Source organism: Pseudomonas sp. 10S5 (assembly GCF_035019745.1).
In the GTDB taxonomy this organism is placed as follows: domain Bacteria; phylum Pseudomonadota; class Gammaproteobacteria; order Pseudomonadales; family Pseudomonadaceae; genus Aquipseudomonas.
In genome coordinates this window covers 57,672-106,139 of record NZ_JASJVL010000019.1, presented here as the reverse complement: position 1 = coordinate 106,139, position 48,468 = coordinate 57,672, and the positions used below count along the sequence as shown (strand labels likewise).

At 54.8% G+C, this 48,468-nt stretch carries 48 protein-coding genes, 1 tRNA gene and 1 pseudogene (1 of these 50 cut by a window edge); 21 read left to right on the top strand and 29 right to left on the bottom strand.

What is annotated here, in order from left to right:
* Window positions 1-89, bottom strand: an 89-nt coding sequence (locus tag QN378_RS19315; RefSeq protein ID WP_323550851.1) for a hypothetical protein, incomplete at its 3' end; no start/stop codon positions are given.
* A gap of 228 nt (window positions 90-317) precedes the next feature.
* On the opposite strand from QN378_RS19315, the gene rpiA reads away from it, so the two are divergent.
* A complete protein-coding gene (gene rpiA / locus QN378_RS19310; RefSeq protein ID WP_322206347.1) occupies window positions 318-989 on the top strand; it encodes a ribose-5-phosphate isomerase RpiA in 672 nt (223 codons plus the stop codon).
* A gap of 88 nt (window positions 990-1,077) precedes the next feature.
* On the opposite strand, the gene QN378_RS19305 is transcribed toward rpiA, so the two are convergent.
* Together QN378_RS19305 and QN378_RS19300 are read right to left on the bottom strand one after the other, a co-directional pair.
* Window positions 1,078-1,743: a fumarylacetoacetate hydrolase family protein gene (locus QN378_RS19305; RefSeq protein WP_323550849.1), complete on the bottom strand. Its 666-nt coding sequence runs from the start codon at window positions 1,741-1,743 to the stop codon at window positions 1,078-1,080.
* A gap of 32 nt (window positions 1,744-1,775) precedes the next feature.
* Window positions 1,776-3,170: an FAD-binding oxidoreductase gene (locus QN378_RS19300; RefSeq protein ID WP_322206345.1), complete on the bottom strand. Its 1,395-nt coding sequence runs from the start codon at window positions 3,168-3,170 to the stop codon at window positions 1,776-1,778.
* 157 nt (window positions 3,171-3,327) lie between these two features.
* Here QN378_RS19300 and serA point away from each other — a divergent pair, with 157 nt between their 5' ends.
* Window positions 3,328-4,557, top strand: coding sequence for a phosphoglycerate dehydrogenase (serA, locus tag QN378_RS19295; RefSeq protein WP_322206344.1), 1,230 nt, complete (start codon window positions 3,328-3,330; stop codon window positions 4,555-4,557).
* Window positions 4,558-4,641: 84 nt separating this feature from the next.
* Here serA and QN378_RS19290 read toward each other — a convergent pair whose 3' ends face one another.
* Window positions 4,642-5,079, bottom strand: coding sequence for a DUF4399 domain-containing protein (locus QN378_RS19290; protein ID WP_323550848.1), 438 nt, complete (start codon window positions 5,077-5,079; stop codon window positions 4,642-4,644).
* Between the two features lie 64 nt (window positions 5,080-5,143).
* Window positions 5,144-5,776 carry a 2OG-Fe(II) oxygenase gene (locus QN378_RS19285; protein ID WP_322206342.1) on the bottom strand — a complete coding sequence of 211 codons (633 nt, stop codon included), beginning with the start codon at window positions 5,774-5,776 and terminating at the stop codon, window positions 5,144-5,146.
* Between the two features lie 119 nt (window positions 5,777-5,895).
* Here QN378_RS19285 and QN378_RS19280 point away from each other — a divergent pair, with 119 nt between their 5' ends.
* Window positions 5,896-6,654: a hypothetical protein gene (locus QN378_RS19280; protein WP_323550847.1), complete on the top strand. Its 759-nt coding sequence runs from the start codon at window positions 5,896-5,898 to the stop codon at window positions 6,652-6,654.
* Between the two features lie 89 nt (window positions 6,655-6,743).
* On the opposite strand, the gene QN378_RS19275 is transcribed toward QN378_RS19280, so the two are convergent.
* Entirely contained in the window at window positions 6,744-7,694 is a 951-nt protein-coding gene (locus QN378_RS19275) for an alpha/beta hydrolase (RefSeq protein ID WP_322206340.1), read from the bottom strand.
* A 118-nt stretch (window positions 7,695-7,812) separates the two neighbouring features.
* Here QN378_RS19275 and QN378_RS19270 point away from each other — a divergent pair, with 118 nt between their 5' ends.
* Entirely contained in the window at window positions 7,813-8,391 is a 579-nt protein-coding gene (locus QN378_RS19270) for a DUF6436 domain-containing protein (RefSeq protein ID WP_323550850.1), read from the top strand.
* Here the strand turns inward: QN378_RS19270 and QN378_RS19265 are convergent, their stop codons facing one another.
* Together QN378_RS19265 and QN378_RS19260 are read right to left on the bottom strand one after the other, a co-directional pair.
* Window positions 8,392-9,327 carry a ParB/Srx family N-terminal domain-containing protein gene (locus QN378_RS19265; RefSeq protein WP_323550846.1) on the bottom strand — a complete coding sequence of 312 codons (936 nt, stop codon included), beginning with the start codon at window positions 9,325-9,327 and terminating at the stop codon, window positions 8,392-8,394.
* A gap of 59 nt (window positions 9,328-9,386) precedes the next feature.
* Entirely contained in the window at window positions 9,387-10,631 is a 1,245-nt protein-coding gene (locus tag QN378_RS19260) for an OprO/OprP family phosphate-selective porin (protein WP_322206338.1), read from the bottom strand.
* Window positions 10,632-10,932: 301 nt separating this feature from the next.
* Between QN378_RS19260 and QN378_RS19255 the strand changes: the two genes are divergently transcribed.
* The gene (locus QN378_RS19255; RefSeq protein ID WP_323550845.1) at window positions 10,933-13,344 is read left to right on the top strand and encodes a penicillin acylase family protein; all 2,412 of its coding nucleotides are present in this window, start codon (window positions 10,933-10,935) and stop codon (window positions 13,342-13,344) included.
* Window positions 13,345-13,451: 107 nt separating this feature from the next.
* On the opposite strand, the gene QN378_RS19250 is transcribed toward QN378_RS19255, so the two are convergent.
* From QN378_RS19250 to QN378_RS19215, 8 genes are all read right to left on the bottom strand, one after another.
* Window positions 13,452-14,351 (bottom strand): ABC transporter permease subunit, encoded by a 900-nt coding sequence (locus tag QN378_RS19250; protein WP_322206336.1) that lies wholly within the window; start codon window positions 14,349-14,351, stop codon window positions 13,452-13,454.
* Window positions 14,348-15,229, bottom strand: a complete 882-nt coding sequence (locus tag QN378_RS19245; protein WP_322206984.1) for an ABC transporter permease subunit — start codon at window positions 15,227-15,229, stop codon at window positions 14,348-14,350. Before QN378_RS19245 ends, QN378_RS19250 begins: the two co-directional genes overlap by 4 nt.
* A gap of 35 nt (window positions 15,230-15,264) precedes the next feature.
* Window positions 15,265-16,407 (bottom strand): polyamine ABC transporter ATP-binding protein, encoded by a 1,143-nt coding sequence (gene potA / locus QN378_RS19240; protein WP_322206335.1) that lies wholly within the window; start codon window positions 16,405-16,407, stop codon window positions 15,265-15,267.
* 57 nt (window positions 16,408-16,464) lie between these two features.
* Window positions 16,465-17,559, bottom strand: a complete 1,095-nt coding sequence (locus QN378_RS19235) for a polyamine ABC transporter substrate-binding protein (RefSeq protein WP_322206334.1) — start codon at window positions 17,557-17,559, stop codon at window positions 16,465-16,467.
* A gap of 113 nt (window positions 17,560-17,672) precedes the next feature.
* Window positions 17,673-18,773 (bottom strand): polyamine ABC transporter substrate-binding protein, encoded by a 1,101-nt coding sequence (locus QN378_RS19230; protein ID WP_322206333.1) that lies wholly within the window; start codon window positions 18,771-18,773, stop codon window positions 17,673-17,675.
* A 138-nt stretch (window positions 18,774-18,911) separates the two neighbouring features.
* Complete coding sequence (locus QN378_RS19225) at window positions 18,912-20,276, bottom strand: aspartate aminotransferase family protein (RefSeq protein WP_322206332.1); 1,365 nt, start codon at window positions 20,274-20,276, stop codon at window positions 18,912-18,914.
* Window positions 20,277-20,296: 20 nt separating this feature from the next.
* Window positions 20,297-21,655, bottom strand: a complete 1,359-nt coding sequence (locus tag QN378_RS19220) for a glutamine synthetase family protein (RefSeq protein WP_323550844.1) — start codon at window positions 21,653-21,655, stop codon at window positions 20,297-20,299.
* A 40-nt stretch (window positions 21,656-21,695) separates the two neighbouring features.
* Complete coding sequence (locus tag QN378_RS19215; RefSeq protein ID WP_322206330.1) at window positions 21,696-22,472, bottom strand: gamma-glutamyl-gamma-aminobutyrate hydrolase family protein; 777 nt, start codon at window positions 22,470-22,472, stop codon at window positions 21,696-21,698.
* 277 nt (window positions 22,473-22,749) lie between these two features.
* On the opposite strand from QN378_RS19215, the gene QN378_RS19210 reads away from it, so the two are divergent.
* On the top strand, window positions 22,750-24,126 hold the full coding sequence (locus tag QN378_RS19210; RefSeq protein WP_322206329.1) for a glutamine synthetase family protein: 1,377 nt from the start codon (window positions 22,750-22,752) through the stop codon (window positions 24,124-24,126).
* A 120-nt stretch (window positions 24,127-24,246) separates the two neighbouring features.
* Window positions 24,247-24,888, top strand: a complete 642-nt coding sequence (locus QN378_RS19205) for a TetR/AcrR family transcriptional regulator (RefSeq protein ID WP_322206328.1) — start codon at window positions 24,247-24,249, stop codon at window positions 24,886-24,888.
* 159 nt (window positions 24,889-25,047) lie between these two features.
* Here the strand turns inward: QN378_RS19205 and QN378_RS19200 are convergent, their stop codons facing one another.
* From QN378_RS19200 to QN378_RS19190, 3 genes are all read right to left on the bottom strand, one after another.
* Window positions 25,048-25,686, bottom strand: coding sequence for a peroxiredoxin (locus QN378_RS19200; RefSeq protein WP_322206327.1), 639 nt, complete (start codon window positions 25,684-25,686; stop codon window positions 25,048-25,050).
* A gap of 620 nt (window positions 25,687-26,306) precedes the next feature.
* On the bottom strand, window positions 26,307-27,689 hold the full coding sequence (locus QN378_RS19195) for an OprD family outer membrane porin (RefSeq protein WP_322206326.1): 1,383 nt from the start codon (window positions 27,687-27,689) through the stop codon (window positions 26,307-26,309).
* Between the two features lie 798 nt (window positions 27,690-28,487).
* Window positions 28,488-28,928, bottom strand: a complete 441-nt coding sequence (locus QN378_RS19190) for a hypothetical protein (protein ID WP_323550843.1) — start codon at window positions 28,926-28,928, stop codon at window positions 28,488-28,490.
* On the opposite strand from QN378_RS19190, the gene trmL reads away from it, so the two are divergent.
* Window positions 28,927-29,382: a tRNA (uridine(34)/cytosine(34)/5-carboxymethylaminomethyluridine(34)-2'-O)-methyltransferase TrmL gene (gene trmL, locus QN378_RS19185; protein WP_322206324.1), complete on the top strand. Its 456-nt coding sequence runs from the start codon at window positions 28,927-28,929 to the stop codon at window positions 29,380-29,382. The two genes, QN378_RS19190 and trmL, sit on opposite strands and share 2 nt — an antisense overlap.
* Window positions 29,383-29,487: 105 nt before the next feature.
* Here trmL and secB read toward each other — a convergent pair whose 3' ends face one another.
* From secB to QN378_RS19170, 3 genes are read right to left on the bottom strand one after another with little or no spacing between them, the layout of a single operon-like run.
* Window positions 29,488-29,976, bottom strand: coding sequence for a protein-export chaperone SecB (gene secB, locus QN378_RS19180; protein WP_322206323.1), 489 nt, complete (start codon window positions 29,974-29,976; stop codon window positions 29,488-29,490).
* 39 nt (window positions 29,977-30,015) lie between these two features.
* On the bottom strand, window positions 30,016-30,270 hold the full coding sequence (gene grxC / locus QN378_RS19175) for a glutaredoxin 3 (RefSeq protein ID WP_322206322.1): 255 nt from the start codon (window positions 30,268-30,270) through the stop codon (window positions 30,016-30,018).
* Window position 30,271: 1 nt separating this feature from the next.
* Window positions 30,272-30,685, bottom strand: a complete 414-nt coding sequence (locus QN378_RS19170; protein WP_322206321.1) for a rhodanese-like domain-containing protein — start codon at window positions 30,683-30,685, stop codon at window positions 30,272-30,274.
* 146 nt (window positions 30,686-30,831) lie between these two features.
* On the opposite strand from QN378_RS19170, the gene gpmI reads away from it, so the two are divergent.
* The 4 genes from gpmI to QN378_RS19150 all read left to right on the top strand — a co-directional run bounded on the left by gpmI (window position 30,832) and on the right by QN378_RS19150 (window position 35,955).
* Complete coding sequence (gpmI, locus tag QN378_RS19165) at window positions 30,832-32,367, top strand: 2,3-bisphosphoglycerate-independent phosphoglycerate mutase (protein WP_322206320.1); 1,536 nt, start codon at window positions 30,832-30,834, stop codon at window positions 32,365-32,367.
* Window positions 32,368-32,512: 145 nt separating this feature from the next.
* A complete protein-coding gene (locus tag QN378_RS19160) occupies window positions 32,513-33,784 on the top strand; it encodes a murein hydrolase activator EnvC (protein WP_322206319.1) in 1,272 nt (423 codons plus the stop codon).
* A 34-nt stretch (window positions 33,785-33,818) separates the two neighbouring features.
* Window positions 33,819-35,153 (top strand): S41 family peptidase, encoded by a 1,335-nt coding sequence (locus tag QN378_RS19155; RefSeq protein WP_322206318.1) that lies wholly within the window; start codon window positions 33,819-33,821, stop codon window positions 35,151-35,153.
* Window position 35,154: 1 nt separating this feature from the next.
* Window positions 35,155-35,955, top strand: a complete 801-nt coding sequence (locus QN378_RS19150) for a divergent polysaccharide deacetylase family protein (protein WP_407074100.1) — start codon at window positions 35,155-35,157, stop codon at window positions 35,953-35,955.
* A gap of 55 nt (window positions 35,956-36,010) precedes the next feature.
* Here QN378_RS19150 and QN378_RS19145 read toward each other — a convergent pair.
* From QN378_RS19145 to QN378_RS19115, 7 genes and pseudogenes are all read right to left on the bottom strand, one after another.
* Window positions 36,011-36,241, bottom strand: a pseudogene (locus tag QN378_RS19145) (hypothetical protein); the annotation flags it as partial.
* A gap of 70 nt (window positions 36,242-36,311) precedes the next feature.
* On the bottom strand, window positions 36,312-37,082 hold the full coding sequence (hisF, locus tag QN378_RS19140) for an imidazole glycerol phosphate synthase subunit HisF (RefSeq protein WP_322167142.1): 771 nt from the start codon (window positions 37,080-37,082) through the stop codon (window positions 36,312-36,314).
* A 48-nt stretch (window positions 37,083-37,130) separates the two neighbouring features.
* Window positions 37,131-37,871 (bottom strand): 1-(5-phosphoribosyl)-5-[(5-phosphoribosylamino)methylideneamino]imidazole-4-carboxamide isomerase, encoded by a 741-nt coding sequence (hisA, locus tag QN378_RS19135; protein ID WP_322206317.1) that lies wholly within the window; start codon window positions 37,869-37,871, stop codon window positions 37,131-37,133.
* Window positions 37,872-37,964: 93 nt separating this feature from the next.
* Window positions 37,965-38,225, bottom strand: coding sequence for a DUF2164 domain-containing protein (locus QN378_RS19130; protein ID WP_323551012.1), 261 nt, complete (start codon window positions 38,223-38,225; stop codon window positions 37,965-37,967).
* A complete protein-coding gene (hisH, locus tag QN378_RS19125) occupies window positions 38,225-38,863 on the bottom strand; it encodes an imidazole glycerol phosphate synthase subunit HisH (protein WP_322206315.1) in 639 nt (212 codons plus the stop codon). Before hisH ends, QN378_RS19130 begins: the two co-directional genes overlap by 1 nt.
* Window positions 38,863-39,456 (bottom strand): imidazoleglycerol-phosphate dehydratase HisB, encoded by a 594-nt coding sequence (hisB, locus tag QN378_RS19120; RefSeq protein ID WP_322206314.1) that lies wholly within the window; start codon window positions 39,454-39,456, stop codon window positions 38,863-38,865. The genes hisH and hisB overlap by 1 nt, the downstream gene beginning before the upstream one ends.
* Before the next feature lie 190 nt (window positions 39,457-39,646).
* Complete coding sequence (locus QN378_RS19115) at window positions 39,647-41,308, bottom strand: OFA family MFS transporter (RefSeq protein ID WP_322206313.1); 1,662 nt, start codon at window positions 41,306-41,308, stop codon at window positions 39,647-39,649.
* A gap of 249 nt (window positions 41,309-41,557) precedes the next feature.
* Here QN378_RS19115 and QN378_RS19110 point away from each other — a divergent pair, with 249 nt between their 5' ends.
* The 9 genes from QN378_RS19110 to QN378_RS19070 all read left to right on the top strand — a co-directional run.
* Window positions 41,558-41,968 (top strand): acetyl-CoA sensor PanZ family protein, encoded by a 411-nt coding sequence (locus QN378_RS19110; protein ID WP_322206312.1) that lies wholly within the window; start codon window positions 41,558-41,560, stop codon window positions 41,966-41,968.
* Between the two features lie 98 nt (window positions 41,969-42,066).
* The gene (locus QN378_RS19105; RefSeq protein WP_322206311.1) at window positions 42,067-44,298 is read left to right on the top strand and encodes an AsmA family protein; all 2,232 of its coding nucleotides are present in this window, start codon (window positions 42,067-42,069) and stop codon (window positions 44,296-44,298) included.
* Window positions 44,295-45,362, top strand: a complete 1,068-nt coding sequence (gene mutY, locus QN378_RS19100) for an A/G-specific adenine glycosylase (RefSeq protein WP_323551011.1) — start codon at window positions 44,295-44,297, stop codon at window positions 45,360-45,362. Before QN378_RS19105 ends, mutY begins: the two co-directional genes overlap by 4 nt.
* The gene (locus QN378_RS19095; protein WP_322206309.1) at window positions 45,359-45,631 is read left to right on the top strand and encodes an oxidative damage protection protein; all 273 of its coding nucleotides are present in this window, start codon (window positions 45,359-45,361) and stop codon (window positions 45,629-45,631) included. The genes mutY and QN378_RS19095 overlap by 4 nt, the downstream gene beginning before the upstream one ends.
* A gap of 98 nt (window positions 45,632-45,729) precedes the next feature.
* A tRNA-Phe gene (locus QN378_RS19090) sits at window positions 45,730-45,805 on the top strand.
* A gap of 207 nt (window positions 45,806-46,012) precedes the next feature.
* Window positions 46,013-47,221, top strand: coding sequence for a tyrosine-type recombinase/integrase (locus QN378_RS19085; protein ID WP_322167132.1), 1,209 nt, complete (start codon window positions 46,013-46,015; stop codon window positions 47,219-47,221).
* On the top strand, window positions 47,218-48,018 hold the full coding sequence (locus tag QN378_RS19080; RefSeq protein ID WP_323551010.1) for a hypothetical protein: 801 nt from the start codon (window positions 47,218-47,220) through the stop codon (window positions 48,016-48,018). The genes QN378_RS19085 and QN378_RS19080 overlap by 4 nt, the downstream gene beginning before the upstream one ends.
* Window positions 48,019-48,134: 116 nt before the next feature.
* Window positions 48,135-48,395 carry a helix-turn-helix transcriptional regulator gene (locus tag QN378_RS19075; RefSeq protein ID WP_322167130.1) on the top strand — a complete coding sequence of 87 codons (261 nt, stop codon included), beginning with the start codon at window positions 48,135-48,137 and terminating at the stop codon, window positions 48,393-48,395.
* Window positions 48,396-48,468 carry the start of a hypothetical protein gene (locus QN378_RS19070; protein ID WP_322167129.1) on the top strand. The gene runs 308 nt beyond the window's last position, so the window shows 73 of its 381 coding nt (coding positions 1-73); its start codon is at window positions 48,396-48,398; the stop codon falls past the right edge of the window.

Genomic DNA, 48,468 nt, shown 5'->3' with positions numbered 1-48,468 from the left:
GAAAGCTGGCGAGCGGCCTGCAACGGGGTTTCAACGGCTACGTCGTAAACGCGCGAGGTGAGGATTTTTTTGACGTACTGTTCAAGCATCGGGAAAGTATCGCTGGCAAATAGGGGCAAGGCCCGAAGTCTAACCCAGAATGACGCGGTTTTTAGGCGGGTTATCGCTATAATGCGCGCCCTTTTGCATACCTTTGCTCGCTGCAAACACATTCCTATAAGAGCCAACTCGTTGGTGAAGCTGTGTCTCAAACACACCGCACGGGCGCTTCGCCAACAAGTTGGCTCCTGTAGATACTATTTTTATTAGGAGCCAGCATGACCCAGGATCAACTCAAACAGGCCGTGGCCCAAGCTGCCGTCGATTTTATCCTTGCGAAACTCGATGACAAGAGTGTCGTCGGCGTAGGCACTGGCTCCACCGCCAATTGTTTTATCGATGCGTTGGCCAAGCACAAAGGCGCATTCGACGGCGCGGTCGCCAGTTCCGAGGCCACTGCGGCACGGCTCAAGGGCCACGGCATTCCGGTCTACGAATTGAATACCGTCAGCGATCTGGAATTTTATGTCGATGGCGCTGATGAAGCCGACGCAGGCTTGCACCTGATCAAAGGCGGCGGTGCTGCATTGACCCGTGAAAAAATCGTCGCAGCCGTGGCTCAGACATTTATTTGCATTGCCGACGGCAGCAAGTTGGTGTCGGTGTTGGGCGAGTTTCCACTGCCCGTTGAAGTAATTCCGATGGCGCGCAGCCACGTAGCCCGTCAGTTGGTGAAGCTGGGCGGCGATCCGGTGTACCGCGAAGGCGTGCTGACCGATAACGGCAATATCATTCTCGACGTGTTCAACATGAACATCACCGATCCGGTGACGCTGGAAACCCAGATCAACGCCATCGTTGGCGTTGTGACCAATGGCTTGTTCGCGGCGCGTCCGGCTGACTTGCTGTTTTTGGGTACGGCGGAAGGTGTGAAAACCCTTAAGCGCTAATACGCATTTGGGCCTCTTCGTGAATGAATTCACTCCCACAGTGATTGCAGTTTTACCGTGGGACAGAATTCATTCGGGAAGCTGTTGATCAGCGAACGCTGCTTTCGAACTTACTCACGCCGGTCAATTCCAACACAATCTCATCGCCCGTAACGAACGGACCGACGCCTGCGGGGGTGCCAGTCATGATGATGTCGCCGGCTTGCAGTGAGAACTGCGACGCCATGTATTGAATCATCGGTACGATCGGGTTGAGCATTGAGCTGCTGTTGCCGTCCTGACGCACTTCGCCGTTTATGGAAAGACGAATGCTAATGTCGGTCAGGTCCGGGTAGACATCAGCCGACACAAACGGGGCGATGACTGCCGCGCCGTCGAAGGATTTGCAGATTTCCCACGGCAGGCCTTTCTCTTTGAGCCTGGTCTGAATATCGCGCAAGGTCAGATCGAGGCCGGGTGCGAAGCCACTAATTGCATCCAGCACCTCTTCTCGCGAAGGACTTTTAGTCAGCGGCTTGCCAATCAACACGACGATTTCAGCTTCGTAATGCACCGATCCGCGATTGACAGGGATGGTAAAGCCACCTTCCAGCGTTACAACGCAACTACCAGGCTTGATGAACAGCAGCGGTTCGGACGGCACCGGGTTGTTCAATTCTTTTGCATGTTCGGCGTAGTTACGACCGATACAGACGACTTTTCCCACTGGAAAGTGGATTCGCGTACCGTCGATGTACTGGTGCTGATAGCTCATGGGGCGACTCCTGAGTCTGTAGGCCAAATGGATTAAACGGCGAATATCTTGCCTGGGTTCATGATCCCGTTGGGATCGAACACTGCTTTAACCGCTTTCATGTATTCGATTTCGATGGGCGAACGGCTGTACGTCAAGTAATCACGCTTGGTCATGCCCACGCCGTGCTCAGCGGAGATCGAGCCGTTGTACTTCTGCACGATCTCGAACACCCACTTATTGACCGTGGCGCACGTGGCAAAAAAATCATCTTTGCTCAGGTTGTCTGGCTTGAGGATGTTCAGGTGCAGGTTGCCGTCGCCGATGTGGCCGAACCAGACAATTTCGAAGTCTGGATAGTATTCACCAACGATGGCGTCCACTTCCTTCAGGAACGCCGGTACTTTTGAAACGGTCACCGAGATGTCGTTCTTGTACGGCGTCCAGTGCGAAATGGTCTCGGAGATGTATTCGCGCAGCTTCCACAGGTTCTGCAACTGCTGGTCGCTTTGGCTCATCACGCCATCCAGCACCCAGCCTTCTTCCACGCAATGCTCGAAGGTTGCCAAGGCTTCGTTGGACACTTCTTCAGTCGTCGCTTCGAACTCCAGCAGCGCATAGAACGGGCAATCGGTCTCAAACGGCGCCGGTACATCGCCGCGCGCCAACACCTTCGCCAACGCTTTATCAGAAAAAAATTCGAACGCCGTCAGGTCGATTTTGTTATGGAACGCATGCAGCACCGGCATGATTGAGTCGAAATCGCGAGTTCCGAGGACCATCGCCGTGAGGTTTTTCGGTGCTCGATCCAGACGCATGGTGGCTTCGACCACAAAACCCAGCGTGCCCTCAGCACCGATAAACAGCTGACGCAAATCGTAACCGGTGGCGTTTTTGATCAGGTCTTTGTTCAGCTCAAGCAGGTCACCCTTACCGGTAACGACTTTCATCCCCGCGACCCAGTTACGGGTCATGCCATAGCGAATCACCTTGATTCCACCGGCATTGGTGCCGATGTTGCCACCTATCTGGCTGGAACCCGCCGAAGCAAAGTCCACCGGGTAATACAGGCCGTTGTCCTCAGCGAGGGTTTGCAGGTGTTCGGTGACGACGCCCGGTTGGCAGATCACGGTGCGGTCCGTCAGGTTGATGTCCAACACCTTATTCATGTAATCGAACGAGACAACCACTTCACCATTGGCCGCAACCGCAGCGGCGGAAAGCCCCGTTCGGCCGCCCGACGGCACCAACGCCACCCTGTGCTCATTGGCCCAGCGAACGATGGCTTGCACCTGTTCGGTAGTCTTCGGGAACACGATGGCCACGGGAGCCGGCGCAAAGTGTTTGGTCCAATCCTTGCCGTAAGTATTGAGGGAGTCGGCGTCGGTCAAGACCTTGCCAGGCTCGACCAGGGTCTTTAACTCTTCTATTAAGGCAGGATTGGTCATCACGGAACTCTCGAACAATTCATGGTCATCCTGAGAACGCTTCACGTCCAGGAATGGGTGCTTCGCGGGGTGCATATGCTAGCATAGCCCCCCGCTAATCGTGCCTACGGCCGATGTGCGCCCCCTGCCATTTTCTCCGGGACACAGGTTTACGCAGATGAGCAAGACTTCTCTCGATAAGAGCAAGATCAAGTTCCTTCTTCTCGAAGGCGTCCACCAATCAGCTGTGGACGTCCTCATGTCCGCCGGGTATTCGAACATTGAATACCTTACCGGCTCGCTACCGGAAGCCGAGTTGAAGGAAAAGATCGCCGATGCACATTTCATCGGTATTCGTTCCCGTACCCAGCTGACCGAACAGGTCTTCGATTGCGCGAAGAAACTGGTCGCTGTCGGCTGCTTCTGCATTGGCACCAACCAAGTCGATCTCAACGCTGCACGCGAACGCGGTATCGCAGTCTTCAACGCCCCCTACTCAAACACCCGGTCGGTGGCTGAGTTGGTGCTGGCTGAAGCGATCCTGTTACTGCGCGGCATTCCTGAGAAAAACGCCTCCTGCCACCGTGGCGGCTGGATAAAAAGCGCAGCCAACTCCTTCGAGATTCGCGGTAAGAAACTGGGTATCGTCGGCTACGGCTCGATCGGCACCCAACTTTCCGTACTGGCCGAAGGCCTGGGCATGCAAGTGTTCTTTTACGACACGCTAACCAAACTGCCGCTGGGTAATGCATCTCAGGTTTCGAGCCTGACCGAACTGCTGGGATTGGCTGACATCGTCACGCTGCACGTCCCTGAGACCGCTGAAACCCAGTGGATGATCGGTGAAAAAGAAATTCGCGCCATGAAGAAGGGCAGCATCCTGATCAACGCCGCTCGCGGCACGGTGGTCGAGTTGCAGGCGTTGGCTGACGCGATCAAGGATAAACACCTTATCGGCGCCGCCATCGACGTCTTCCCGGTCGAGCCTCGCTCGAACAACGAAGAATTCGAAAGCCCGCTACGTGGTCTGGACAATGTGATTTTGACCCCGCATATCGGCGGTTCGACTGCCGAAGCACAGGCTAACATCGGTCTGGAAGTGGCGGAAAAGCTGGTCAAGTACAGCGACAACGGTACGTCGGTCTCCTCGGTCAACTTCCCGGAAGTGGCGTTGCCCGCTCACCCTGGCAAGCACCGTTTGCTGCACATCCACCAGAACATTCCAGGTGTGATGAGCGAAATCAACAAGGTCTTCGCCGAAAACGGGATCAACATCTCCGGTCAGTTCCTACAGACAAACGAGAAGGTTGGCTACGTGGTCATCGACGTCGATGCCGAGTACTCCGATCTGGCCCAGGAAAAACTGCAGACCATCAACGGCACTATTCGTAGCCGCGTGTTGTTCTAGGTTTCTCCGAGGAATAAAAAAGGAGACCTTCGGGTCTCCTTTTTTTGTGATGCCAAATATCGGTGAGATCAATGTGAGGCGAGATTACTTAACCGTAATCGTGATCTTCTTCGATTCAACCGACGGGTTCAGCGGGATGTGTCCTTTGTCGCCCATCATCAATTGCAGGGTGTGTTTACCTGGCGCCAGGGTCAGTTCAGTTTCAGTCTGACCTTTGCCGAAGTGCTTGACGGTGTCAGTCGCCGGGATCGGCGCATCTAGCGGCAACTTATCTTTCATGTCGATCAGCAGATGGTGGTGGCCGGTATCTGGCATATCGACGCCGGCGGGCGCGACGCCCATACCTTTAAGGCCGAACTGGACCTTGAAGGTCTTACCCACGGTGGCGCCGTCTTTGGGAGAAATAATGTATTCCTCGGCACCTGCGGGCGAAGCGGTTCGCGGTACATCAGCTGCGCTCGCCAACACAGAAGCGCTCAGCAACAGACCCGCAATAGCTACTCGTGACAATAAGGTCTTCATGGTTTCTCCGGGAGATTAACGACACATATCGGACTTTAAACAACGACGTCGGTTCATTCGACACTTAGAACGGGTCATCGCCCCGGCGTCGAAACCAACCGGTCAGGGAAAGCCGCTCTCGGGTCGACGGTAGCACTTCATGGGGTATTTCACCCGAGAGAAATACCACCAGACAGCCGCCGATGGGCTGCACATCGTATTCGGTGTCGCCCTTGAGGGTCATGCGCAATTGACCGCCATGTTCGGGCAACCACGATGGGTTCAGGTAAAGCACTGCCGAGACCGTGCGCCGATCATCATCGCGAAAACGGTCAAGGTGCTTGAGGTAAAACGCCCCTGGCGGGTACAGCGCGAAATGGCTTTCAAAATCCTCCAGCCCAAGAAAAAGCCCTCGATTGAGTGCTTGGCGCAGGCTGTTCATCAGTTCCAGATAACGGTCGCAAGCCTCAGTCTCACCGGCTTCTAGCCACTGAATATGGTCACCGCGAATAGCTTCCCGAATTTCCTGGGTGCCCCCTCGCCCGACGGCCGCAGGCGCAAGCTGGCCATCTTCCGAACGCTTGCGACACTCTTGGGCCAACTCCAGGGTCAGAGCGTCGGGCAAAAAAATGTTTTGCTGCGACCAGCCGTTTGCGGCCAAGTCATCAACGATTCGTAGCAACAGCGGGTGATCAGGGGGGATTCGCATGGCTGGCATAGTATCCATCCGCCTTGAAATCCGACAGGGCCTGCGACCGAACGAGTGTGGAATACAGTGATAACTCGACAAATCCACGCAAGCGCATTGAGAATAGCGCCCTGCTGACAGGAGTCCCTATGCGCCGTTTGTTTGTTTTGTTGTTGATGCTCTGCCCATTGCCCTCTTGGGCAGACGGCCACGACCAGCTGTACAAGGTCGCCGGTTGGCCAGAACAACGCGCGCATTTCGTCGCGGCCCTCAACGCCGCCCAGCAGCGTTACCGCAACAGCCTGCCGCCAGCGGTCTATCAAGCACTGGTCAATAACAGCAATCAACGCTTTGCGCCGCAGGCCATGGACCAGCGTGCCGAACAGCAATTACGGCAAACGCTGAAAGACCCGGTGCCCGCGCTGCAATTTTTCCAGTCACCTTTGGGTCTCAAGATCGTCACCGCCGAGCTGACAGCGACTCGTCCCGATCAATTGGCAAAAAACGCTCAGGGCTTGCCGCACATTGAAGCCGGTGCGACCCGTCAGTTATTGATTGGGCATTTGGCCCAGGCGCTGCCTGCGCGTGAAGCCGGGGCCGAAGTCAGCCTCGCCATCGCCGGTGTCGCCGCCGACAGCCTCAGTCAGATGATTCCCGGCCTGTTAGGCGGTGGTCAGGCGCAAGGCATGCTGGAGGGCCAGCGTGAGCGATTGATGCAACAGATCGGCAATGACATGAACAACACGTTGCTCTATGTCTATCGCGACCTTTCCGACCCCGAGCTGGAAGAGTTCGACACCTTCGCCGAATCTCCGGAAGGCAAAGCCTATTATCAGGCCGCCCTGGCAGCGATCCGTGCCGGACTGGCCGTTGGGAAAAGCGCATCGAGCTTGGCGCCGGGGAAATAGTTTGATAACGCATAAACCGCTTCCAGAATAATTCTGGAAGTGGGCCGTGCGGTACTTCAGGCCAATTGCATCGCGGCCTTCGGGAGCGCCTACAAATCCGCGTCGAATTGCTCGTTCAAAAACGCGAAATATTTTTCTCGCAGTACCGGCAGCTCATTGGCCAAGTGATGCCGCGCTTGGCCGAGCATGAAAATTTTTGGGTCGGCGAATTTATCGTGGAGAACCTGAAGGTTGTGTACCCAGTCGACGGTCATGTCGGCGTCGCCCTGGACAATCAATGGGCTGCGGGGGCTGCGGGGGGCGGCTTCGATGCGTTTGATCCACTTCGCCAACGCCCCTACCCATGCTGTGGGAAGACGCCGGGGTTGAAGCGGGTCAGCCAGTAAAAACGGCAGAAAATCCGGGTCATTGGTGTTTTCGCTAAAACGTCGTTCGATGCCTTTGACGAACGGGCTAAACAAGCTGTAGCTCAGTTTTGACAGGTTCCAGCCGCGCGGTCGAACCAACGGCGCCAGCAAAATGCTCTGCCCTTGTGCCGGGCTGTTGGTGCCATGGATCAGCAAGTGGTCGATCACAATCGCCCCGCCGGTGCTTTGCCCGCACAGATGCCAAGGCTGCGGCAATCGCAGGCTCGACGCTTCGTCGAACAAGGCGTCCAAGACCACTTGGTATTCATCAAAGTCGTCAATGCTCGCCCGGACGCCACTCGACAAACCATGCCCCGGCAGGTCGCAGCCGATCACGGCAAACCCACGGCCCAACGCCCAGTCGATAACGTGACGATACAGCCCGATATGGTCGTAAAAACCATGCACCAGAAACAGCGTTGCAATCGGCCGCTCGGGAATCCAGACCTGACTGACCACTTCATAGCCCGCAACATCGAAGCGTCCGAGCCAACTACGAACGGGGGCCTGACTCTCCCGCGTCGCTAAACCATAGAAGTGCTGGTAGGCCCGGCCCTCATCGGACAGTGGTTGTGCTGCGCGCAAAGGCAGGAGGCTGGATCGCAAAGTATCAGGGTCGAAGGTGGCGGGCATGGGTCTTCCAGGCAAAACGGACGTCATTTGCATCCGAGCAAGACGATCAGACAGCGCAGATATTCATCTGTCTCGCCAAGCATGGCAAGCTATGCGCCTCAAAACAGAAGCTGCCCGTATGAATGCGCGTTATCGACCTACCGTCCTTGCCTGTCTGCTTGCGCTTGTTTGCGCGATTGGACTGTGGGCGGCTTACGACTGGTTCCAAGGGCGCTACATTCGCCCGTTCAGCGATCAGACCGCACTGTTCACTGGCGACGGACTCAGTTTGCCCGCTGAATTGGCGGGTCCGGGGCGAATTCGTCTAGTGCATTTTTGGGATCCGGCGTGCCCGTGCAACGTCGCGAATCAACAACACCTGGCTGAACTGGTAGAACGGTTTGGCGGCGCCCAGGGTGTTGATTTCTACTCAGTGCAGAAACCCGGTACTCACGGTCAGCTGCCGAGTACGCTGGAGTCGATCAAGCCGCTGCGCAGCCTGCCAGGTGCCGAACGCATCAGCGCCAGCCCCGCCGTCGCGATTTGGGACCGTGAAGGCAAGCTGGCGTATTTCGGACCTTACAGCGAAGGCGCTACGTGTAATTCCAGCAACAGCTTTATCGAGCCCATCCTCAAGGCGCTCAGTGCTGGGCGGCCGGTCGACGCCACGCACACCATGGCGGTCGGCTGTTATTGCCCGTGGCTGGCGACACCCTGACTATTGGCTATTTATTAAGTGATGGGCGGCCTTGTAGTCGAAGACGTAACGCAGCTTGTCATGGACGGTCTTGCGTAGTGTTTTGCTATCGACTGATGAATAGCCACCCAGTTGCCGTGCATTGAACCCGCTGTCACCGACCAACGCTGCGGCCGGTAATGCCACCATCAAATCACTGGCAGCCTCTAACGCCTTGCGGTAACCAATTCGGTCAACCAAATCAAACGGCGTGATGTCCAACCGAGCTCGCAGCCAGTCGCCCCAATAAAACTCAAGAAACTCCGGGGCAATGTCCGCCAAACTCGGCTTGCCATACGCCGCGCCGCGCGTGAAATAGACCAGACCGCGAAACAGGTCGTTCTGCATGTTCTTCAAGCCGAGGTGCTCAGGCAATTGGGCCGGGTTGATTGTCTGACCGCTGCCGTCCTTCAACCATGTTTTATGCGCATGCTGCATGCGTGCCCAAAACGTGCCACTGTCCGCACTGTCGCTGAAATCATCGGTCACTTTGACCCACATCCTCAAATGCGGGCCGGCGCCGGGCTGATCCCACAGCGTCGTGAATGTGTGATGTCCATCAGTGAGATATAACTTTCCTCCCGGACCGATCACCACGGTTTTCATGTCTTTGGAACGCGTCCCGACCGGGCTTTGGCAGTCGAAGGTCGCAGGATCTAGCAGGTCCGACGCATTTGTCACTCGAACGGATTCGCCTTGGCCGTTGGTCTCGCAGTACTCATCGAACAACGTTGAGCGCTGATCTGCGAAACGTGCGAGCTTGTAATAGATCTGATCAAAGCCGATGACCGCCTGGGTCGGATGTAATTGATCGAGACTAACTTCAATCAATGTCCCCGGTGTGGGGGTGGAAAACGCTTGCGCGTGGAGAGTGAATACACACAAGAACATAGTCAGCAGGAACGAGCTCTTACGCACAGTGGGCCCCTTTACGATTAGAAGTCCCCGCCAAAGCGGGGATCAGATGCCATCATCCCTTAGAAAACGTACTGCAAGCGCAAACTCAGGGCATCGCCGTCGTTATCGCCGTTCTCGTTCGAAATATGGGACGTGTTGGTTCGCAAATAGTTGGCCGAGACTTTCACCGCCTGATTGGCGTACCAATTGACGCCTACTGTTTGCACTTTTGCACCGCTATCGAGGAAGCCGCTCTCTTCCACGTTGGCATGGTCGTACCGGTAGAACACTTCCCACGCGCCCCATTGCGCGTTCTCTGGTTTGACGCCACTGAAGCTTGCACCGTCGAGTTTGTAACCTCTGGATTCTCCCGTCAGTGTGTAGGCGACCTGGCCGTAATAACCGGTCGCATCCCGATCATGCCGCACCGATTCCGACTTAGCCTCAAGGGTTCTGCGCACGTATTCGCTTTGTACTGAAAACGGACCGGCAGCGTAGGCAAACTCAAGCCCCATGGCGGCATCGCCGTCATAGGCGCCGGCGACTTTAGGCGCGAGGTCTGGTCGGTGACCGTTGCCATTTTCTGAGGTGCCACGAACGCCTAGGCGAGTACGGATACGTCCGTCCGACTCGTCGGCGTCGTTGTAGGCGTAATTAATACCAAAGTGAAGAACATTTCCAGGCTTGGACCACGGCGCGAATACCGCACGCAAGTTGTAGTTATTTTGTGTTTTGCCATTTTCATTCTCGTTCGACGACGGCCGCAAGATACTCGCCGAGCCATAAAAACTGTCCAGCGTGCCATGCACCTGAATGCCCATTCCTTCGTCATGATCACTGGCCCACGGCGCCAGTTCCGAAATCATGCTGGACTCGATTGCGGTGTTCCACTTGGAACTGATGGCATTCTCCAGACCAAAATCGGGGTCGAATCGGCCTATTTGAAGCGTTACAGGGTCGAAGCCGAGATAGCTGACAAATGCTTCTTTGATCGGTGTATTGGAGTTGCTGAAATCCACAGCGAAGTCATAGCCCCAGACCCCGTAGGCCTTTCCTGATAAGTCCAAGCGTGCTCGACGCAAATAGGCACTGTCCGCTGTCTTACCGTTTAGGCTGTAGGTGCCGCCAAACTGATCGACGTCGGCTTGTATCCGTCCACCCAATTGGAAACTGAACTGGTCATCGTCTGTAGCGATTTCCAATCCGCCCTTTGTTTTCACGACGATATCGGCGCCATCGGTGGTCACACTTCCGGCGAATGCATCGGCGGACACCGCCAACGCCAATACGCAAAAATTCAAACCACTTTGGTACTTGCTGATCATCGGAGCATCTCCCTAAATACGACGTATGGACTTCATTGCCCAATGCCTTTTATTGAAGAAACGCATCCTGATTGCCGAAAATGTCAGTACCGTTTATGTCGAACCCCGTTGTGCTACCAAATACGTCACGTACCAGACCCAACCCAATGCCAACGGCTGGCCGCCAAGTCTCAGCCAAAGTGTTACCTGATTTATGGCCTCTATTTACGACGTGGATATGCCGTCATTCTGCCGTTGACTACACACCGTCAAAGCAAATCTGTAGCCTGCAAATTCAGACCTATCAATGACAGGACTTTAGATGAAACGCGGCCTAACCTTTCTCGCCCTTCTTCTCGCCGTCGTCATTGTCATCCTCGCTGGCGGAGGTTTTTGGTACGTCAACAGCAAGCAACCGACGCGTCAGGGCGAGATGTCGCTCAAGCACCTGCAAGCGCCAGTCACCGTGCGTTATGACGAACGTGGTGTGCCGCATATCAACGCTGAAAACGAGACGGATATGTATCGCGCTCTAGGTTATGCGCAGGCTCAAGATCGACTGTTTCAGATGGAAATGATGCGACGCCTATCCCGTGGCGAATTATCCGAAGTGCTGGGCGTTAAACTGGTGAGCACAGATAAACTGTTCCGCAGCCTGAGGATTCGCGAGCGCGCCGACGCCATTGTCGCGCAGCAGGACAAGCAGGCGCCGTCATGGCAAGCCCTTGAAGCCTACCTGGATGGCATCAACCAGTATCAAGACACACACTCCAGCCCCATCGAGTTCGATGTATTGGGCATCAAAAAAAGACCCTTTACTGCCGCCGACACCTTGAGCGTCGCCGGCTATATGGCCTACAGCTTTGCCGCCGCGTTTCGCACCGAACCATTGTTGACCTACATCCGCGATGAGTTAGGGCCGGAGTATTTGAGCATTTTTGATTTGGCTTGGCAGCCCAAGGGCGCGTTTGGCCAGACTCAAGGCCCATCACCGGCACTCGTCAGCGCTGACTGGAAAGGTTTGGACGCCCTGGCTCAACTCAGCCAACGCGCGCTGGAAGACGCCGGGCTGCCGCAGTTTGAAGGCAGTAATGCCTGGGTAATTTCCGGCAGTCGGACCAAAAGTGGCAAGCCGCTGCTGGCGGGTGATCCGCACATTCGTTTCTCGGTGCCGTCGGTGTGGTACGAGGCGCACCTGTCGGCACCCGGCTTCGAACTGTATGGGCATCATCAGCCGCTGGACCCGTTTGCGGCGCTGGGGCACAACCGTGACTTCGGCTGGAGTCTGACCATGTTTCAGAACGACGACGTTGACCTGATCGCCGAGCGGGTCAATCCCGGTAACCCTAATCAGGTGTGGTATCACGGTGGCTGGGTCGACATGACCCACAGCCAGCAGCAGATTCTGATCAAGGGTTTGCCGGCAATAACCCTGGATCTGCGGCGCTCACCCCACGGCCCGATCGTTAACGATGCGCTGGGTGCGTTGACGGGCCCGACGCCGATTGCTATGTGGTGGTCATTTCTGGAATCCGAAAACCCGATCATAGAAGGTTTCTACGAGGCCAATCGCGCTGACACCTTGAGCAAAATGCGCACGGCGGCACAGAAGATTCAATCGCCAGGGCTGAACATCGTCTGGGCCAACGCCAACGGCGACATCGGCTGGTGGGCCGCCGCGCAATTGCCGATTCGCCCCGAGGGGGTCAATCCCACGTTTATTCTCGACGGGGGCACCGCCGAGGCTGACAAGGGCGGTTTCTATCCGTTCAGCGCCAACCCACAGGAAGAAAATCCGGCACGGGGCTATATCGTGTCGGCCAACGCTCAACCCTTATCACCGACCGGAATGGAAATTCCCGGTTATTACAATCTCCCCGATCGGGGCCAACAGTTGAATAGGCAATTGAGTGATCCAGCGGTGAAATGGGATCTGCAGAACAGTAAAAAGCTGCAACTCGGTACGCAGACGGCGTATGCCGGACGTGTGTTAAAACCCCTGATCCCGGTGTTGCGCAGCGCGGTGACCGATCCTGAAGAACGGGCTCTGGTAGAGCGGTTGGCAAGCTGGAAGGGCGACTATTCGCTGGATTCGGTAGGCGCCACGCTGTTCAACGAGTTCGTCTATGACCTGATCAACGCCACAATGCGCGACGAGTTGGGCGATGGCTTTTTCGATTCGCTGCTAGCAACGCGAGTGATTGATGCTGCCCTGCCAAGATTGGCCGCCGACGCCGATTCGCCGTGGTGGGACAACCGCAATACACCGGTCAAAGAATCCCGCGCCGACATCGTTAAGCAAGCATGGCACGAGAGCGTTTCGCACCTCAGAGCCGTGTATGGCGACAACGCGTTTGATTGGCAGTGGGGTAAAGCTCACACCTTGACCCACGAACACCCGCTGGGCATGCAAAAGCCGTTGGATAAGCTATTCAACGTCGGCCCGTTCCCGGCGCCAGGTACTCATGAGGTGCCAAACAACCTGTCTGCGCGTATCAGTCAAGCGCCATGGCGAGTGATCTACGGGCCATCGACACGGCGCTTGATTGATTTCGCCGATCCGGCCCACAGCTTGGGGATCAACCCGGTTGGACAAAGCGGCGTGCTATTTGATAAGCACTATTCGGATCAGGCCAAGACCTATGTCGAAGGCGGATACGTGCCGCAGCATTTTGACGAGGCAGATGTGGCGGCGAGTACCAAGGAAATTTTGAGGTTGGTGCCAGCTAGATAAAATCCCTGTAGATACGGTCTTGTTGGCGAGAGGCTTGATGCGGTGTGTCTGGTACCACGCTTCGCCAACAAGTTGGTTCTACAGATGATATGCCGCAAACCTCTGGCCTACGCTGGCTCCACGGCCTTGGGCATAGGAGCGCGACGTGGGTCGGGTTGTTTCCATGACTCGGCTGCGGCTTCGTCGACGGCCAATTGGATGGCTCGCTTACGCGAGTCTTCAGCTCTACGGCTAAAGAACCAGACCATGAACGTTGCAATCGACACTGCCAACAGGATCAAACTGGCAATTGCGTTGATTTCCGGTTTAACCCCTAAGCGCACGGCCGAGAATACTTCCATCGGCAGGGTGGTTGAACCCGGGCCAGAGACAAAACTTGCAAGTACCAAGTCATCCAGCGAAAGGGCAAACGACATCATGGCGCCCGCTGCCAGCGACGGTGCGATCATTGGAATCGTGATCTGGAAGAACACCTTCCACGGTCGCGCGCCAAGGTCCATGGCTGCTTCTTCGATGGACATGTCCAGCTCACGTAAGCGTGCCGAAACTACCACTGATACATAAGCAGAACAGAACGTGGTGTGGGCAATCCAGATCGTGACGATGCCGCGCTCTTGCGGCCAACCGATCAATTGCGCCATGAACACAAACAACAGCAACAGTGACAGACCGGTGATCACTTCCGGCATTACCAACGGCGCGGTTGCCAGCCCACCAAACAGGGTGCGGCCTTTGAAGTGCGCGATGCGGGTCAGCACGAACGCCGCCATTGTCCCCAACGCCACAGCGGCGACCGACGTATAGCAGGCGATTTCCAGCGAACGCGCCACCGCTCCCATCAGTTGCGTGTTGTCCAGCAGTCCGACGTACCAATTGATCGACCATCCGCCCCACACCGTCACCAGCTTGGAGGCGTTGAAGGAGTAAATAACCAAGATGACCATGGGCGCATAAATAAATACCAGCCCAAGTACCAGCATCACGTTTGAGAACCTGAAAGCCTTCATGCTTTCGCCTCCAGTTCTTTAGCCTGACTGCGGTTGAACAAGATTATCGGCACAATCAATACCGCCAACATAACCACCGCCAACGCTGACGCCACCGGCCAGTCACGGTTGTTAAAGAATTCTTGCCAGAGTATTCGACCAATCATCAACGTCTCGGGGCCACCGAGCAGTTCCGGGATCACAAACTCGCCGACCACGGGAATAAACACCAGCATGCAGCCGGCGATGATGCCGTTTTTAGAAAGCGGCACAGTGATCTTCCAGAAGCTGTTAAACGTACTGGAACCCAAATCGGACGCGGCCTCCAGCAAGCTCTGATCGTGCTTCACCAAGTTCGCGAACAACGGCAAAATCATGAACGGCAGGTACGAATAGACCACGCCGATATACACCGCCACATTGGTGTTGAGGATGTGTAGGGGTTCATTGATCACGCCCAACCACATCAGGAATGAGTTCAAAAGCCCGTTATTGCTGAGGATGCCCATCCACGCATAGACCCTAATAAGGATCGCGGTCCACGTCGGCATCATGATCAACAACAGCAAAACGGTCTGGCTTTCTTTTTTCGCCGTGGCGATACCGTAGGCCATGGGATAGCCAATCAACAAGCACAGCAGCGTGCTGAAAAAGGCCATCTTCAGCGAGCCCAGGTACGCGGCGATGTACAACTCGTCGTTGCCGAGCAACGCGTAGTTACCGAAGTTCAGGATCATCGAGAACTTCTGTTCAACGAAGCTGAAAATCTCGGTGTATGGCGGGATGGCTACGTCTGCTTCAGCGAAGCTGATTTTCAGCACGATGATGAAAGGCAGCATGAAAAACAAAAACATCCAAATAAAGGGCACCCCAATGACCATCTGCCGGCCACCGGGAATTATTCGAGTCAGTGCGCGCTGAAATTTCTGATTTTTCATGAGCGCAGCACCACGCCACTGTCGTCTTCCCACCAGACATACACTTCGTCATCCCAAGTCGGTCGTGCACCACGGCGCTCGGCATTGGCCACGAACGACTGAACCAGCTTGCCGCAAGGCAGTTGCACGTAGAACACCGAATGCCCACCTAAGTAAGCGATGTCATGGACTTTGCCCCGAGACCAGTTGTGCTCGCAGGTCGGCATCTCGGTCGTAACCAACAGTTTTTCGGGACGAATCGCGTAGGTGATGCGCTTGTCCTCCACGGACGTACTGATGCCATGGCCGACGTAAATATTGCGTTCCAGTTCCGGGCTTGAGATCAGCGCATGGCCTTCGGCGTCTTCGATCACCTCGCCTTCGAACAAATTCACGTTGCCGATGAATTCACAGACCAAACGGCTGGTGGGGGTTTCGTAGATGTCGATCGGGCTGCCAATCTGCGCAATCCAGCCCAAATGCATGATCGCAATGCGCTGGGCCATGGTCATGGCCTCTTCCTGATCGTGGGTCACCATGATGCAGGTCACGCCGACGCGCTCGATGATTTCCACCAATTCGAGCTGCATGTGCGAACGCAGCTTTTTATCCAGTGCGCCCATCGGTTCATCGAGGAGCAGCAACTTCGGTTTTTTCGCCAACGAGCGCGCCAAGGCCACCCGCTGCCGCTGGCCGCCTGACAGTTGATGCGGTTTACGCTTGGCGTATTCGCTCATCTGCACCAGCTTGAGCATTTCCGCGACACGGGCGTCTATTTCCTGACTGGAAATTTTGTCTTGCTTCAAACCGAAGGCGATGTTCTGCGCCACAGTCATATGCGGGAACAGTGCGTAGGACTGAAACATCATGTTGATCGGCCGCTCGTAAGGCGGCATATCGGTAATGTCGACGCCGTCGAGGTAAATTCGCCCCTCGGTGGGTCGCTCGAAGCCCGCAAGCATACGAAGTAAAGTAGATTTTCCTGAACCAGATCCCCCGAGCAACGCAAAAATTTCGCCCTTGTTGATCTGCAGGGACACATCGTCCACGGCAATCGTCTCGTCGAACTTCTTCGTGACCCGGTCGATTTTGACCAGCACCTGTTTAGGTTGCTGATCACCCTCGAGGGCTTTCTTATAGGCGCCGGAGGCAACTGCCATGTGGTGGAACTCCCAACAAAATTTTCAGCCCGACCAATACAGCCGGGCCCGGATTTTTTATTTGCCCGACTTGACCTTGGTCCAGCTGCGGGTCATCAATCGTTGCACCTTAGGTGGCAATTCAGCACTGACGTAGAGCTTGTCCAGCACCTCTTGCGGTGGGTAAACCGCAGCATCGGTCCGTACCTTTTGATCCATCAGCTTGTCAGCCTTTGGGTTCGGGTTGGCATAACCGACGGTGTCGCTGACCTGGGCGATCACCTCAGGTTTCAGCAAATAGTTGATAAACGCATGGGCCTCTTTGACATTAGGCGCGTCGCTGGGTATCGCGAGCATGTCAAACCACAGATTGCCGCCCTCTTTGGGAATCGCATACGCAATTTTCACACCCCTACCGGCTTCGGCTGCACGGGCCCGCGCCTGGAAAACATCACCGGAAAAACCGGCTGCGACGCAGATGTTCCCGTTAGCAAGATCAGTGATGTATTTCGACGAGTTGAAATAGGTTATATACGGCCGCACCGCCAGCAATTTCGCCTCAGCTTTGGCGTAATCCTTAGGGTCTTCACTGTTCGGTTTCAGGCCCATGTAGTTGAGCACTGCGGGAATCATTTCATCAGCCGAGTCGAGAAAAGCGACGCCGCACTTTGACAGTTTCTTGATGTTTTCCGGCTCGAACAGCATGGCCCAAGAATCGATTTTATCGACACCAAGCACCGCTTTCACTTTATCGACGTTGTAGCCGATGCCGTTGGTGCCCCACAGATAAGGCACAGCGTATTGATTACCCGGATCGTTCTTTTGCAAACGTTTGAGCAGCGCCGGGTCGAGATTTGCATAGTTGGACAACTTGGATTTGTCGAGCTTCTGAAAGGCACCCGCTTTAATCTGCTTGCCTAAAAAATGATTAGACGGCACGACCACGTCGTACCCGGTATGCCCCGCGAGCAATTTGCCTTCGAGGGTCTCGTTGGAATCGAAAACGTCGTACACCGGTTTGATATGAGTAGCCGCTTCAAAATCCACCAGCGTAGTTTCGCCAATGTAATCCGACCAATTATAAATATGCACAGTAGGTGCCGCATAAGCGCTGACCGCCAAGGCCAGGCTTGCTCCCGCCAGCATGGTTTTACGAAATAAAGAAATGCGCATGGGGTGGTCCTTATTGTTAGGCCTTTGCCCGAGATCTGTAGTAGCCAACTTGTTGGCGAAGCGGATTGTCGCGCATACCGCCCCGCCAACAAGTTAGCACCTGCAGAAAGCCGTTATTTACCGGATTTGATGGTGGTCCAGCTGCGTGTCAGCAAGCGCAGCGTGGGTGCTGGCAAATCGCTGATGGCATACAGTTTTGCCTGGATCTCAGCCGGTGGATAAACGCCTGGGTCGCTAGTAATGTCTTTATCAACCAAGGCTGTAGCCGCCGCGTTGCCGTTCGGGAAGTGCACGCTGTTGGTGATGGCCGCCATGATTTCCGGCTTCATGATGAAGTTCATGAATTTGTAAGCCCCTTCAACGTTCTCGGCGTCTTTAGGGATGGCAACCATATCGTAAAAGCTGCCAGCGCCTTCTTTCGGAATCGAGTAGCTGACCTTGACCTTGTCGCCGGCTTCAGCAGCACGGGCTTTGGCCTGATACACGTCACCCGAATAACCGACCGCTACGCAGATGTTGCCGTTGGCCAGGTCGGAGATGTATTTGGAGGAGTGAAAGTACGCCACTGACGGACGAATTTTAAGGAACAGCTGTTCAGCCTTCTTGATCTGGTCCTTGTCTTGGGTGTTGGTCGCGAAACCCAAGTAATGCAGGGCAATCGGCATCATCTCGGTCGGTGAGTCGAGGAAGCTGATACCACAGTCCTTGAGCTTGGCTGCGTTCTCGGGCTTGAACACTAGGTCCCATGAATTCACCGGTGCGTCTGCGCCCAATGCGGCTTTGACTTTCTCGGCGTTGTAACCAATCCCGATCGAACCCCACATGTACGGGAACGCATGCTTATTACCCGGGTCGCTAGCTTTTCCGACCGTGCTTAGCAGACTCTGGTTAAGATTTTTCCAGTTTGGCAGCTTGGACTTGTCCAGTTCCAAATAGACGCCAGCCTTGATCTGCTTTGCCAGGAAGTTGTTGGACGGCACCACGATGTCGTACCCGGATTTACCAGCCAGCAACTTGGCTTCCAGAGTTTCGTTGCTGTCAAAAACGTCATAGACGACTTTGATACCCGACTCTTTTTCAAACTGGGCGATGGTGTCCGGTGCAATGTAGTCCGACCAGTTATAGACGTGTAGTACTTTATCGTCGGCCTGAGCAGCGGCGGCCACCACACCCATAAGGGATAAGGCGAGAAGGGTCTTGCCAAATATTTTCATGCGTGGAGCTCCATTGTTAGAACACTACCGTTAGGTCGCGGTGACTGATTACTGAAACAGTCGGTTGTCTGGCAAGATTTTGGGCGGCCTTCAAGACCGCCGAATCCGCCTTTTCTTTTTTCCGGCTGAGCCTAGCACTTAGCCTTGTAATACATGCAACGTCAGATCAAGGCAGGTGCGCGCCTTGGTGATCAATTCGTCGATTTCGGCAAAACTAATGACCAAGGGGGGCGAAATGATCATGGTGTCACCTACCGCACGCATGATCAGGCCGTTATCAAAGCAGAATGTCCGGCAGATCATGCCAGCACCTTGGCCGACATAACGCTCGCGAGTGGCCTTATCTTTCACCAACTCAATCGCGCCCAACAGTCCAACACCCCGAACCTCACCGACCAGCGGGTGATCATTCAGCTCACGTAAACGCTTTTGCAAATAAGGTGCCGTTTCAGCCTTTACGCGCTCGACGATTTTTTCATCGCGCAAGATTCGAATGTTTTCCAGGGCGACAGCCGCCGCCACCGGATGCCCGGAATAGGTAAAGCCATGATTGAAATCGCCGCCTTCATTAAGCACCTTGACCACTTCGTCGCGCACGATCAGTCCGCCCATGGGGATATATCCCGAGGTCAGGCCTTTGGCGATGGTCATCATGTCCGGCTTGAGATCGTAGAAATCGGACCCGAACCACTCACCGGTGCGACCAAATCCGCAGATCACTTCATCGGCGACGAATAAAATGTCGTACTTGGCGAGAATCTCTTTGATTTTCGGCCAATAGGTTTTAGGCGGAACGATCACGCCGCCCGCGCCCTGAATCGGCTCGGCAATAAAAGCACCCACGTTATTGACGCCCAACTCGATAATCTTCGCTTCCAGTTGTTCGGCGGCCCACACCCCGAACTCGTCCGGACTCATGTCGCCGCCTTCACCGAACCAATACGGCTGAGGAATGTGGACGATGCCCGGAATCGGTAAGTCGCCCTGCTCATGCATATAAGTCATGCCGCCCAAGCTGGCGCCCGCCACTGTCGAGCCGTGATAACCGTTGACCCGACTGATAATGATCTTCTTGCTCGGCTGCCCCTTGATAGCCCAGTAATGACGGACCATACGCAGCATGGTGTCGTTACCTTCCGAACCAGAACCGGTGAAAAACACATGATTCATGCCTTCGGGCGCGATATCGGAAATGGCTTTAGCCAATTCCAGCACCGGCGGGTGGGCGGTTTGGAAGAACAAGTTGTAATAAGGCAGCTCACGCATTTGTTTGCTAGCGGCATCTGCCAGTTCTTCGCGACCATAACCGATGGCGACGCACCAGAGACCGGCCATGCCGTCGAGAATTTTGTGGCCTTCGCTGTCCCACAGGTAAACACCCTTGGCGCGAGTAATAATGCGTGGGCCTTTTTCCTGCAGTTGTTTGTAGTCACTGAACGGCGCTAAGTGATGATCTCGGCTCAGGGCCTGCCATTGGCGCGTTTGTGTTGTGCTGGTACTCATACCGCAATTCTCCGTATTTATCAGACCGCGAACAGCAGGAACTCACGTTCCCAGGAGCTGATCACGCGCTTGAAATTCTCATGCTCGGCACGCTTGACTGCGACGTAACCAACGATGAACTTCTTGCCGAGGTATTTTTCGATAGTCTTGCTGTTTTCCATCCGTTCCAGCGCGTCCTCAATGGTCAGTGGCAGGCGCAGGTTGCGCCGCTCATAACCTCGCCCGACGACCGGCGCACTGGGGTTGATTGCCTCGACCATGCCGATAAAGCCACACAACAGGCTGGCGGCAATCGCCAGATAAGGGTTGGCATCGGCCCCTGGGAGGCGGTTTTCCACACGACGGTTTTGCGGGCCAGCGTCCGGTACGCGCAACCCGACTGTGCGGTTCTCTTCGCCCCACTCCACGTTCACTGGCGCAGAAGTATCGGGCAGAAAACGGCGGAACGAATTTACGTTCGGCGCGAACAACGGCAGCAGTTCAGGGATAAATTTTTGCAGTCCACCGATGTGGCACAAAAACAACTCACTCATCGTCCCGTCTTCATTAGAAAAGATGTTTTTGCCGGTAGCGACATCAATGACGTTCTGATGCAAATGCATCGCGCTGCCCGGCTCTCCGGTCATGGGCTTGGCCATGAAGGTGGCAGCTACATCGTGCTTGAGCGCGGCTTCGCGCATGGTGCGCTTGAACACCAGAATCTGATCCGCCAATGACAATGCATCGCCGTGACGGAAGTTAATTTCCATTTGGGCCGTGCCGTCTTCGTGGATCAACGTATCAAGATCCAGGTTCTGTAACTCACACCAGTCATAAACATCTTCGAACAGCGGATCGAATTCGTTGGCGGCTTCTATAGAGAAGGATTGACGCCCGGTTTCCGGGCGACCGGAGCGGCCTATCGGCGGCTGCAACGGGAAATCGGGATCTTCGCAGCGCTTGGTCAGATAAAACTCCATCTCTGGCGCCACAATGGGCTGCCAGCCTTTGTCGGCATAGAGTTTAAGAACTTTCTTCAATACGTTGCGCGGAGACAACTCAATGGGGTTGCCCTGCTTGTCGTAGGTGTCGTGAATGACTTGGGCGGTAGGCTCGATGGCCCATGGGACAAGAAACACGGCATTTTGATCGGGGCGGCAGATCATGTCGATGTCGGCCGGGTCCAGCAGTTCGTAATAGATGTCATCTTCGACATAATCACCGGTGACCGTCTGCAGCAACACGCTCTCCGGCAGCCGCATGCCTTTTTCGGCGATGAATTTATTAGTGGGTGAAATCTTGCCACGAGTGATCCCGGTGAGGTCGCTGATCATGCATTCGACTTCGGTGATCTTGTGCTCTTTCAACCAATCCGTGAGCTGATCGAGGTTGTTACTCATAAATACCTCATGGGTCATAAAACCTGGGCCCGATGAGGACTCAGGCACGTTTTAACGCGTCTGCGTCGCGTAGTTTCGCCCGCGCTCGACAGGCATCGCCAAATGCCTGAAAGATCGCAAGGTAGTTCGGATTCGAGGTGACCTGCCATTCAGGGTGCCATTGCACGCCCAACGCAAAACTTAAGCCTGCCTCGACCGAAATCGCTTCAATCAGCCCATCCGGCGCCAGCGCTTCGACGCGCAAGCCAAGCCCCAGACGCTCAACGCCCTGTCCGTGAATCGAGTTGACTTCGATTTCACTCGGTAAGCCGAGAGCTGCAAGAACGCCGCCTGGCTGGATATACATCGTATGACTGGGACCGTATTGGACGTCGAGCGGATCGTCACTTTGCTCACGATGGTCCATGAACGTTCCGACTTCATGAACCTGCTGGTGCAGGCTCCCGCCGAACGCGACATTCATTTCTTGAAAGCCTCGGCAGATACCCAATATCGGTACGCCCGCGGCCACAGCTGCACGAATCAACGGTAAGGTGGTGCGATCGCGTTCAGGATCATGATCAGTGCCTGGCAAACTGGCTGGGCCGCCGTAGTGATAGGGCTCGACATTGGAGGGCGACCCGGTAAACAGGAGCCCATCAAGACTGGAAAGAAGGTCGGCAGGGTCGAGTAATTCGGCCAGTGAAGGCAGGATCAGTGGCAGGCCCTTAGCAGCAAGAGCGACTGCGTGTACATATTTGTCACCACTGATGTGATAACTGTGCAGACCAATCTGCTTAGTGCAGGCGGTCACGCCGATTAACGGCAGGCGAGACATGGGACCCCCGGTATTATTGCTATTTTGGGTTGCAATCGAGCTTAGCCTTGTTCATTTTTTTACACAACACCCCCGTAAAAAATAGAACACAGCCCGCTCAAGCCCGCATATCCCATGAACTTAGATACGCTTTTTTTGCCCTAAATTGCCGCAAAAAGCCCCCTCCAGTGCTTTTTTGGGGCAAAAAAAGGCTCTATTGACTTCATCATGGCTTTCGGATTGACTGAAACCCGCAACGCTCGATGATTGATATTTTTAACAACAAAGGTGTTTCATCATGTCGGTACCCCCGCGTGCCGTTCAGCTTAACGAAGCGAACGCGTTCCTTAAGGAACATCCTGAGGTTCTGTACGTCGACCTTCTGATTGCAGATATGAATGGTGTAGTGCGCGGTAAGCGCATAGAACGCACCAGCCTCCATAAGGTTTACGAGAAAGGCATTAACTTGCCTGCCTCTCTGTTTGCCCTGGACATCAATGGCTCGACGGTAGAAAGCACCGGTCTGGGTCTGGATATCGGTGATGCTGACCGAATCTGTTATCCAATCCCCGGCACTCTCTGCAACGAACCTTGGCAAAAGCGCCCTACTGCGCAGTTGCTGATGACCATGCACGAAATAGAAGGCGAACCCTTCTTTGCCGACCCCCGCGAAGTTCTGCGTCAGGTCGTCAGCAAGTTCGATGAAATGGGCCTGACTATTTGCGCCGCGTTCGAACTTGAGTTCTACCTGATCGATCAGGAGAACGTGAACGGTCGTCCCCAGCCACCGCGCTCGCCGATTTCTGGCAAACGCCCTCATTCGACTCAGGTTTACCTGATCGACGACCTCGACGAATACGTTGACTGCCTCCAGGACGTTCTGGAAGGTGCCAAAGAACAAGGCATTCCGGCTGACGCCATCGTCAAGGAAAGTGCCCCGGCGCAGTTCGAAGTGAACTTGCACCATGTCGCTGACCCAATCAAAGCGTGCGATTACGCGGTGCTACTTAAGCGCTTGATCAAAAACATCGCCTACGACCACGAAATGGACTCGACCTTTATGGCCAAACCCTATCCGGGTCAGGCAGGTAACGGTTTACACGTCCATATCTCGATTCTTGATCGCGATGGCAAAAACATCTTTACCAGCGAGGATCCCGAGCAGAACGCCGCGTTACGCCACGCGATCGGCGGTGTGCTCGAGACCCTACCGGCGTCGATGGCGTTCTTGTGCCCGAACGTCAACTCCTACCGTCGTTTTGGTGCACAGTTTTATGTGCCTAACTCGCCGTGCTGGGGCCTGGATAACCGGACTGTCGCCTTGCGCGTACCAACCGGATCGGCAGACGCTGTACGTATCGAACACCGGGTAGCCGGTGCCGATGCCAACCCTTACTTACTGCTGGCCTCCGTGCTGGCGGGCGTGCACCACGGCTTGACCAACAAGATCGAGCCAGGCGCACCCGTGGAAGGCAACTCCTACGAGCAGAACGAACAAAGCCTGCCCAACAACTTGCGCGATGCCCTGCGCGAGCTGGACGACAGTGAAATCATGGCGCGCTATATCGATCCGAAATACATCGATATCTTCGTCGCCTGCAAGGAAAGCGAGCTGGAAGAGTTCGAACACTCCATCTCCGACCTTGAGTACAACTGGTACCTGCACACGGTGTAACGCTGTGCCGTAAAAAAGAACGCCGTCGGCCTTATGGGCTTGCGGCGTTTTTTGTCGTCCCGAGCTGGGAGACCAATGTGTCGCGTACAATCCCCGCTGCCCCTGCACCGGAAATCATCCATGACTCGCCCCGTCACCGCCCGCAAACCCCGCGCTCGCAGCCAAGCCCGTATCGATTCGATTCTCGACGCCGCCCGCACGCTGCTTGCCACCGAAGGCGTGGCCAGTTTGTCGATTTACTTGGTGGCCGAACGCGCGCAGATTCCACCATCGTCGGTGTATCACTTTTTCGCCAGCGTTCCAGCCCTGCTCGAAGCCTTGACCGCCGATATCCATGCGGCCTTCCGCGCCTGCCTACAAGCGCCCATAGCGCACGATCAGCTCAGCAGCTGGCATGACTTGTCGCGCTTGGTTGAACTTCGAATGTTGAGCATCTACAGCGCCGATGCCGCCGCCCGCCAATTGATCCTCGCGCAACACGGCCTGACCGAGGTGACCCAAGCCGACCGTCAGCACGACATTGAGCTGGGCCACCTAATGCAGGAGCTTTTCAACCGGCATTTCCAGCTTCCGGCGATGCCTGTCGACGTTGATGTTTTTGCCTTGGCGATGGAACTGGGTGACCGGGTCTATGCGCGCTCGATACAGTTGCACAACGAGATCACGCCGCGTTTAGCTGAAGAAGGCATGCGTGTGTTCGACGCTTACTTAGGGCTGTATTTGCCACCTTATCTGCCCAAGCGGGAGTCGCTTGACAGCTGACTCACTGGCCGGATCTTCCCGGTGCTTGCGTCTCAGCTCGTTGGCACGATGAAACTCTGAGTTGTCGGCTCTCGATAACCCGTACCAAGAGCAAAACAGGAATGCAGATATCTAAAGGCCGAGCTTGTTTGCTATCGGCCCTTTTAAAACACGAAACTGCTAACGATTAGGTTGTGGGGTCAAGCGCAAGTAAGGGGTGACTGCGGTGTAACCCTTGGGAAAGCGCTGCTTGATTTCGTCTTCATCCTTGATTGACGGCACAATTACCACATCATCTCCATCCTGCCAATTTGCGGGGGTCGCGACCTTGTAGTTATCGGTCAATTGCAGCGAGTCAATTACTCGCAGAATTTCATGAAAATTACGTCCCGTGCTGGCGGGGTAAGTGATGGTCAGCCGAATTTTTTTATTCGGATCAATCACGAACAGAGAGCGCACGGTCAGGGTGTCATTGGCATTGGGATGGATCAGGTCGTACAGGTCTGAGACTCTACGATCAGCGTCCGCCAAGATAGGAAAATTGACCGAGGTGTTTTGGGTGCGATTAATGTCATCAATCCATTTCACATGAGAATCGACGGGATCAACTGAGAGCGCGATGGCCTTCACATTGCGCTTGGCGAACTCATCTTTGAGCTTGGCGGTGAACCCCAACTCCGTGGTGCACACCGGGGTGAAATCTGCCGGGTGTGAAAACAAAACGCCCCAACTGTCGCCTAACCAATCATGAAATCGAATGTCTCCTTCGCTGGATTCCTGCTCGAAATCGGGGGCAATGTCGCCAAGTCTTAAGCTCATTATTAAATCCTCTTGATTAATAGTTAGCTAACTCTGCCCCTCGGCTCTGAGTTTCAATAAGAATTAATATCGATGTAGTTAGAATATTTTGGAATAACTTAAATTTTCAACACGTTTTTTACGAATAACATTACTAGAGCCCAATGAAACTTTCACATATGTCAGTAAACGGGGGGTTATTTTTCACACCTGTTTCACCTCCCATTTACGTATGCCTCGGCATACTTTACGCACAACGTTGGTAAAGCCGGATTCCTCACCTAAGTTTTACCAATCTGACCGTTGATTACGTTTCATCCAAAGATCCACAAACCAAATCTAGCAAGCTTCCAGTGTTGCAGGGTCAGCTCAATGCAGTTCCGGGTAAGGCTTTCCCGCTTCTGCGTTCCGGCAGGCTTCGCCAATCCTTCAAAAATAATTCCCGGTTTTGGGCTTGGCTCTATCTGGGCTTCGTCGTGTTAGTGGGGACTTTACTGTGTCTGGTCCTGTCATCTTTACGAATGTGCCAAACGTCAGTGCTGCAATCGCATCGAATTCAATTGGATCATTACTCGCCGTACATCAAATCTCACGCATTAAAAAGCCCCGCACGAGGGCGGGGCTTCTTCAACTCGCTACGGTCAAAAGAAAGCGTAGGTGTAGTTGAAGATCAGACGAGTCTGATCGGTGCTACGGGTGCCGCCGTTACCAACAGTTGTATCACCACCAACATGGTAGCTACCGGTCCGCAGAGTGGTACCGAAGCCTTTCAGGTAACCAGTCTGAATCACGTAGTCGATACGCGCATCACGTTCCCACTCGGAGAAAGTCTGGCTGCTGCCAGCGAGAGAGCTCTTGATGTCATCACCCTTGAGGTAGGTGATCGAGGCTTTCAGGCCAGGAACGCCGATGCGGGAGAAATCATAAGCATACTGCGCGAACTTGGTTTTCTCACCGGCACGGATGAAGCCGTTGACCATAGAGTCAGTGAACAGATAGAAACTGGTGCCGCCGTTGTCTTCGCTGTTCAGCGCGCCGGCAGGTTTGCCGTCAGTGCTCACGTTACCTTGGTTCAGCAGAACGAAACCGCCGCTGTCACTAACACTCTGGTAACCGGCCAGGAACGAATTGCCGCCCAACTGGTAAGTGAAGATTGAGCTCCAGGTTTTGTTGTTAACTTCGCCTGCGTTGTCCGCGTAGCCACCGTTGTTGTTGAACGCGTAACCAGCGGTGCCGCTGCTGTTTTTACCGGCAGACCGGCTATTGAAGTAACGCAGGTCAGTCTTGAACGACTGATCATTACCCAACGGTAGGACGTGAACCAAGCCCAAGAAGTCTTGTTTGTAGAAGTCTTCCAGGTTTGCGTGGTAGTACTGCAAAGTCAGGTCTTTAGTGACCTTCCAATCGCCACCCGCGAAACGGAACTGGTTGCTGTTGTTGTAGGCACCAGCAACCGACAGGCCGGTGCTGTTGGTCGATGCACGACCAGTGGAGTGTTCCAGCTGACCAGCAACCAATGTCACGTTATCGATGTCTTTGGACGTGATGATGCCACCGTCAAAGTTTTGCGGCATTGCACGGCTGTCGTTCGACAGCAAAATTGGCAGTTGTGGGGCCAAAGCGCCACCAACGTGCAATTCGGTTTTCGAGTAACGGAACTTAACGTTTGCGTCGCCCCGAGCCAAGTCATCTACAGCCGAGCCGTCGTGCTCGCTTGGCCAGAAAGAGTTACCTGTAGCAGGGTGGTGACCTGAGCCGCCATCAAGGTGTAGACCGTAGAGCATCTGGGCGTCAACACCAACACCAATGGTGCCTGGAGTGAAACCTGAGATGTAGTCAAGCTTCAGAACTTCACCGGTTTCACGCTGGTTGTTCTGAGTAACGGACGGCGCGTGGTTGTCGTTCTCGTAGTAAAACGTACGGGAACTGAGATTAAGTTTGCTGTCTTCCAGGAATCCCGCAGCGCCTGCTTGTTGGGCCAATACGCCAACAGCGATAGCCAGCGCTAAGCTTGACTTGTTCATGTTTTGCTCCTCAACGTTCTAATTCTTGTGTTCCAAGGCTTGGGGATCTGACGCCCCTTCCACCACGGATGTGCGAATAGCACTAAAGTGTGACCATCAAGTCAACACAATACTGTCATCTACCGACCTTGGTCTAATGCCTCTCCAAATCTTGGATGGAGATTAAATAATATTTCATTATTCGAAAAAGAATTGTTTCGCTCTTTTTCAGACCAAAATGGAATATTAAACCGCATCTACCAAACCAATAGCGCTTTGTCGCCATTAGAATCCACTTTTATTCAGATAAAGAATAAAAGCATCATCACTTATAACTAAATCACGATTCTCATCAAGAAAACCGTGACGTGGACCTTATTAATGGCTCATGAGTAGCGTATCGGGCTCTGAGCACTTAAAAGACATCAACAGAAATTTCTCAAATTAAAGTTACAGTTTGTGTATTTCCTACAAATTTTTTTGCGTGAGTGACGCCGCTGGCATCGGTCTATCAAAGCCTGCGAGCACTGCTAAAATAGCGAGAGCCCTAAAAATGCATCAATTTAGTGTCTAGCGTGCTTTCGATGCTCACATTACGTGCGAAAACAATTTTGAAAGCATCTGGCCGACCTGATGCTCGTCCAGCAGAAACGACCAAAAACGGCTAGAAACTCACGCCATCATGCCCCTCCAAATAGAAACCAGCTTTTATCAAGCGCGTAATTAAAAACTGGCACGCACCCTGCAATAATTTATTTAACATTAGAAGCAGCCCAGTTTTGGGGACCTTGGTACAGGCAGGCCGGGGATTCCCCTCTTTTATTCTTGTCGGAGACTGATCTCTAGTCTCCAGCGCCCGCCCACTTTCGTACCGTGCCAGTCACCGTGCAAAGGGCGGGCTGCTAACAGGTTGAGCAACAACCCCCCATCCGCACGTTGCACTTTCCAGCGAACATCTTTGCCACTCAATTTGAACTCGCCTTTTTGCGATTTCCCTTGCGCATTGAATAGCATTGCCAGCGAACCCGACACCTGCTCAAACTGCACTTTCGGTTCATCGCTAAACCACAACACCAGACCGTTATCAATCGGTTCAATCTGCTTTAGCTCCAGCGGATCGGGCGCTGTCAGCCGACCGATCATCAAGCCGACCATCACACCCACAATGGCCATCGAGCCGAGCACCTTCGGCCAGAGTTTCGGTCTCGGATCCTCTTCGGGGTTAGAATGCTGCCCGCCTTTCAATTCGGAGCCGTGCATGTTTCACGTCATCCTTTTTCAACCAGAAATTCCGCCGAATACCGGCAATATAATCAGGCTGTGCGCCAACAGTGGCTGCACCCTGCATTTGATTGAGCCATTGGGTTTTGAGTTGGACGACAAGCGTCTGCGCCGCGCGGGGCTCGATTACCATGAGTACGCTAACCTACAGACCCATGCTGATTTGCCGAGCTGTCTTGAAAGTATCGGCCATCCTCGCCTGTTTGCTTTTACCACAAAAGGCTCGCGGCTCTTTCACCATGCACGGTTTGAAAAAGGCGACGCATTTCTTTTCGGCCCGGAAAGCCGCGGCTTGCCCACTGATATTCTTGACTCCCTCTCAAGCGACCACCGCTTACGCTTGCCGATGCGCGAAGGCTGCCGCAGTTTGAATCTGTCGAATACAGTGGCGGTTGCAGTATATGAAGCATGGCGCCAGATGGATTTCGCTTGAAAATCTCGGTCTTGGGCAACTGCACGAACTCGGACCTGCAAAACACCGCTTAAAAAAACAATAAAAAAGCGCCTCGAAAGGCGCTTTTTCAGTTCAACCTACCGCTTATTGCACGGTTGGGGTTTCGCCAGACTCCTGCATGCGGGACAACTCTTGCGCGTACAGCGCATCAAAGTTGACCGGAGCCAGCATCAGTGCAGGGAATGAACCGCGCACGACGAGACTGTCGATGGTTTCACGCGCATACGGGAACAGGATGTTCGGACAAAACGCGCCAAGCGTGTGGCTCATGCCCGCCGGGTCCAGACCCTTGATCAAGAAGATACCTGCTTGCTGAACTTCCACGATAAAGGCTACTTCGTCGCCGTTATTGACGGTAACTGACAGCGTCAGAACAACTTCGTAGAAATCGCCCTCCAGCGGCTTCTGACGAGTGTTCAAATCCAGGGCAACACTTGGCGACCACTCCTGGCGAAAGATCGCCGGGCTTTTTGGTGCTTCGAAAGATAAGTCACGCACGTAGATTCGCTGCAAGGAAAATTGCGGAGCTTCAGCGTCTTCTGCTACAGCGCTGTTAGTCGATTGATCGGTCATGTCAGGTCCTTCTTAATAAGGTTCTGTAGGGTTTCGGATTCAAGCCTGAAGCAGCGCGTCGAGCTTACCGGCACGCTCTAGGGCAAACAAATCATCGCAACCACCCACGTGGTTTGCGCCGATCCAGATTTGCGGGACGGAAGTACGTCCGGCTTTCTGTGTCATTTCAGCGCGAAGCTGTGGCTTGCCATCGACTCTGACTTCTTCGAAGGCAACACCTTTGCTTTCCAGCAGTTGCTTGGCGCGCATGCAGTAGGGGCACCAATCGCTCGAATAGACGATGACATCAGCCATATCACTTCACCAGAGGGAGGTTGTCGGAACGCCAAGTGGCAATACCGCCAGACAACTTGGCTGCGGTAAAACCTGTCTTGAGCAATTCGCGGGCGGTAGTGCCAGCGTGCTGACCCTGAGCGTCAACGATAATAAGGGTCTTGGCCTTGTGTTTTTCTAACTCGGCAATCCGAGAAATCACCTTGTCTTGCGGGAAGCTGAGGGCGCCAACAATATGCCCAGCCAAGAAGTCTTTGGCTGGACGGACGTCGATAACCACGCCCTGATCATTGTTGACCAGCGACGTCAGCTCGCGAGTGCTGAGGCTGCGACCACCTTTGCTGATCTCTGTCGCGATCAACAGCGCCAGCAGAATGGCGAAGGCGCCAGCCAGCAAATAGTGGTTAGTGGCAAATTCAATCAGATGAGCAACCATCAGTAGGTTCCAGGGCGTTAAAATGGCGGCCAGTATACACAGCACCCAAGGTCGGCCAAAGCCCGTACGGCAGTGACGCCGTTTGAACTTGGCTTTAAAATGCCGATCTGTTTTTTTACTTCGTTCATTAGCCGCGAGTGGATTCTATGACTGCCACGCCAAAACCTTTGGTTCTGATCATTTTGGACGGCTTCGGACACAGCGATAGCCACGACGGTAACGCTATCTTCGACGCCAAAATGCCGGTGATGGATCGCCTTTATGCAACCCAACCCAACGGCCTGATTTCGGGCTCGGGAATGGATGTCGGTCTGCCGGACGGGCAGATGGGCAACTCTGAAGTGGGCCACATGAACCTCGGTGCAGGCCGCGTCGTGTACCAAGACTTCACCCGGGTTACCAAATCAATCCGCGACGGTGACTTTTTCAAGAATCCAACTATTTGCGACGCCGTTGATAAAGCCGTCAGCGCCGGTAAAGCCGTGCATATTCTGGGCCTCTTATCCCCTGGCGGCGTACACAGCCATCAGGACCATCTGGTCGCCATGGCCGAATTGGCCGCTCAACAAGGCGCAGAAAAAATCTATCTGCACGCCTTCCTTGATGGCCGCGACACGCCACCTCGCAGCGCCAAGGCGTCATTGGAGTTGATGGACGCGACTTTCACCAAGCTGGGCAAAGGCCGGACCGCCACCATCATTGGCCGCTATTTCGCCATGGACCGCGACAATCGCTGGGACCGTGTGGCATGCGCCTATAACCTGATCGTCGACGGCGCTTCCGAGTACCAGGCGGCCACCAGCGAGGCCGGGCTCGCATCGGCTTACGAACGCGGCGAGAACGACGAATTCGTTAAGGCCACCAGCATCGGCGAAAAGGTCAAGATTGAAGATGGCGACGCCGTAATTTTCATGAACTTCCGTGCGGACCGCGCGCGCGAGCTCACGCGCGTTTTCGTTGAAGACGACTTCAAGGGTTTCGAGCGCGCCCGCCAGCCGAAACTGGCCGGTTTTGTCATGCTCACGCAATACGCCGCCACCATTCCCGCGCCGTCAGCGTTTGCCGCTGGCAGCCTGAAAAACGTACTCGGCGAATACTTGTCGAACAACGGCAAAACGCAGCTGCGGATCGCAGAGACGGAAAAATATGCCCATGTGACCTTTTTCTTCTCTGGCGGTCGTGAAGAACCGTTCCCCGGTGAAGAACGCATTTTGATCCCATCGCCAAAAGTCGCCACGTACGATCTGCAGCCCGAAATGAGCGCCCCGGAAGTTACCGACAGAATTGTCGACGCCATCGAACAACAGCGGTTTGACGTCATCATTGTCAACTATGCCAACGGCGACATGGTCGGTCACAGCGGCATCCTGTCGGCGGCAATCAAGGCTGTCGAATACCTCGATGTGTGTATCGGCCGAATTGTCACCGCGCTCGATAAGGTCGGCGGAGAAGCGCTAATCACCGCAGATCATGGCAACGTTGAACAGATGTCCGACAAAAAAACCGGTCAGGCACATACTGCTCACACTTCGCAGCCAGTGCCCTTCATCTATGTGGGCAAACGCGATTTAACCGTCCGCGAAGGCGGCGTTCTGGCGGATGTAGCGCCCACCATGTTGCAGTTGATGGGTATGGAAAAACCCGAAGAGATGACCGGTCATTCGATCTTGTTGGCTAAATAAACTGCGCTAACACGGGCCATTTACCCCCCCTGCATCGGTTAATTACCCAACTCGCCCCAAAGCAGTAGCCTTGGGGCGTTTTTTTTGCAGCGCGTGGCGGGCATACTAGGCTCTGTCCAAACTCCTCCTTGGTGTCGCCCGCCCCATGCTTCGCGCCCTGATAGCCCTCGTTCTCATGTGCTTGCTCAATCCAGCGTTCGCCGATGAGCGCGCGCAGACCCAACAACAGTTGGACGCTGCCCGCAAAGATATTACCGAGCTGAAAAAACGCCTGGGCGAGTTGCAGCAGGAGAAATCCGGCGTGCAGAAAGACCTGCGCGGCACAGAAACTGAGATGGGCAAGCTGGAGAAGCAGGTGGAGGCCCTGCAAAAAGAACAAAAAAAGACTGAAGTCGAGCTGCAACGGCTCGACCAAGAGAAAAAAAAACTACAAAGCTCCCGCGCTGAACAACAGCGGCTCATTGCAATTCAGGCCCGTGCTGCTTATCAGGGCGGCCGCGAGGAATACTTGAAACTGCTGTTGAATCAGCAGAACCCGGAAAAATTCGCTCGGACGCTGACGTATTACGACTATTTAAGTCAGGCACGCTTGGCGCAGCTGCGCAATTTCAACGAAACACTTAGCCAGTTGGCGGGCGTTGAGAAAGACATTGATCTGCAGCAAGCGCAGCTGCTAGTACAGAAAAGCAACCTTGAAGATCAGCGCCAAGCCTTGGACAAAGTTCGCCAAGAACGCCGTCAGGTCCTTGCAAAGCTTAATCAGGATGTGAAAGCGCGCGACGACAAACTACAAATCCGCCAGCAAGAACAAAGCGATCTGGCGAATGTGCTGAAAACCATTGAAGAAACTTTGGCTCGACAAGCGCGCGAGGCCGAAGAAGCTCGCCAAAAAGCCTTGATCGCGAAGCAAGAAGCGGAAAATCAGCATCAGCGTGATGAAGAAGCACCGGTAAAACACCCGGCCAAAGCGCCTGGCGCATTGGTTTCCAGCGCAGGCGCGTCTTACGGTGGATCTTTTGAGCAAGCAAAGGGAAAACTTCCTTGGCCTGTTGATGGTCGATTGTTGGCGCGCTTCGGTGACACGCGCGGCGATGACGCCCGAACCAAGTGGGATGGCGTGATGATCAGCGCCCCTGCCGGCAGCCAGGTACATGCCGTTCACGGCGGTCGGGTGGTGTTTGCCGACTGGTTGCGCGGAGCGGGGCTTCTGGTCATTCTCGACCACGGCAACGGCTTTTTAAGTTTGTACGGCCATAACCAGAGTCTGCTCAAGGACGCTGGCGATATTGTTAAAGCGGGTGAAGCGATTTCCACGGTAGGTAACAGTGGGGGTCAAGAAACACCGGCGTTGTATTTCGCTATACGTCAGCAGGGTCGCCCTAGTGACCCAGCGCAATGGTGCCATGTTCAAGGATAAGCTGGCGCCAACCTCAGGTTTAGGAGTTCGTTCGATGCTGCATTTGTCCCGCCTCACTTCGCTGGCTCTGGCTATTGCGATCGTTATCGGCGCTCCTCTGGCATCCGCCGCAGAAGCCGTAAAACCTGCGGCACCTGCACCAGCCGCCACGACCGTTACCACCGCTAAAGCACCTTTGCCACTTGAAGAACTGCGCACGTTCGCCGAGGTAATGGACCGGATCAAAGCCGCCTACGTCGAACCTGTCGATGACAAGACGCTGCTGGAAAACGCCATCAAAGGCATGCTCAGCAATCTTGACCCGCACTCTGCTTATCTGGGCCCTGCAGACTTCGAAGAGCTGCAACAAAGCACCAGCGGCGAATTCGGCGGCCTGGGCATCGAAGTGGGTATCGAAGACGGCTTTATCAAAGTGGTCTCACCCATCGACGACACCCCTGCGTCGAAAGCCGGTGTTGAAGCTGGCGACTTGATTGTCAAAATCAACGGCGCTCCGACTCGCGGTCAGACCATGCAGGAAGCGGTCGACAAAATGCGCGGTAAAATCGGCGAAAAAATCATGCTAACCCTGGTACGCGACGGCGGCACTCCGTTTGACGTATCACTGGTACGGGCGACCATTCAGGTTAAAAGCGTCAAAGCTCAGATGCTGGAAAATGGCTATGGCTATATCCGTATCACCCAGTTCCAGGTCAAGACAGGCGAGGAAGTCGGAAAAGCATTGGCCAAGCTGCGCAAAGACAACGGCAAAAAAATGAGCGGTTTGATACTGGACCTCCGGAACAACCCCGGTGGCGTGCTGCAGGCCGCGGTTGAAGTGGCGGACCATTTTTTGACCAAAGGCCTGATCGTTTACACCAAAGGCCGCATTGCCAACTCCGAGCTGCGCTTTTACGCCGACCCGGCTGACGCCAGCGAAGGCGTACCATTAGTGGTATTGATCAACGGCGGCAGTGCGTCAGCATCAGAAATCGTTGCTGGTGCACTGCAGGACCAGAAGCGTGGCGTATTGATGGGCACCGAAAGCTTCGGCAAGGGTTCGGTGCAAACCGTGCTGCCTCTGGCCAATGACCGCGCGATTAAAATCACCACGGCGCTGTATTACACACCTAACGGCCGGTCGATTCAGGCCCAGGGTATCTCGCCAGACATCGAAGTACGCCGCGGCAAGTTCACCTCCGACGCGGACAGCGAGAACTACAAGGAAGCCGATTTGACCGGTCACTTGGGTAACGGCAACGGCGGTGCGGATAAGCCTACTCAGATGAGCAAAGCTGTAACCGCGAAGGCACGCCCACAAGACGATGACTTCCAACTGAGCCAGGCATTGAGCTTGCTCAAGGGCTTGAGCGTAACGCGCGGTAACTGATATGCAAGTGCGGCTGCCCAAATGGCTGTTATCGCTATCGCTAAGCTGGACCGGCGTTGCTTTCGCAGCTCCGGTTGAGCTCATGAAGACTGACCACGTGCCGCCGGTTGTTTACCTCAGCCTGATCATCGACGACCTTGGTCAGAGCCCTTCCGGTGACAGTCGTGCCTTGGCCCTCCCCGGGCCAGTCACACTAGCGATTATGCCAGACACGCCACACGCCACCGAGTTCGCCCGCCAAGCTCATCATGCGGGCAAGACCGTGATATTGCACATGCCCATGGACCCGGCGACTGGACCGTTTGCCTGGCATCCCGAATTGCCTCTCGCCGAACTGGAAAAACGCCTGAATGCTGCGTTACTTGCCGTGCCGTACGCGGCGGGTCTTAACAACCACATGGGCAGCCGGATGACGATCGAACCCGTAGCGATGAGTTGGCTAGCGGCCGAATTGCAGCGCCGCCACCTGTTCTTGCTCGACAGCCGCACCAGTGCCAAGACCGTAGCGGCCGCCGAAGCTCAACGCATTGGGCTGGCCAGTTTGTCGCGCGATATTTTTCTGGATAATGAGCGCACCACTGAAGCCGTGACCGCGCAGCTTAATGCCGCCATGGTATTGGCCCATAAGCAAGGCTCCGTGGTCATTATCGGCCACCCCTACCCGGTCACCCTCGACGTACTTGAACGCGAACTACCGCGGCTCAAAGCACAAGGTATTGTCTGGATCAACCTGCGCCAAATGATCAGCCTGCGCGGTAATCAAGCGATGGCCCAGCACGGTAACAACGGGGTTTATCGCTGATATGCAGAAGTTTTGATTGCGTACAGCTCGCCGCTACAAATACCGAGCTGTAACCGACCCCGGCGGCAATGCCGACAATCCTGCCCTCCGGGGCGAAGTTTTTGCCGTCCACAGCCATGTTATAAGGCGGAAAATTTTCCGTCAGTAACACTATCGAATAGGTAGGGACTGTGCCTGTTGATACCGCATCCACTACCGATGTCTTGCTACTCATCTCTGCCGCATTAACGGCACTCGCCAGTAAAAGGCCGAGTCCTATTACGCTAAGAAGAACAGGTTTGAACATGTGTAAGCCTTCGTCCATGACAGCTTTAGAGTGAAGCGCGACGGCATTGATGTGTAGTAGCCATCAATTTTTAGCGCATTACGATGCCGCGACTGGCCATGTAGGCCTTTGCTTCAGGAACGGTGTATTCACCGAAGTGAAAAATACTCGCCGCCAGCACTGCACTAGCATGGCCTTCCAACACACCGGCGGCCAAATGTTCAAGATTGCCCACACCGCCAGAAGCGATCACTGGAATCCCCAGCGCATCGCTAATGGCTCGGGTTACCCCCAGATCGAAGCCGTTTTTCATGCCGTCTTGATCCATGCTGGTGAGCAAAATTTCACCAGCGCCCAACTCTTCCATCTTCTTGGCCCACAGCACAGCATCCAGCCCTGTCGGTTTGCGCCCACCGTGGGTGAAAATCTCCCAGCGCGGCGTTTCGCCCGGCAAGGAAACACGCTTGGCGTCAATGGCGACCACGATGCACTGCGAACCGAAGCGCGCAGCTGCCTCGCCAACAAAGTCGGGATTGAATACTGCGGCGGTATTGATCGACACCTTGTCGGCGCCCGCATTAAGCAGATTGCGGATATCTTGCACGGTGCGTACACCACCGCCCACGGTCAGCGGGATAAAAACCTGGCTGGCCATGCGCTCAACGGTATGCAATGTGGTATCGCGGCCATCAACGCTGGCGGTGATATCGAGAAACGTAATTTCGTCCGCGCCTTGCTCATCATAGAGGCGGGCAATTTCCACCGGATCACCGGCATCGCGAATATTCTCGAATTTGACGCCTTTGACCACTCGACCGTTGTCGACATCAAGGCAAGGGATGATGCGTTTGGCCAGGGCCATGGGACCTATCCTCCGAAAACAGTTTGAACCTACAGGGCAGTCAACGTCCTACTGCGGCTTGTAACCATCACAAAAGGCCTGAGCCTCAGCCACATCCAGCGTCCCTTCGTAAATCGCCCGGCCAGTGATTGCGCCGATGATTCCTGGCGACCGAGCGTCCAGCAACGACTTGATGTCGCCCAGGTTGTGAATGCCACCTGAAGCGATCACCGGGATCCGCGTTGCCGCCGCCAGTGCCGCCGTGAACGGAACGTTGCAGCCCTGCATCATGCCGTCTTTGGCGATGTCCGTATAAACAATGGCCGAGACGCCGTCCGCCTCGAAACGCTTGGCCAAATCAATCACCTGAATGGTACTGATTTCAGCCCAGCCGTCGGTGGCGACGAAGCCGTCTTTTGCATCTAGACCCACAATGATTTTGCCGGGAAACGCACGGCAGGCTTCGGCAACAAATGCCGGATCTTTCACCGCTTTGGTGCCAATGATCACGTAGCTAACACCTGCTTTGACGTAGTGCTCTATGGTTTCCAGCGAGCGAATGCCACCGCCAATCTGGATCGGCAATTGCGGGTAGCGTCTGGCAATCGCCGTCACCACGTCGCCGTTGACTGGCTGGCCTTCAAACGCACCGTTCAGATCGACCAGATGCAAACGACGGCAACCGCCGTCTACCCACTTGGCGGCCATGCTTACGGGGTCATCGGAGAACACCGTGGAATCTTCCATACGGCCTTGGCGCAGTCGCACACAGGCACCGTCTTTAAGATCAATAGCAGGGATAATGAGCATGCATTTTTCCTTCGTCAAAAGAGCTGCAAGCTTCAAGCGGCTAGCTACAAGCTTACAGATATCACTATTCTTGCAGCTCGAAGCTTGAAGCTTTCAGCTGCTCTTCTCCAACGCCCACACGTCGCTTTCAATGCCGTCGAACCTCTCTTTGAGGAGCGCCTGCACATCGAAAATCGCACGATTGTAATAATGCGGAGCAATTTCACGGGTGAACAGCTCTAGGATCTCAGCCGCCTCGAACGAACCGAGGTCCAGTTCGAAACGCTCCTCCATGAACCGTTTAATCTTATGGTTCGCCTCACTTTCCTGCTCAGACGTCAGGGTCAGGATCGGCGGTTTGGCCTTTTTGGCCATTACCAGCGACCGTCCCATGCGGCGAAGTTCTGCAACAATTGCAGGCCATGGGTATGGCTCTTCTCCGGGTGGAACTGCACGGCAAAGCGCGAGCCTTCTGCCAACGCCGCAGCGAAATCGAGACCGTAATGGCCGCCACCCACCACCTGCCGCTGATTGGCAGCATCTATGTAGTAGCTGTGAACAAAATAGAACCGTGCCATGTCCGGAATGTTGTGCCACAACGGATGCTCGACGATTTGTTTTACTTCGTTCCAGCCCATGTGCGGCACCTTTAGATGCTCACCGTCGTCGTGCAGGTCCTTGCCGAAAAAGCGCACTTGGCCGGGAAACACACCGATGCAATCGACACCGCCGCTCTCTTCGCTGCGCTCAAGCAGCGCTTGCATACCCACACAAATTCCGAGAAACGGACGGTCCTGGCTGACTTCGCGCACCAGTTCGTCAAAGCCCAAGCGACGGATTTCAGCCATACAATCGCGGATGGCGCCAACGCCGGGAAACACCACACGGTCAGCTTCGCGAATCACTGCGGCGTCGCTGGTGATCAACACCTTGCCTGCGCCAACATGCTCCAGCGCCTTGGCGACGGAGTGCAGGTTGCCCATGCCGTAATCGATAACTGCAACGGTCTGCATCAAAGCACGCCTTTGGTCGACGGCATTTGTCCGGCCATGCGCTCATCAAGCTCAACAGCCATGCGCAGGGCACGACCGAAAGCCTTGAATACGGTTTCAATCTGGTGGTGAGTATTGGCTCCACGCAGGTTGTCGATGTGCAACGTTACATTGGCGTGGTTGACGAAGCCCTGAAAAAACTCTTGAAACAAGTCCACGTCGAAGCCGCCAACGGTGGCGCGGGTATAGGGCACATGCATCTGCAAGCCTGGGCGACCAGAAAAGTCGATGACGACACGCGATAGTGCCTCATCAAGCGGCACATAGGCGTGGCCATAACGACGAATGCCTTTTTTGTCGCCAATCGCTTTACTAAACGCTTGGCCCAACGTGATACCGACATCTTCCACCGTGTGGTGGTCGTCGATAGCCAAGTCGCCTTTGCATTCGATATCCATGTCGATCAATCCGTGTCGGGCGATCTGATCGAGCATGTGTTCAAGAAAAGGAACGCCGATATCAAATCGGGCCTTTCCGGTGCCATCCAGGTTAATCGAGGCTTTGATCTGGGTTTCCAGAGTGTCGCGCTCGACGGATGCCTTACGTTCGGTCATCACTAACTCCGCAAAATCATTGGGCGAAAAGGGCGAGCATTATAGGCCTAGAACAGGCTGGCATGAAGCAATCAGATACACCGCACATCCTGTGAGAGCGAATTCATTCGTGAAGAGGTCGGCATGTCCAAATCAGGGGTACCTGACACACCTCATGCGCGATGAATCCGCTCCCACAAGAAACCATGTGTCAGTGAAACAACACCGCCGTTTTCAGCAAGGTGATCCAAACGCCCCACGCCAATGGAATGCCCACGGCTAACCAGGCTGCGACTACCAATGGCTTGCTGCCAGCGGAGGCTTTCCACTCCAATACTGTGTTGTGATCCGCACCGGCATCGTGACCGTAGGATTGCTCTACAGCCAACTCGTCGTCAGCCATGAAGTATTTATCGGCAACCGGGCGAACCAGCAAGTTGCAGATAAACCCCAAAACCAGCAGTCCAGCAAGGATATATAGAGTGATGTCGTAAGCGTCGGAGCGGGCAACGCCGATGCTCAATTGATACTCGCGCAAGTAGTTGACCAATACCGGACCTAATACTCCCGCTGCAGCCCAAGCCGTCAGCAGCCGACCGTGGATCGCTCCGACCATCTGTGTGCCGAACAAGTCTGCCAGATAAGCTGGAACGGTCGCGAACCCGCCGCCATACATTGACAGAATGACGCAGAACGCCGCGACGAATAGTCCGATGCTGCCGGAATGCCCCAAGGTCGGTACAGAGGCGTAGAGCACCAAGCCCAGCACGAAAAACACGAAGTAAGTCGCTTTACGGCCAATGTAGTCGGAAAAGGACGCCCAAAAGAAACGACCGCCGATATTGAACAAACTCAACAGACCGGTGAAACCCGCAGCAATGGCGGCGATTAGTTTCAACTGATCAGCGTCCAATTGACCGAACGTCAACCCATTGCCGAGTAATTTACCCGCAAATACCTCCTGTAGCAGAGGTGATGCCATGCCAAGAATGCCAATACCTGCGGACACGTTCAGGCACAGTACCAGCCACACCAGCATGAACTGCGGAGTCTTCCACGCCACGTTTACGTGGACATGGCGGTGCGTGATCATCGCGTTGCTGGCCTTATGGGCCGGCGCGGTCCAGCCTTCGGGCTTCCAGCCAGTGGGTGGAACCCTGTATGACAAGGCGCCACCAATCATGAAAACAAAGTAGATCCCGGCCATGGCCAGAAAGCTTTGCCAAACGCCCATGCCGGTGGGCGAAGCAAAATGGCCCATCAACGCCGCAGCCAGGGGCGCGCCAACCATTGCGCCGCCGCCAAAACCCATGATCGCCATACCGGTTGCCATGCCGCGCTTGTCCGGAAACCACTTGATCAAAGTCGACACAGGGGAGATGTAACCCAAGCCCAGACCAATACCGCCGATCACTCCAGAACCCAGCCACATCAGCCCTATCTGGTGGGTGTAAATGCCTAGTGCAGAAATCACCAACCCACCGCACCAACACACCGCCGACACCACACCAGCTTTGCGTGGACCTGCTCTTTCCAGCCAGCCGCCCCAAATAGCTGCAGAACAGCCCAAAAAGATAAAGAACAGCGTGAAGATCCAGCCCAACATTGAAATAGGCCAGTCACAGCTTGATGAAAAAACCTGAGTCAAAAAGCTCGTGTCCGGCGCACACGCAACGGAAGCGGTAATACCAACAGCCTTAGACAATGGTATCCAAAACACTGAAAAGCCATACGCCATACCGATGCACAGGTGGATCGCTAGAGCGGCAGGTGGAACTAGCCAACGGTTGAAACCGGTCTTGGCGATGATGCGTTCTTTAGACAAAAACGCACGCTGCGCAACAGGGCTGCTTAGAGTGGCTGTTTTATTCATTATTACCCCCAAGTAGATTTACTTACGCAAGGCTCAACGCCTTATTTCGCCTGGCAGCCCTCCATAAGAAAGGGCTCGGCTATTAATCGGCAGCAACGCTGAAGACGTGACATAACGACGCAGAAAATCGGTAGAAGCCGGAAGGTTAACATCCAGCAACAACACAGAAAGCAATTTCGACGGCAGTTTTTTGTTACAACTGTCATTCGTTACTGCCCTGACGTCAGGCCAAGAAATTGAGGAAGCGTAATGCCCATCGTTGTCGAGTCAATACATGCAGCCACTTATCAGGACCAAGAGGATTTGCAAAAAATCTATCGCGATGCCCCCCAATGGCTACTAGCGCCCTTTAGCGATGGTCCGGCGCTAATAGAGTCAGGGCTAAGCGAGGGAACCTTTCTCGCGGCTCGCTTTAATGACCGACTGCTGGGAGCGGCTCGCGTTCAACGCAAAAGCGCTGTTTGGCAGATATCTCAGCTGTGCGTACGGAAATTGACCAGACGTCGAGGGGTTGCTGAACGCTTATTGATCGAAGCACAAAAGATGGCCCTGCTTGCAGGCTGTGAACTGCGCATGCTGGCGCCTGTCGGACATCTTGAGGCCCAGGCATTAGCGGCCAGGTTTCATCTTATTCTCGATCCGCAGCCGGTTTATAGCTGAGGAAAACACACAATAAAAGCCACCCGCAGTACGGTTCCAATCGAGAACGCTATACTCGCGGGCTAAATTTTAAATGAATCCATCACAAGGACTCGCCTATGAAAGCGTTCGGCAAAATCCTGGGTCTGGTTATTCTCGGGTTGTTGCTGATCATTGTGGCTCTTGGCTTTGCCCTGACCCACTTTTTTGATCCCAACGATTACAAAGACGAGATTCGCCAATTGGCCCGCGACAAAGCCCATGTGGAGCTGACCCTCAAAGGCGACATTGGCTGGAGCCTGTTCCCTTGGCTAGGCCTGGAGTTGCATGACGCCAGCGTTGCCACCTTGGTAACCCCGACCAAACCGTTTGCCGATTTGCAGATGCTTGGTCTGTCCGTTCGCGTGCTGCCGCTTTTACGCCGCGAAGTGCAGATGAGCGATGTCCGCGTCGAGGGTCTCAACCTGACGCTGAACCGTGATGAAAACGGCCATGGCAACTGGGAAGACATCGGCCGCCCAGCACCCTCTAATGCCCCGCCTCCAGCCGCACCTGAAAACGCCAGCGCCACCTTGGCGAAAGATGAGTCTGTAACGCCTGGAAAAACCTCACAGCCGATCAAGCTTGATATCGACAGCCTCACCATCAACAACGCCCGCATTGATTACAATGACGCCAAAAATGGCCGGCAATTTACCGCTGAGAGCATTCAGTTGAGCACTGGAGCCGTGCACGAGGGAACTAACATCCCGATCAAATTCACCTCATTTTTCAGCACCAACCAACCGGTGATACGCGCCAAGACCGAACTGGTTGGGCAGTTGCGATTTGACCGCGCACTTAGACGCTACCAGTTCGAAGACATGCGCTTGTCCGGAGAAGCCTCTGGCGATCCAACGGACGGCAAAACCCTCACGTTCGCCGCGCAGGGCCAATTGCTAGTCGACTTGGCGGCCAACATTGCAGATTGGAACGGTCTAAAGTTTTCGGCCAACCAATTGCGCGCATTGGGCGAACTGCATGTTCGCGATCTGGACAAGACACCGCAGTTCAGCGGCGGGCTCTCTATCGCCCAATTCAATCTTCGAGACTTTCTCGAAAGCGTCGGTCAAGTCGTACCTGACATGGCAGATGGCAGCTTGAGTAAGGTTGAGTTGGTTGGCCGCCTCACTGGCAGCCCTACCAGCCTTGCCGTTGATGACCTCAACATGAAGGTCGACGACAGCTCGTTCAGTGGACGTCTGGCGGTTGACGACTTTGCCAAGCAAGCTATTCGCGTTCAGCTCAAGGCCGACACCTTTGACGCCGACCGTTATCGTCCAGCAAGGAGCAATGCCGCCAAAAGTGCGGGGGCGGCCCGTAAGTCCGAAGTAACGGGTACGGAAAACCAGGTATTCGCTACCGCCGGCGGCACGACGCCGCTGCCTAATCAGCCAACCCAGATTGCGTGGAACAATGAGCGCTTATTGCCGCTGGAGCGCTTGCGCAAACTCGACGCTCAGGCCGACCTTAGCTTTGGCAAACTGACCATCGATAAATTGCCGATTCAGAACGCCGTGCTGAAAACTCACGCTCTCGGTGGTCAGATCACGCTGGAAAGCCTGCGTGGTAACGTCGGCAACGGTGATTTTGAGGTCAAAGGCACCCTGGATGTACGCTCCGACATACCATTAGTAGCGCTGCAAACCCGGGTCAATAAAATCCCGCTCGAACGTTTTTACCGAAGCCAAGATAACGCGCCCATCAGAGGATTGCTGACCTCGCACAGCGATATGACCAGCAAAGGTAATAGCGAGAAGGTCTTGGTTGACGGCCTCAACGGTACCGCCAGCTTCATGCTCAACAATGGGGTGTTGGTCAATGCCAACCTCGAGCAACAAGTTTGCTTGGGGATTTCCAAGCTGAACCGCAAAACATTGAGCGGCGAACCTCACGGCAAGGACACGCCCTTCCAGCAACTGGGCGGCAACTTGGTGATACGCAACGGTGTTGCCAGCAATCCCGATCTGAAGGTGCAAATTCCCGGTTTGACTGTGAACGGTAACGGCGATATTGACCTACGCGTGCTGGGCATGGATTACCGCATTGGCATCATCGTGGAAGGCGACAAGAGCGACATGCCAGACCCGGCCTGCCAGGTCAACGAGCGATATGCCAATATCGAATTCCCCTTGCGCTGCCGTGGCCCGCTAGAGTTGGGCGCTAAGGCGTGCCGTGTCGACAATGAGGCATTAGCCGGAGTCGCGGCGAAGTTAGCCGGTGACAAAATCGAACAGAAGATCGATGAAAAGCTTGGCGACAAAATCAACCCACAGCTCAAGGACGCGCTAAAAGGTCTTTTCAAACGATGAAAGCCGAGCAGTTTTCAACGGCTGTACTGGAATGGTACGACCGCCACGGCCGACACGATCTGCCCTGGCAACAAGGAATCACGCCCTACCGGGTATGGGTATCAGAGATCATGCTGCAGCAGACTCAGGTCAGCACCGTTTTGAACTACTTCGACAGATTCATGGACGCCCTGCCAACCGTGCAGGCCCTGGCTGAAGCGCCGGAAGACGAAGTGCTGCACCTGTGGACTGGGCTGGGTTATTACACTCGGGCGCGCAATCTGCAGAAGAGCGCCAAAATTGTGGTCGCCGACTATGCCGGGGAGTTTCCCCTCGATGTGGACAAACTCATCGAACTGCCGGGTATCGGCCTGTCCACAGCGGGCGCCATCGCCAGCTTGAGCATGGGCCTAAGGGCGCCAATCCTCGACGGCAACGTCAAACGCGTGCTGGCACGTTTTACCGCCCAAGAGGGCTACCCCGGCGAACCCAAGGTGGCCAAACAGCTCTGGACGAACGCTGAGCGCTTCACGCCGCACACCCGAGTCAACAACTACACCCAGGCAATGATGGACTTGGGCGCGACGCTCTGTACCCGCAGCAAACCGAGTTGCCTGCTCTGCCCGCTGAAAAAAGGCTGCGAAGCACACCTGTTAGGTTTAGAACTCCGTTACCCAATTCCCAAACCGCGTAAAACAGTGCCACAAAAGCGCACGTTGATGCCCATGCTCGCCAACCGTGATGGCGCCATTTTGCTCTACCGACGCCCCTCAACGGGGCTCTGGGGCGGGTTGTGGAGCTTGCCGGAGCTGGATCAGTTCAGCGACCTGGAACATTTAGCCAACCAACACGCGCTGGCATTGGGTAAACACCATGAACTGCCGGGCCTGGTGCATACGTTCAGTCACTTCCAGCTGTCCATCGAACCTTGGCTAGTGCAGGTCGAAGAGTCCGCTAACCACGTGGCCGAGGCCGACTGGCTCTGGTATAACCTCGCCACCCCGCCGCGCCTGGGCCTTGCTGCCCCGGTGAAGAAGCTGCTGAAACGCGCAGCCGACGTATTGAATGCAGGAGAGTTGTCATGACCCGCACCGTGATGTGCCGCAAGTACAAAGAAGAATTACCCGGCCTGGACCGCGCCCCTTACCCTGGCGCCAAAGGTGAAGACATCTTCAACCACGTTTCCCAAAAAGCCTGGGCCGACTGGCAGAAACACCAGACCCTGCTAATAAACGAGCGTCGCTTGAACATGATGAACGCAGATGACCGAAAATTTCTCCAGGTCGAAATGGACAAGTTCTTATCCGGCGCCGACTACGCCCAAGCAGAAGGCTACGTCGCCCCAAAGGAATAATCCTCGCAACCCTGCGGATCGTAAGCAACGGTAATAACTGACTATTTTCAAAAACACGCTTGACGACCCCCTGAAAACCAAGTCTAATGCGCCCCGTTGCCCAGATAGCTCAGTCGGTAGAGCAGGGGATTGAAAATCCCCGTGTCGGCGGTTCGATTCCGTCTCTGGGCACCACCTTTCGTTTTCAGGTGATGTCAAAACCACCAGAAACACAACAAGAAGCCCGCCTAGTGCGGGCTTTTTGTTGTCTAGCGTTCCCAAGCGTTCCCTTGTAAGCCCGGACGATTGTGAGTAGATTCGTGAGTAGATTCAGTTCGGTCTAGAAATCTACTCACACCCGGCAGCAATACGCCCGCCCGGTGCGGCCCGCAGGAGGCTGCTTTGTCACTCTCAGACACCACCATTCGCACCGCCAAGCCAAAAGAGAAGCTGTATCGGCTCAGTGACGCCAACGGCCTATGCCTGGAAGTCACGCAGACGGGCTCCAAGCTGTGGCGGTACCGCTATCGCTTCAATGGCAGTGCAAAGATGCTGGCGCTGGGTTCATATCCCGCAGTCACGCTGGCCAAGGCTCGACAATCCCGTGACGACGCGCGTCAGTTGCTCGTTGATGGCATCGACCCTGGCCAGCACAAGAAAGCCACCAAACAAGCACAGGCCGTTGACGGCGTAACTTTTAAGGAGTTGGCGCTCGAGTGGTTTGCCTACAATTCCCCTCGCTGGGCAGAGAGCACCACCTACAAGGCAAAGCTGTACCTTGAAAACGATTTGATACCCGGCATTGGCGCCCGCCCGGTGAAAGCGATCACCCGCCCCGATCTGGTGGAACTGGTGCGCAAGGTCGAAGCAAGGGGTACGTTGAATGCCGCTGGCAAGATCCGCCAATGGTTGCATCAGATATTCCGATACGGGCTGGCCAAGGGTGTTGTGGACGCCAACCCCGCCACCGACCTGAGCGTGGTAGCGGCACAGGCTAAAGCTGCCCGCCATCATCCACACGTCAACTTTGCCGAACTGCCAGAGCTACTGAGCAAGGTCGACGTTGCCAAAATTCATGTACTGACCCGCCACGCCATCAATCTGCTGGTGCTGACCGCTGTTCGCCCTGGTGAGCTGCGCCAAGCGCCGTGGTCGGAGTTCGACTTAGGCGCCGCGCTATGGACGATCCCAGCCGCCCGCATGAAAGCCCGCCGCCCTCACGCTGTGCCGCTTCCCCGTCAGGCTGTCGCCATCCTGCGCAAGGTTCAGGAAGTGACCGGGCATTACTCACTGGTATTTGCCGGAGCCAACCCTGAGCGGCCAATGAGCGAGAACACCGTCAATAAGGCGCTGCGCCAGATGGGGTACGAAGGCCGGCAGACGGGCCACGGATTCCGCCACTTGCTAAGCACTGAATTGAACGGGCGCGGATACAACAAGGATTGGATCGAGCGCCAGCTTGCCCATGGCGACAGCGACGACATACGCGGCACCTACAACCATGCAGCCTACGTCGAGCAGCGCCGGGAAATGATGCAAGCGTGGGCGGATTCAATAGACGCCCTGTGCGCTGGCGCCAACGTGGTATCGATCAGAAGGAATAAGCCATGAGCAAACTTTGGAAGTTCAAATACAGCCTTACAATTGCCGAAGCGGCAGAATTGCTCACCAGGTTAATCGATGAGGATGTTTCGGAAGCCGACATAGAAAGCCTTCTACTTAGCCACTGGATCAACGGCCACTACTCATGCCACTGCGCAATTGTAAAAACGAAATTTTTCCTCGGGGCTGAGGAGCAAGAAAAGCAATTAAAACTTGAAAATTACATGGTCGAAATTGATCAGGTCGAGGGCATTTGCTTTGGTCTTCCTTATCCATGTGGCGAGGTTCTCATAGACGGGGCAGTCAACGCGTTTGCACTGGCTGACAAAAATGGAGGCCTATACGTTTTACGGGACATCGACACAGATCACTACCTAGGCCCAGCATCCGATCAGGTGTTTTTCCACACCCTCAACATTGAAGCCGACTCGATATATAAATTGGCCGAAATTGCGAACATCAATGAGCCAGCTCCTGAGTCTGATATCGATCCAGCAGAAAATAAGTATTGCGACCACAATCAAAAGCTCTATGCGTTACACCCCAAAGGATCGCAGAGCAGACCCGCCCAGCAAATGATGACGACACAAGCGAATCTGGATACACCAACTCCATTAAGGTCAAGCCGGACGCTTCTGACACTGATTGCCGCGCTATGCAAGGGCGCTGACATCGACATAACCGAGCGCGGCGCCTCGCAAAGACTCATGGAGCTGACCGAGCAAGTTGGCGCCCCAGTAAATGACGAAACCATCCGAAAAGTATTTACTGGCATTCCCGACGCACTTGAACGCCGATCCAAGTAGGCCGCAATTCCGAATTCCGAATTTCAATTCCCAAATCCTAATTCGGACTAAGACATTCATACGCCCGCCAGTATTGCCATCGTCAGTTACCCAAACCGCCTCAGGAGGCGCAAACGATGGCAAACGCAACCACCCCTATCCGCAAGCAATCCCGTCAAGCCGTACTTGTCCCCGGCGACAAGCCAGCGATCCGCTTCATTAAGCGCCAGACGGTGGAAAGCATCGCCGGCATTTCCTGTACTGAGATTTACCGCCGCATGGCCGCAGGCAACTTCCCGAAGCAAGTCATGTTGGGGCCGAAGTCAGTCGTATGGGTCGAGGCTGAAATTTACGGCTGGATGAATGAGCGCATCGCCGAAAGCCGAGCGGTGGCCTGAATGAAAAAGGCCATGATCCCCGAAGAGAAACACAGCCTGTCGCACGGCAATACTATCACCAGCGCCAGCCCCG

What these genes read in the sequence shown, in the direction of transcription:
- rpiA (WP_322206347.1), top strand. Translation starts at nt 318, where the DNA reads ATGACCCAGGATCAACTCAAACAGGCCGTGGCCCAAGCTGCCGTCGAT.
- QN378_RS19230 (WP_322206333.1), bottom strand. Translation starts at nt 18,773, where the DNA reads ATGAAAATATTTGGCAAGACCCTTCTCGCCTTATCCCTTATGGGTGTG.
- QN378_RS19080 (WP_323551010.1), top strand. Translation starts at nt 47,218, where the DNA reads ATGAGCAAACTTTGGAAGTTCAAATACAGCCTTACAATTGCCGAAGCG.
- QN378_RS19195 (WP_322206326.1), bottom strand. Translation starts at nt 27,689, where the DNA reads ATGAACAAGTCAAGCTTAGCGCTGGCTATCGCTGTTGGCGTATTGGCC.
- QN378_RS19150 (WP_407074100.1), top strand. Translation starts at nt 35,155, where the DNA reads ATGCAAGTGCGGCTGCCCAAATGGCTGTTATCGCTATCGCTAAGCTGG.
- QN378_RS19075 (WP_322167130.1), top strand. Translation starts at nt 48,135, where the DNA reads ATGGCAAACGCAACCACCCCTATCCGCAAGCAATCCCGTCAAGCCGTA.
- gpmI (WP_322206320.1), top strand. Translation starts at nt 30,832, where the DNA reads ATGACTGCCACGCCAAAACCTTTGGTTCTGATCATTTTGGACGGCTTC.
- QN378_RS19220 (WP_323550844.1), bottom strand. Translation starts at nt 21,655, where the DNA reads ATGAGTAACAACCTCGATCAGCTCACGGATTGGTTGAAAGAGCACAAG.
- QN378_RS19095 (WP_322206309.1), top strand. Translation starts at nt 45,359, where the DNA reads ATGACCCGCACCGTGATGTGCCGCAAGTACAAAGAAGAATTACCCGGC.
- QN378_RS19200 (WP_322206327.1), bottom strand. Translation starts at nt 25,686, where the DNA reads ATGAGCTTAAGACTTGGCGACATTGCCCCCGATTTCGAGCAGGAATCC.
- QN378_RS19270 (WP_323550850.1), top strand. Translation starts at nt 7,813, where the DNA reads ATGAATGCGCGTTATCGACCTACCGTCCTTGCCTGTCTGCTTGCGCTT.
- QN378_RS19280 (WP_323550847.1), top strand. Translation starts at nt 5,896, where the DNA reads ATGCGCCGTTTGTTTGTTTTGTTGTTGATGCTCTGCCCATTGCCCTCT.
- QN378_RS19255 (WP_323550845.1), top strand. Translation starts at nt 10,933, where the DNA reads ATGAAACGCGGCCTAACCTTTCTCGCCCTTCTTCTCGCCGTCGTCATT.
- QN378_RS19110 (WP_322206312.1), top strand. Translation starts at nt 41,558, where the DNA reads ATGCCCATCGTTGTCGAGTCAATACATGCAGCCACTTATCAGGACCAA.
- QN378_RS19130 (WP_323551012.1), bottom strand. Translation starts at nt 38,225, where the DNA reads ATGGCCAAAAAGGCCAAACCGCCGATCCTGACCCTGACGTCTGAGCAG.
- grxC (WP_322206322.1), bottom strand. Translation starts at nt 30,270, where the DNA reads ATGGCTGATGTCATCGTCTATTCGAGCGATTGGTGCCCCTACTGCATG.
- QN378_RS19170 (WP_322206321.1), bottom strand. Translation starts at nt 30,685, where the DNA reads ATGGTTGCTCATCTGATTGAATTTGCCACTAACCACTATTTGCTGGCT.
- QN378_RS19305 (WP_323550849.1), bottom strand. Translation starts at nt 1,743, where the DNA reads ATGAGCTATCAGCACCAGTACATCGACGGTACGCGAATCCACTTTCCA.
- potA (WP_322206335.1), bottom strand. Translation starts at nt 16,407, where the DNA reads ATGGCAGTTGCCTCCGGCGCCTATAAGAAAGCCCTCGAGGGTGATCAG.
- mutY (WP_323551011.1), top strand. Translation starts at nt 44,295, where the DNA reads ATGAAAGCCGAGCAGTTTTCAACGGCTGTACTGGAATGGTACGACCGC.
- QN378_RS19250 (WP_322206336.1), bottom strand. Translation starts at nt 14,351, where the DNA reads ATGAAGGCTTTCAGGTTCTCAAACGTGATGCTGGTACTTGGGCTGGTA.
- QN378_RS19215 (WP_322206330.1), bottom strand. Translation starts at nt 22,472, where the DNA reads ATGTCTCGCCTGCCGTTAATCGGCGTGACCGCCTGCACTAAGCAGATT.
- QN378_RS19260 (WP_322206338.1), bottom strand. Translation starts at nt 10,631, where the DNA reads ATGATCAGCAAGTACCAAAGTGGTTTGAATTTTTGCGTATTGGCGTTG.
- QN378_RS19190 (WP_323550843.1), bottom strand. Translation starts at nt 28,928, where the DNA reads ATGCACGGCTCCGAATTGAAAGGCGGGCAGCATTCTAACCCCGAAGAG.
- QN378_RS19155 (WP_322206318.1), top strand. Translation starts at nt 33,819, where the DNA reads ATGCTGCATTTGTCCCGCCTCACTTCGCTGGCTCTGGCTATTGCGATC.
- hisH (WP_322206315.1), bottom strand. Translation starts at nt 38,863, where the DNA reads ATGCAGACCGTTGCAGTTATCGATTACGGCATGGGCAACCTGCACTCC.
- hisF (WP_322167142.1), bottom strand. Translation starts at nt 37,082, where the DNA reads ATGGCCCTGGCCAAACGCATCATCCCTTGCCTTGATGTCGACAACGGT.
- QN378_RS19275 (WP_322206340.1), bottom strand. Translation starts at nt 7,694, where the DNA reads ATGCCCGCCACCTTCGACCCTGATACTTTGCGATCCAGCCTCCTGCCT.
- QN378_RS19300 (WP_322206345.1), bottom strand. Translation starts at nt 3,170, where the DNA reads ATGACCAATCCTGCCTTAATAGAAGAGTTAAAGACCCTGGTCGAGCCT.
- QN378_RS19160 (WP_322206319.1), top strand. Translation starts at nt 32,513, where the DNA reads ATGCTTCGCGCCCTGATAGCCCTCGTTCTCATGTGCTTGCTCAATCCA.
- QN378_RS19285 (WP_322206342.1), bottom strand. Translation starts at nt 5,776, where the DNA reads ATGCCAGCCATGCGAATCCCCCCTGATCACCCGCTGTTGCTACGAATC.
- QN378_RS19210 (WP_322206329.1), top strand. Translation starts at nt 22,750, where the DNA reads ATGTCGGTACCCCCGCGTGCCGTTCAGCTTAACGAAGCGAACGCGTTC.
- hisB (WP_322206314.1), bottom strand. Translation starts at nt 39,456, where the DNA reads ATGACCGAACGTAAGGCATCCGTCGAGCGCGACACTCTGGAAACCCAG.
- hisA (WP_322206317.1), bottom strand. Translation starts at nt 37,871, where the DNA reads ATGCTCATTATCCCTGCTATTGATCTTAAAGACGGTGCCTGTGTGCGA.
- QN378_RS19225 (WP_322206332.1), bottom strand. Translation starts at nt 20,276, where the DNA reads ATGAGTACCAGCACAACACAAACGCGCCAATGGCAGGCCCTGAGCCGA.
- QN378_RS19115 (WP_322206313.1), bottom strand. Translation starts at nt 41,308, where the DNA reads ATGAATAAAACAGCCACTCTAAGCAGCCCTGTTGCGCAGCGTGCGTTT.
- QN378_RS19290 (WP_323550848.1), bottom strand. Translation starts at nt 5,079, where the DNA reads ATGAAGACCTTATTGTCACGAGTAGCTATTGCGGGTCTGTTGCTGAGC.
- QN378_RS19205 (WP_322206328.1), top strand. Translation starts at nt 24,247, where the DNA reads ATGACTCGCCCCGTCACCGCCCGCAAACCCCGCGCTCGCAGCCAAGCC.
- secB (WP_322206323.1), bottom strand. Translation starts at nt 29,976, where the DNA reads ATGACCGATCAATCGACTAACAGCGCTGTAGCAGAAGACGCTGAAGCT.
- serA (WP_322206344.1), top strand. Translation starts at nt 3,328, where the DNA reads ATGAGCAAGACTTCTCTCGATAAGAGCAAGATCAAGTTCCTTCTTCTC.
- QN378_RS19105 (WP_322206311.1), top strand. Translation starts at nt 42,067, where the DNA reads ATGAAAGCGTTCGGCAAAATCCTGGGTCTGGTTATTCTCGGGTTGTTG.
- trmL (WP_322206324.1), top strand. Translation starts at nt 28,927, where the DNA reads ATGTTTCACGTCATCCTTTTTCAACCAGAAATTCCGCCGAATACCGGC.
- QN378_RS19235 (WP_322206334.1), bottom strand. Translation starts at nt 17,559, where the DNA reads ATGCGCATTTCTTTATTTCGTAAAACCATGCTGGCGGGAGCAAGCCTG.